General features: G+C 56.6%; 52 protein-coding genes (1 of these 52 running past the window's edge). 28 read left to right on the forward strand and 24 right to left on the reverse strand.

Annotated elements, in window-relative coordinates:
• The 4 genes from ACOTZF_RS02210 to ACOTZF_RS02225 all read left to right on the forward strand — a co-directional run.
• Positions 1–79, forward strand: a 79-nt coding sequence (locus ACOTZF_RS02210) for an IS1 family transposase (RefSeq protein WP_001401901.1), incomplete at its 5' end; no start/stop codon positions are given.
• A gap of 147 nt (positions 80–226) precedes the next feature.
• On the forward strand, positions 227–712 hold the full coding sequence (locus tag ACOTZF_RS02215) for an Hcp family type VI secretion system effector (RefSeq protein WP_058651181.1): 486 nt from the start codon (positions 227–229) through the stop codon (positions 710–712).
• A 1-nt stretch (position 713) separates the two neighbouring features.
• Positions 714–1,130, forward strand: a complete 417-nt coding sequence (locus tag ACOTZF_RS02220; protein ID WP_071885244.1) for a polymorphic toxin type 44 domain-containing protein — start codon at positions 714–716, stop codon at positions 1,128–1,130.
• On the forward strand, positions 1,108–1,515 hold the full coding sequence (locus tag ACOTZF_RS02225; RefSeq protein WP_038984254.1) for a hypothetical protein: 408 nt from the start codon (positions 1,108–1,110) through the stop codon (positions 1,513–1,515). Before ACOTZF_RS02220 ends, ACOTZF_RS02225 begins: the two co-directional genes overlap by 23 nt.
• 76 nt (positions 1,516–1,591) lie before the next feature.
• Here the strand turns inward: ACOTZF_RS02225 and ACOTZF_RS02230 are convergent, their stop codons facing one another.
• The 6 genes from ACOTZF_RS02230 to ACOTZF_RS02255 form a co-directional block, all read right to left on the reverse strand.
• Positions 1,592–2,929: a hemolysin family protein gene (locus tag ACOTZF_RS02230; protein WP_013095324.1), complete on the reverse strand. Its 1,338-nt coding sequence runs from the start codon at positions 2,927–2,929 to the stop codon at positions 1,592–1,594.
• Positions 2,930–3,126: 197 nt separating this feature from the next.
• The gene (locus tag ACOTZF_RS02235; RefSeq protein ID WP_058680816.1) at positions 3,127–4,674 is read right to left on the reverse strand and encodes an MFS transporter; all 1,548 of its coding nucleotides are present in this window, start codon (positions 4,672–4,674) and stop codon (positions 3,127–3,129) included.
• Between the two features lie 82 nt (positions 4,675–4,756).
• Positions 4,757–5,776: a Gfo/Idh/MocA family protein gene (locus ACOTZF_RS02240; RefSeq protein WP_421636043.1), complete on the reverse strand. Its 1,020-nt coding sequence runs from the start codon at positions 5,774–5,776 to the stop codon at positions 4,757–4,759.
• 12 nt (positions 5,777–5,788) lie between these two features.
• Entirely contained in the window at positions 5,789–6,856 is a 1,068-nt protein-coding gene (locus tag ACOTZF_RS02245; RefSeq protein WP_045292417.1) for a Gfo/Idh/MocA family protein, read from the reverse strand.
• Positions 6,853–8,037 (reverse strand): Gfo/Idh/MocA family protein, encoded by a 1,185-nt coding sequence (locus ACOTZF_RS02250; RefSeq protein WP_058660607.1) that lies wholly within the window; start codon positions 8,035–8,037, stop codon positions 6,853–6,855. The genes ACOTZF_RS02245 and ACOTZF_RS02250 overlap by 4 nt, the downstream gene beginning before the upstream one ends.
• A gap of 16 nt (positions 8,038–8,053) precedes the next feature.
• Complete coding sequence (locus tag ACOTZF_RS02255; RefSeq protein ID WP_013095330.1) at positions 8,054–9,205, reverse strand: Gfo/Idh/MocA family protein; 1,152 nt, start codon at positions 9,203–9,205, stop codon at positions 8,054–8,056.
• Positions 9,206–9,397: 192 nt separating this feature from the next.
• Here ACOTZF_RS02255 and ACOTZF_RS02260 point away from each other — a divergent pair, with 192 nt between their 5' ends.
• Entirely contained in the window at positions 9,398–10,456 is a 1,059-nt protein-coding gene (locus ACOTZF_RS02260; RefSeq protein ID WP_029882373.1) for a LacI family DNA-binding transcriptional regulator, read from the forward strand.
• Here ACOTZF_RS02260 and msrA read toward each other — a convergent pair whose 3' ends face one another.
• Positions 10,457–11,098: a peptide-methionine (S)-S-oxide reductase MsrA gene (gene msrA / locus ACOTZF_RS02265; RefSeq protein ID WP_014830428.1), complete on the reverse strand. Its 642-nt coding sequence runs from the start codon at positions 11,096–11,098 to the stop codon at positions 10,457–10,459.
• Between the two features lie 225 nt (positions 11,099–11,323).
• On the opposite strand from msrA, the gene tamA reads away from it, so the two are divergent.
• The 3 genes from tamA to ACOTZF_RS02280 are packed head-to-tail and all read left to right on the forward strand — an operon-like array spanning position 11,324 to position 17,177.
• Positions 11,324–13,057 (forward strand): autotransporter assembly complex protein TamA, encoded by a 1,734-nt coding sequence (tamA, locus tag ACOTZF_RS02270; RefSeq protein WP_013095333.1) that lies wholly within the window; start codon positions 11,324–11,326, stop codon positions 13,055–13,057.
• On the forward strand, positions 13,054–16,830 hold the full coding sequence (gene tamB, locus ACOTZF_RS02275; RefSeq protein WP_058660605.1) for an autotransporter assembly complex protein TamB: 3,777 nt from the start codon (positions 13,054–13,056) through the stop codon (positions 16,828–16,830). Before tamA ends, tamB begins: the two co-directional genes overlap by 4 nt.
• A gap of 2 nt (positions 16,831–16,832) precedes the next feature.
• Positions 16,833–17,177 carry a gamma-glutamylcyclotransferase family protein gene (locus ACOTZF_RS02280; protein ID WP_028027890.1) on the forward strand — a complete coding sequence of 115 codons (345 nt, stop codon included), beginning with the start codon at positions 16,833–16,835 and terminating at the stop codon, positions 17,175–17,177.
• Between the two features lie 128 nt (positions 17,178–17,305).
• Here the strand turns inward: ACOTZF_RS02280 and ppa are convergent, their stop codons facing one another.
• The gene (ppa, locus tag ACOTZF_RS02285) at positions 17,306–17,836 is read right to left on the reverse strand and encodes an inorganic diphosphatase (RefSeq protein ID WP_008501423.1); all 531 of its coding nucleotides are present in this window, start codon (positions 17,834–17,836) and stop codon (positions 17,306–17,308) included.
• 309 nt (positions 17,837–18,145) lie between these two features.
• Here ppa and ytfQ point away from each other — a divergent pair, with 309 nt between their 5' ends.
• The 5 genes from ytfQ to ACOTZF_RS02310 all read left to right on the forward strand — a co-directional run bounded on the left by ytfQ (position 18,146) and on the right by ACOTZF_RS02310 (position 24,425).
• Positions 18,146–19,102, forward strand: a complete 957-nt coding sequence (ytfQ, locus tag ACOTZF_RS02290; protein WP_014882271.1) for a galactofuranose ABC transporter substrate-binding protein YtfQ — start codon at positions 18,146–18,148, stop codon at positions 19,100–19,102.
• Between the two features lie 131 nt (positions 19,103–19,233).
• Positions 19,234–20,736, forward strand: a complete 1,503-nt coding sequence (gene ytfR / locus ACOTZF_RS02295) for a galactofuranose ABC transporter, ATP-binding protein YtfR (protein WP_058683225.1) — start codon at positions 19,234–19,236, stop codon at positions 20,734–20,736.
• Between the two features lie 10 nt (positions 20,737–20,746).
• Positions 20,747–21,772, forward strand: coding sequence for a galactofuranose ABC transporter, ATP-binding protein YtfT (gene ytfT, locus ACOTZF_RS02300; protein WP_161799150.1), 1,026 nt, complete (start codon positions 20,747–20,749; stop codon positions 21,770–21,772).
• Positions 21,759–22,760 carry a galactofuranose ABC transporter, permease protein YjfF gene (gene yjfF / locus ACOTZF_RS02305; protein ID WP_014830436.1) on the forward strand — a complete coding sequence of 334 codons (1,002 nt, stop codon included), beginning with the start codon at positions 21,759–21,761 and terminating at the stop codon, positions 22,758–22,760. Before ytfT ends, yjfF begins: the two co-directional genes overlap by 14 nt.
• A 93-nt stretch (positions 22,761–22,853) precedes the next feature.
• Complete coding sequence (locus tag ACOTZF_RS02310) at positions 22,854–24,425, forward strand: methyl-accepting chemotaxis protein (protein WP_013095343.1); 1,572 nt, start codon at positions 22,854–22,856, stop codon at positions 24,423–24,425.
• On the opposite strand, the gene ACOTZF_RS02315 is transcribed toward ACOTZF_RS02310, so the two are convergent.
• Together ACOTZF_RS02315 and fbp are read right to left on the reverse strand one after the other, a co-directional pair.
• Positions 24,397–24,756 (reverse strand): LysR family transcriptional regulator, encoded by a 360-nt coding sequence (locus ACOTZF_RS02315; RefSeq protein WP_038986126.1) that lies wholly within the window; start codon positions 24,754–24,756, stop codon positions 24,397–24,399. The genes ACOTZF_RS02310 and ACOTZF_RS02315 overlap by 29 nt on opposite strands.
• Positions 24,757–24,901: 145 nt before the next feature.
• Complete coding sequence (gene fbp / locus ACOTZF_RS02320; RefSeq protein WP_013095345.1) at positions 24,902–25,900, reverse strand: class 1 fructose-bisphosphatase; 999 nt, start codon at positions 25,898–25,900, stop codon at positions 24,902–24,904.
• A gap of 197 nt (positions 25,901–26,097) precedes the next feature.
• On the opposite strand from fbp, the gene mpl reads away from it, so the two are divergent.
• The gene (mpl, locus tag ACOTZF_RS02325; RefSeq protein WP_013095346.1) at positions 26,098–27,471 is read left to right on the forward strand and encodes a UDP-N-acetylmuramate:L-alanyl-gamma-D-glutamyl-meso-diaminopimelate ligase; all 1,374 of its coding nucleotides are present in this window, start codon (positions 26,098–26,100) and stop codon (positions 27,469–27,471) included.
• Positions 27,472–27,572: 101 nt separating this feature from the next.
• Here mpl and yjgA read toward each other — a convergent pair whose 3' ends face one another.
• A complete protein-coding gene (gene yjgA, locus ACOTZF_RS02330; RefSeq protein ID WP_008501414.1) occupies positions 27,573–28,124 on the reverse strand; it encodes a ribosome biogenesis factor YjgA in 552 nt (183 codons plus the stop codon).
• A gap of 95 nt (positions 28,125–28,219) precedes the next feature.
• Here yjgA and pmbA point away from each other — a divergent pair, with 95 nt between their 5' ends.
• Together pmbA and cybC are read left to right on the forward strand one after the other, a co-directional pair.
• Positions 28,220–29,572, forward strand: coding sequence for a metalloprotease PmbA (pmbA, locus tag ACOTZF_RS02335; RefSeq protein WP_129317802.1), 1,353 nt, complete (start codon positions 28,220–28,222; stop codon positions 29,570–29,572).
• A gap of 40 nt (positions 29,573–29,612) precedes the next feature.
• On the forward strand, positions 29,613–29,999 hold the full coding sequence (cybC, locus tag ACOTZF_RS02340) for a cytochrome b562 (RefSeq protein WP_013095348.1): 387 nt from the start codon (positions 29,613–29,615) through the stop codon (positions 29,997–29,999).
• A 69-nt stretch (positions 30,000–30,068) separates the two neighbouring features.
• Here the strand turns inward: cybC and ACOTZF_RS02345 are convergent, their stop codons facing one another.
• Complete coding sequence (locus ACOTZF_RS02345) at positions 30,069–30,224, reverse strand: Hok/Gef family protein (protein WP_020688727.1); 156 nt, start codon at positions 30,222–30,224, stop codon at positions 30,069–30,071.
• Between the two features lie 416 nt (positions 30,225–30,640).
• Here ACOTZF_RS02345 and ACOTZF_RS02350 point away from each other — a divergent pair, with 416 nt between their 5' ends.
• The 10 genes from ACOTZF_RS02350 to ACOTZF_RS02395 all read left to right on the forward strand — a co-directional run bounded on the left by ACOTZF_RS02350 (position 30,641) and on the right by ACOTZF_RS02395 (position 39,310).
• Positions 30,641–30,979 carry a glycine dehydrogenase gene (locus ACOTZF_RS02350; RefSeq protein ID WP_028027887.1) on the forward strand — a complete coding sequence of 113 codons (339 nt, stop codon included), beginning with the start codon at positions 30,641–30,643 and terminating at the stop codon, positions 30,977–30,979.
• Between the two features lie 10 nt (positions 30,980–30,989).
• Positions 30,990–31,352, forward strand: coding sequence for a glycine-rich SFCGS family protein (locus tag ACOTZF_RS02355; protein ID WP_129318141.1), 363 nt, complete (start codon positions 30,990–30,992; stop codon positions 31,350–31,352).
• 2 nt (positions 31,353–31,354) lie between these two features.
• The gene (locus tag ACOTZF_RS02360; RefSeq protein WP_006810338.1) at positions 31,355–31,654 is read left to right on the forward strand and encodes a DUF4312 family protein; all 300 of its coding nucleotides are present in this window, start codon (positions 31,355–31,357) and stop codon (positions 31,652–31,654) included.
• 22 nt (positions 31,655–31,676) lie between these two features.
• On the forward strand, positions 31,677–32,453 hold the full coding sequence (locus ACOTZF_RS02365; protein WP_006810337.1) for a DUF4311 domain-containing protein: 777 nt from the start codon (positions 31,677–31,679) through the stop codon (positions 32,451–32,453).
• A gap of 13 nt (positions 32,454–32,466) precedes the next feature.
• Complete coding sequence (locus tag ACOTZF_RS02370) at positions 32,467–33,108, forward strand: DUF4310 family protein (RefSeq protein ID WP_013095350.1); 642 nt, start codon at positions 32,467–32,469, stop codon at positions 33,106–33,108.
• Positions 33,109–33,150: 42 nt separating this feature from the next.
• Entirely contained in the window at positions 33,151–34,284 is a 1,134-nt protein-coding gene (locus tag ACOTZF_RS02375) for an amidohydrolase/deacetylase family metallohydrolase (protein ID WP_038418558.1), read from the forward strand.
• On the forward strand, positions 34,268–35,386 hold the full coding sequence (locus ACOTZF_RS02380) for a DgaE family pyridoxal phosphate-dependent ammonia lyase (protein ID WP_061771435.1): 1,119 nt from the start codon (positions 34,268–34,270) through the stop codon (positions 35,384–35,386). The genes ACOTZF_RS02375 and ACOTZF_RS02380 overlap by 17 nt, the downstream gene beginning before the upstream one ends.
• Positions 35,383–36,123 (forward strand): 2-dehydro-3-deoxy-phosphogluconate aldolase, encoded by a 741-nt coding sequence (gene dagF, locus ACOTZF_RS02385; protein ID WP_094916329.1) that lies wholly within the window; start codon positions 35,383–35,385, stop codon positions 36,121–36,123. The genes ACOTZF_RS02380 and dagF overlap by 4 nt, the downstream gene beginning before the upstream one ends.
• A gap of 120 nt (positions 36,124–36,243) precedes the next feature.
• Entirely contained in the window at positions 36,244–37,380 is a 1,137-nt protein-coding gene (locus ACOTZF_RS02390; protein ID WP_040020455.1) for a lactonase family protein, read from the forward strand.
• Positions 37,381–37,399: 19 nt separating this feature from the next.
• On the forward strand, positions 37,400–39,310 hold the full coding sequence (locus tag ACOTZF_RS02395) for a BglG family transcription antiterminator (RefSeq protein ID WP_129318139.1): 1,911 nt from the start codon (positions 37,400–37,402) through the stop codon (positions 39,308–39,310).
• 32 nt (positions 39,311–39,342) lie between these two features.
• On the opposite strand, the gene nrdG is transcribed toward ACOTZF_RS02395, so the two are convergent.
• The 5 genes from nrdG to treR form a co-directional block, all read right to left on the reverse strand.
• Positions 39,343–39,807, reverse strand: a complete 465-nt coding sequence (nrdG, locus tag ACOTZF_RS02400) for an anaerobic ribonucleoside-triphosphate reductase-activating protein (protein WP_029883488.1) — start codon at positions 39,805–39,807, stop codon at positions 39,343–39,345.
• A 122-nt stretch (positions 39,808–39,929) separates the two neighbouring features.
• On the reverse strand, positions 39,930–42,068 hold the full coding sequence (gene nrdD, locus ACOTZF_RS02405; protein ID WP_129252858.1) for an anaerobic ribonucleoside-triphosphate reductase: 2,139 nt from the start codon (positions 42,066–42,068) through the stop codon (positions 39,930–39,932).
• Between the two features lie 373 nt (positions 42,069–42,441).
• Positions 42,442–44,085: an alpha,alpha-phosphotrehalase gene (gene treC / locus ACOTZF_RS02410; protein WP_129252860.1), complete on the reverse strand. Its 1,644-nt coding sequence runs from the start codon at positions 44,083–44,085 to the stop codon at positions 42,442–42,444.
• Between the two features lie 51 nt (positions 44,086–44,136).
• Complete coding sequence (treB, locus tag ACOTZF_RS02415) at positions 44,137–45,555, reverse strand: PTS trehalose transporter subunit IIBC (RefSeq protein ID WP_206738711.1); 1,419 nt, start codon at positions 45,553–45,555, stop codon at positions 44,137–44,139.
• Between the two features lie 127 nt (positions 45,556–45,682).
• Positions 45,683–46,630 carry a trehalose operon repressor TreR gene (gene treR / locus ACOTZF_RS02420; protein WP_129252862.1) on the reverse strand — a complete coding sequence of 316 codons (948 nt, stop codon included), beginning with the start codon at positions 46,628–46,630 and terminating at the stop codon, positions 45,683–45,685.
• A gap of 391 nt (positions 46,631–47,021) precedes the next feature.
• Between treR and mgtA the strand changes: the two genes are divergently transcribed.
• A complete protein-coding gene (mgtA, locus tag ACOTZF_RS02425) occupies positions 47,022–49,730 on the forward strand; it encodes a magnesium-translocating P-type ATPase (RefSeq protein WP_129318137.1) in 2,709 nt (902 codons plus the stop codon).
• 203 nt (positions 49,731–49,933) lie between these two features.
• Entirely contained in the window at positions 49,934–52,318 is a 2,385-nt protein-coding gene (locus ACOTZF_RS02430; protein ID WP_058651166.1) for a beta-N-acetylhexosaminidase, read from the forward strand.
• Positions 52,319–52,443: 125 nt separating this feature from the next.
• On the opposite strand, the gene gbpA is transcribed toward ACOTZF_RS02430, so the two are convergent.
• The 7 genes from gbpA to ACOTZF_RS02465 form a co-directional block, all read right to left on the reverse strand.
• The gene (gene gbpA, locus ACOTZF_RS02435) at positions 52,444–53,898 is read right to left on the reverse strand and encodes an N-acetylglucosamine-binding protein GbpA (RefSeq protein ID WP_129253146.1); all 1,455 of its coding nucleotides are present in this window, start codon (positions 53,896–53,898) and stop codon (positions 52,444–52,446) included.
• Positions 53,899–54,029: 131 nt separating this feature from the next.
• Positions 54,030–54,416: a 2-iminobutanoate/2-iminopropanoate deaminase gene (gene ridA, locus ACOTZF_RS02440; RefSeq protein WP_006810315.1), complete on the reverse strand. Its 387-nt coding sequence runs from the start codon at positions 54,414–54,416 to the stop codon at positions 54,030–54,032.
• Positions 54,417–54,490: 74 nt separating this feature from the next.
• Positions 54,491–54,952, reverse strand: coding sequence for an aspartate carbamoyltransferase regulatory subunit (gene pyrI / locus ACOTZF_RS02445; RefSeq protein ID WP_013095364.1), 462 nt, complete (start codon positions 54,950–54,952; stop codon positions 54,491–54,493).
• A gap of 12 nt (positions 54,953–54,964) precedes the next feature.
• Complete coding sequence (gene pyrB / locus ACOTZF_RS02450) at positions 54,965–55,897, reverse strand: aspartate carbamoyltransferase (protein WP_014830458.1); 933 nt, start codon at positions 55,895–55,897, stop codon at positions 54,965–54,967.
• Between the two features lie 34 nt (positions 55,898–55,931).
• The gene (locus tag ACOTZF_RS02455) at positions 55,932–56,036 is read right to left on the reverse strand and encodes a pyrBI operon leader peptide (RefSeq protein WP_022646880.1); all 105 of its coding nucleotides are present in this window, start codon (positions 56,034–56,036) and stop codon (positions 55,932–55,934) included.
• A 100-nt stretch (positions 56,037–56,136) separates the two neighbouring features.
• Positions 56,137–56,616 carry an arginine repressor gene (locus ACOTZF_RS02460; protein WP_013095367.1) on the reverse strand — a complete coding sequence of 160 codons (480 nt, stop codon included), beginning with the start codon at positions 56,614–56,616 and terminating at the stop codon, positions 56,137–56,139.
• A gap of 75 nt (positions 56,617–56,691) precedes the next feature.
• Positions 56,692–57,671: the 3' portion of a YfcC family protein gene (locus ACOTZF_RS02465; protein WP_029883481.1), read on the reverse strand. 424 nt of this gene lie beyond the right edge of the window; 980 of the gene's 1,404 nt are visible here — the last part of the coding sequence; its start codon lies beyond the right edge, outside the window; the stop codon is at positions 56,692–56,694.

Here is a 57,671-nt window from a genome sequence, read left to right on the forward strand (position 1 = left end):
GTCGCTGTCGTTCTCAAAATCGGTGGAGCTGCATGACAAAGTCATCGGGCATTATCTGAACATAAAACACTATCAATAAGTTGGAGTCATTACCTGTGTAGTTATTCTTAAACTCTCTTTCAGTGCTCTCGTTTTGATATAAAACAATAAAAAATTGATTCTCTATTGGCCTTATTGAATAACGCATAAAGAATGCTCATCTCATTAACGAAAAGGAGTTTTAAGGATGGCTATTCCTGCTTATTTATGGCTGAAGGATGATGGTGGTGCGTTAATAAAAGGTGCTGTTGACGTGCAAGATAGAGAGTCAAGTATAGAGATCAATGGGTTTTCACATAATGTATCTATTCCAACAGATCCATTGACAGGAAAAATTACCGGAACAAGGAAGCACTCAAGTATCCTCTTTATGAAAGAATTTGATTGTTTATCTCCCTATCTGTTCAAGGCGGTTTGTACCGGTCAAACGTTAATAAGCGCAGAGTTTAAATGGTATCGTATTAACGATGCGGGTCAGGAAGTTGAGTATAACAACATGTTTCTTGAAAACGTAAAAATTGTCGGAGTTTCTCCTGTCATGCATGATACGAAAGATGCTTCGAAAGAGAAACATAATCACCTTGAATGTGTTGAGATGCGATATGAAAAAATAACATGGAAACACTGTGATGGGAATTTGCTCTTTTCCGATAGCTGGAACGAAAGGGCATAACATGAGACGTCCAGCAATCGCTGTTAAGCCTCAACCTCCTTATGATATTTCTTCATTTTCTCCACCCGGCGTTTCATTATCAAACAACATGATGATTGCGCGGTTCCATCATGGCCCGTCAGCGCTGACCTACTTATGGTTTTATAAGCAAGTAAAAGGGCATGGCCCTTGGGATTATAAAAACATATTAGGTAGGCAATACGAAAATTTTGGAAATTTTCATTTCGGAGCGGTAGGCATTGCCGCCGGAATTGAACCCGAGATATTATTGCGGGCAGCCGGACTTGCTCAAATTCTTGCAGGGACCAGCGACCCTAGTTTTAAAAATTATCAAGGGCCGGATTCACATGGGGATGATCCAACCGATCAGACATGGATTAGAGCAGGAATAGACTATGCTCAACGCTCTGGTTTTTAAAAAGAAGTGGCTATATATAATCGTCGTGATTATTTTGTTAGGGTGTGGCATATGGCGTGTAGTTGATGAATTTCTTTACCTTGAACAAGATATTATACGCCGAGAGAAAGTTGGTGAGTTGTCAACTTTAATTATTACTGAAAGTAATGCTGGAGCAACCACTCCATATGTATACCAATATTACCTATACTCTGCGAAAAAATCGGATGCGGATTTTTTAAATGATCTAAGAAGTGGCTATGAACCTTTCCTGGTGACTACCGCCTCAGATGTGTATGTAAAAATTGAAGATAATTCTATCCATCTTAAGGTTAGTGGTGATATCTTTAAATTTAAGAACGTTGCAGGCTATAGTTTTATATATATGGATTCATCACCGTTCTAAATTTTTTTATCAATGTCAGATACGTACTGCATATGAGTGAAAAAAGAAAGGGCAGTTAATCACTGCCCTTTTGTTATCACGCCGACACCTTCTCTTCCGCATCCGGCAGCTTCGGCACCAGCACGGTCGGTTTGTTATCAATACGCGTCACCAGCAGCTGGTCGATGCGGTAGTTATCAATATCCACCACTTCAAACTTGTAGCCGGAGAACTTCACCGAGTCGGTGCGCTTCGGGATTTTACGCAGCATAAACATCATAAAGCCGCCGATGGTCTCGTAGTTGCCTGACTGCGGGAACTCGTCGATATCCAGCACGCGCATCACGTCGTCGATTGGCGTTGCGCCGTCAATCAGCCATGAGTTCTCATCACGCGCCACAATCTGCTCTTCCAGACCCTGGCCGACCAGGTCACCCATCAGCGTGGTCATGACGTCGTTGAGGGTAATGATACCCACCACCAGCGCGTATTCGTTCATGATAACGGCAAAGTCTTCACCGGCGGTTTTGAAACTTTCCAGCGCTTCAGAGAGCGTCAACGTGTCCGGTACAATCAGGGTATTGCGGATCTGCACGCCGCTGTTGAGCGCCAGGCTTTGGTTCGCCAGCACGCGGTTCAGCAGATCTTTGGAATCCACATAGCCGATGATGTGGTCGATATCTTCATTACAGACCAGGAATTTAGAGTGCGGGTGCTCCGCGACTTTATTCTTCAGGCTCTGCTCGTCTTCATGCAGATCGAACCAAATCACGCTTTCACGGCCCGTCATGGAAGAGGGCACGGTACGGGATTCCAGCTCGAACACATTTTCGATCAGCTCATGCTCTTGCTTGCGCAGCACTCCGGCCAGCGCACCGGCTTCTACCACGGCGTAGATGTCGTCGGAGGTGATGTCATCTTTACGCACCATCGGCAGTTTAAAGATGCGGAAGATGACGTTCGCCAGGCCGTTGAAGAACCACACCAGCGGACGGAACACGAACAGGCAGAAGCGCATCGGGTTGATGATACGCAAAGCCACAGCTTCTGGCGCAATCATACCGATGCGTTTCGGGGTCAGGTCAGCGAACAGGATGAACATCCCGGTGACCAGCGAGAAGGAGAGAATAAAGCTCATCTGCTCGGCAAGTTCGGCGGACATGTACTGCACGAACAGGCTGTAAAAGGCCGGAGAAAACGCTGCATCCCCCACGATACCGCCGAGAATAGCGACCGCGTTCAGGCCAATTTGTACCACGGTGAAGAACGTTCCAGGATTTTCCTGCATCTTCAGGATACGGGAAGCATTGATGTTGCCTTCGTCGGCAAGCAGCTTAAGTTTGATTTTACGGGACGCGGCCAGCGAGATCTCGGATATCGAGAAAAATGCGCTGACGGCTATCAGACAAAGTATTACTAAAATACTGTTTAACATAGTTTATCCGGCTTCTCGCCAGATCCTCGGAAGGGAAGTTGATACCATTTGTGTGGAAACACATTGAACGTCAGCTCGTAGCGTTGAGCTGATTATTTCAGCGGGTAGTATAGCGTAAAGAGATGTAAACCTGCCAGAGGTCACATTTTGAGGCGAAAAGAGGCCGGGCAGGCGGCGAACCGGCCCGGCGAGACGCGCTATTTTGCGGCCGATAACCCGACGTTGTTCACTGCACGACGGGCAGCATCGCCTCCCCACACCTGATCGTACTCATAGCCTGTGAGCTGTTTTATCACCACGCGGGTATTGGCATCGCAGTCGCGGTAATCACCGCCCAGCTTACGGCGGGCAATCTCCTTGAGAAGCAGCTTATGCGTGTCGCGGGTGAGCTTGAATTTATAGGTAGTGAAGAAGCTCACCGCCAGCAGGGCTGCCGTCGCGAAGATCATCAGGCCTATAATCGCCCCCAGCGCGCTTTCAGGCTGTGCGCCGCCGCCCTTCACAAAGCCGGACTCCTGCAGGACCAGGCCAATAATCATGATGGCGATCGCCACGGTGCTTTTGCGGGTCAGGACCATTACCCCGGCAAAAATCCCTTCGCGGCGCTGCTGCGTCACCATCTCGTCAATATCAGGAATGAAGCTGTAGATATTCCACGGTATGTAATAGAGGCCCGCGCGGGTGGCGCCCAGCAGGATAAAGACCGCCGTGAACAGCAGCGTGGGCACCTGGGTTTTGGTCAGGTAGACCGTAAACAGGAACACCAGCACGAAGAATATCCCGCCATAAGAGAGGCGCAAGGCGGCAGAAGGGGAGACATTCAGCCTGTTCAGCAACAGCATAAATCCATATGTGCCAGGTACCGAGGCGAAAGCCGCAATGCTCAGCCAGCCGGAGACGGCTGCCGCGTCCTGGCTCAGACAATACACGACATAATAGGTAAAGACCGAACCGAATACGTCCATCGCCGTAAATGAAAAGATATAAATAATAATATGCAGGCGGAACGCGCGAATACGGAAAGAGGAAAAGAGATCCAGCACCAGATATTTCAGGTGATTAATTAATCCGCTGCTGCGCTGTTTATCCACTTTAAACGTGGATGGCTGTTGCACATCTTTCGCTTCCCAGGTGGTGTACCAGGTAATAAATACCGCAATACAGAATACGCAGGAGAATATCAGCCCGGTAAGAGTATAGGTAAACGGATTATCTTTCCCCGTGAACTGCATAATGACGCCGGGAACGGAAACCGCAAGAAAGCCGCCGAGCTGAGAGCAGATCATACGCACGCCGGAGAGACGGCTACGCTCTTCATACCGGTTAGTCATCTCAGCGGCCAGGGTTTCCCAGGGCACCAGCACCATCGCCGACAATAGCTCAATAGAGAGGTAAGTGCCAAGGTAATACCAGTAACCCATGTCCGTAAGCCACAGCAGGGCATACAGAAACATTAAGGGCGAACTGAGTAATAAAAAGAAGCGGCGACGGCCAAATTTACGCCCGAGCCAGGTATCACCGAAATTATCAGTAATATAACCCATAATCGGGCTTAATAACGCATCAATGACGCGGGCAATAGCAAATATCGAACCCGCTTCGACGACAGAGAGCCCGCAATAGGTGGTGTAAAAAAATAAAAGCCAGGTGCCGATAATGGCGAAAGCGCCTCCGCCAAACAGATCGGTTATACCGTAGCCGAGCGCCACGCCATAACCCACTCTACGTTCAGTTGGTTTGACCATAATAATATCCAGTGTAGGGTAATGATTAACCCGATCTGTCGGGTCGTTTTTTATTTACTGCTGGAATACAAATTACGTTCTATTAATTGATTTCTATCCATTGCCTTAATTGAGATGATCGATAAATAGCCTCCACAAGGGTGAGTGATTTCCCGGCTTCACGGATATCGGTGTAATCCGTGTAACCGGGGTGAGTGATAGCCTGATAAAAACGGCGGATCGCCTGCTGGTGGCCCAGCCCCCAGTAGCTTTTGACCGAACCGTCCGGGGAGTCGTCGCAGGTGAGCCTGACGCGCTCGCCCGGCGTCACGCGCCAGAGCGTGTTGTTGTTCAGCAGCAGCGAGCCCTGCTCGCAGTGGATCTCCATCAGAAGCGGGGAATCGGTGGTATTGCAGTTGCTGGCGTAAAACAGGCCGCGCGCGCCGTTAGCAAAGTGCAGCGTGGCCATCGCGCTGTCTTCGCCTTCCGTCACGTCCGCCAGCTCACCGCTATCCACCACGCCTTTCACACGCGTCACGCCGCCGGCGAACCACTGCATCAGGTCGAGGGTATGAATGGCCTGGTTGATCAGCAGGCTGCCTCCTTCCGTAGCCAGTCGCCCACGCCACGGACTTTGGGTGTAGTACGCGCCCGAGCGTGACCACGTCAGCACCGCTTTGATGCTGAGCATTTTTCCCAGCTCGCCTTCGTCCAGCGCCTGGCGAATGCGCAGGCTGGTGGGGTTGAGCCGGTTCTGATAACACACGCCGAGCAGACCCGTAGCCTGGTCAGCGGCGCGGGTGATATCCACCAGTTCGCTGCTGTTCATGCCCACCGGTTTTTCGCAGAAAACATGCTTTCCGGCGGCGAGGGCCGCCAGAATCATGCTTTTATGCTCAAAGTGCGGCGTGCAGATATGGACCACATCGCTGGCATCATCCAGCAGCATCTCCCGGTAATCCTGATAGAAGCGGCACTGATAGCCCAATGCCAGCTTCAGTCCTTTGACGCTGTCGATATCTGCCAGCGCGCGCAGCGCAACGTTGGGGAGCTGGCGCAGCGCATTCACGTGGCAACCGTGAATCGCTCCGGCGCCGATCACCGCCGTGTTCAGGAGCTTCATTGTCGCCTCCCGTTATGCCGTTGCGTTGGCCAGCATCTGTGCCTTCACGCAGAGCTCCGCCGCCTTAAAGGCGTGAGCCTGGGTCATGGCATGTTCAGTACGATGCAAACAATCGAGGATCAGCTCGCCAAAGAACGGGAATCCGACCTGGCCGGCGACCGGATAACGGAACTCCCCCTCGTTATTGACGAGATACACCACGTCCTGTTCACCACGGGTGAGATCGACATATTTGCGGATCTCGATATAGCCTTCGGTGCCCAGCAGCGTCAGGCGGCCATCGCCCCAGGTCGAGAGCCCGTCAGGGGTAAACCAGTCGCAGCGGAAATAGCCGCTGGCGCCGTTTTCCCCTTTCAGCATGGCATCGCCAAAATCTTCGAAGGCGGGGTACTGGGGGTGTTTAACGTTCCGTACCTGGCTTGCCACCACGGAGGCGTCGCTGTTGCCGGTGTAAAACAGGAACTGCTCAATCTGATGGCTGCCGATATCGCACAGAATGCCGCCGAAATAGCGCCGATCGTAGAACCAGTCCGGGCGGCCGGTCCCTTCCCGGTGCGGGCCCGTCCCCAGCGTTTGTACGACGCGGCCAATGGCCCCTTGCTGCACCAGCTGTCCGGCAAAGACCGCGCTCTCAACGTGCAGACGTTCGCTGTAATACACGGCGTATTTTCGGCCCGTCTTTTCCACCATGGCTTTTGCATCTGCCAGTTGTTCAAGGGTGGTAAGGGGGGCTTTATCGGTGAAGTAGTCTTTGCCTGCGGCCATCGCTTTTAGCCCCAGCGCACAGCGCTCGGCGGGAATGGCGGCGCCAGCTACCAGACGCACCTCATCGTCGGCGAGTATGACATCCAGGGAGTCAGCAACCCTGGCCTGCGGATACTGCTGAATGAATTTATCCACTTTTGCCGGATCGGGGTCGTAGACCCATTTCAGCGTGGCGCCCGCTTCAATCAGGCCGTTACTCATGCCGTAGATATGGCCGTGGTCGAGCGCGGCAGCGGCAAAGACAAACTCTCCTTCCCTGACAACGGGCTGAGGTTTACCCACTGGCGCGTAGTTCATGCCGTCATTTTTGTTCATGGTGTTACTCCTTCATCCAGATCTTTGCCCAGGGGAATCGCACCGACTTCGCTGAAGTTGGCGACGCTTGCGGATTTTTCATAAAAACGGGGGGCGAGGGCGTTGGTCCCGCCGGTACGGTAAAACGGATCGTCGCGTTGAATCGGCAGCGAAACCACGCAGCGGGTGATGGCGGATTTATAGATCGCGGTTATCAGCTCCAGCGAACGTTTGCCCTGCAGGCCATCTACTAACGGCGCCGTGCCGTGCTCGATGGCATACAGCAGGTCGTTAATCTGCCCGGTGTGCAGCGTCCATTCGAGCTTCGGCGTCTCGTGAAAAACGGCGTTAAGCTGCGCTTCCCGCTCCAGGTCCCGATCATTCTGGGGGAAGCCGTTATCAGCGCTGACGCTGGCAAAGGCCTGCCACGGTGCAGAGATGCGCGCCTTTTCACCCTGGATAATGATTTTCTGATCTTCTCCGTGGTGCACGACCGAGGCGGTTAGCTGAGTGAGTGCGCCGCTGGGGTATTTAAATATTGCCGCGCTGAGATCTTCGACTTCAGCGTTGTCGTGCGCCACGTTGGTCATCATAGCCACCACTTCAGACGGGAAGCCCAGCATCCACTGAATGGCGTCGATGTGGTGAACAGCGTGGTTAAGGGTGCAGCCGCCGCCCTCTTTTTCCCAGGTGCCGCGCCACCACAGGTCGTAGTAGCAGTGTCCGCGCCACCAGAACGAGTCCACCTGGGCATGGCACACCTTGCCAGCAAGGCCCGAATCCAGCGCCGCTTTTAAACGCCAGAAGGCATCGGTAAAGCGGTTTTGAGCGATGATGGCGAGCAATTTACCGCTGGCCTGTTGCGCGGCGATCATGGCGTCGCACTCCTCCAGCGAGGCGGCCATCGGTTTTTCGCACAGCACATGGCAACCCGCATTGAGGGCATTAATGCTTATCTCTGCATGAACGTAGGGCGGCGTGCAGACGTCGACGATATCGATATCTGGCTCTGACGCCAGCATCTGCTCGTGGCTTTCATACACGCGTGCGTCCGTCAGGTTGTAGCGTGCTTTTTTCTCGTGGGCTTTTTCCGGGTAGATATCGACCAGCGCGACGATCCGGCAGCGTTGGCCAAACTGCAAATAACCCTGAATATGGTTATGCGAGATATTTCCTGTTCCCACGATGGCGACATTTAACATCGTTTCTTCTCCTGAGTTACCAGGTGCCGGAGGCATCCAGCGTGACGCTGGCGGTCTCTTTAGCCACTGAGGTGCTGATACGCTGTTGAAGCAAGCGCAGATACTGTTTCTCGTTGAGCGGGAGGTCGACCCAGTCGTCGGTCCAGGTGGAGAGGTGCATGGCGTTGGAGAGCGTTAACCCGTGGATCCCTTCCAGCCCCGGGGCAATGAGCGGCTCGCCGCGCAGGATGGCGCCGCAGAAATTGGCGGTAATAACGTGGTGTTCGCTGCATTCCGGGCCGACGGGAAGCGTGACCTCCCAGCATTCCGGTTCACCAAAGCCGTTTTGCCAGCGGGCGTTGAAGGCGGTTTCAGATTCCCGCAGCCGCCAGTAGCGCAGTTTCCCTTCTTCGACGACCACCTTGCCGCGATCGCCGACGATCTCCAGCCGGTTGGTCCCCGGCGTTTCAGCCACGGTCGTGATAAATACGCCCGTCGCACCGTTGGCGTACTCGGCGTAGGCGGTGACCTCATCTTCCACTTCAATGTCGCGATGCTTACCAAACTGGCAAAACGCGCGCAGACGGATCGGCATACCAACCAGCCACTGCCAGAGATCGAGCTGATGTGGGTCCTGATTGAGCAGTACGCCACCGCCTTCTCCTTTCCAGGTGGCGCGCCAGCCGCCGGAGTTGTAGTAGCTCTGCGAGCGATACCAGTTGGTAATGATCCAGTTGGAGCGGCGGATCTCACCCAGCTCGCCGCTGTCGATCAGATCTTTCACCTTCTGGTAGAGCGGATTCGGGCGCTGGTTGTACATGATGCCGAACACCACATCGCAGGTCCGGGCACAGGCGTTCATTTCCTGCACCTGCGCCGTATATACGCCGGCCGGTTTTTCGCAGAGCGTGTGGATGCCGTGGCGCATTGCCAGCATCGACAGACGCGGATGCTCGTAGTGCGGCGTTGCGACAATCACCGCGTCGATAAGCCCGCTCTGAAGCATCTCCTGCGCATCGCTGAAAAGGGGGAGGGAGCCGACCAGCTGGCGAATGGCCGGATGCTTTTCCGGTGCATTATCACAAACCGCCGCCAGGCATGCGTCACTGACCGTACCCGCCAGTAAATAACGCGCGTGGACCGTACCGATATTACCTATTCCGATAATGCCAAAACGTACCTTCTCCATGTCACACCTTAATTTCAGTTGAAATGAGGGATGACCGGAAAATAGGAAAGGGGAGCCGCAGCGACAATGTGTTTTTGTGAGAATACTCGCAAGCTGTTTAAGTAATCTCCAGGGTCTCTGAAATTTGGTTTTAAAATCAAAGCGCTGTTTCTGCAAATATTTGCAAAAACTGATTGAGAGCGAGGTCACACTATGCCGGGCAGATTAAAAATGGAGGAGATTGCGACCCTGACGGGGTATTCCGTCAGCACGGTTTCGCGGGTATTAAGCGGCAAGTCTTATGCCAGCGATAAAGCCCGTGACGCGATCGTTCGCACCGCGCGCGAATTAGGTGTTCTGGAGGCAATGGCAAGCGGAAGGCTGTTAATTAACGGTATCGCTGTCTTTGCCCCGGAAAGAACTTTTCAGGGGCGTGGAGACATTTTTTATCTGGAAGTGACCAAAGGCATTGCTGAAGCGTGCGCCCCGCATAACGTGTGGGTCAGTTGCTGCGGATTAGAAGAGCAGCACGCCGACGTGAAATTGTTTATGGAAAAGGCCAGCCATAAGAATATAAACGCAATAATAATTATTGGAACTGATGATTCCACCATCTTTAAACTGGCGAGCACGCTGAATAAGCCCTGCGTATTGATTAACTCCGTTGATCGTGATCGGGTGCTGGACGCCGTATCACCCGATCACCGGGCGATTGGTTTCACCGCCATGCAGTACCTTTTTGAGCAGGGGCACCGCCGTGTGCTCACGCTCACCTGCCTGCGGCGTGAGACGCTGTATGCGCGTCTGGACGGCATTAAAGAGGCGTACCGCCATTTTCACGTGGCCTTTGATCCCCAGCGTGATTTGCTGGTGACGGAGTGGTTTACGGCAGAGGAGGCCGAGCGGGCGCTGGATGCATGGCTGTTAAGTCATGACAGATCGCAGTGGCCAGAGGTGATTTTCCCGAACAGTACCAGCATGACGGAGGGGGTGATCAGGGCGTTAACGCGCCACGGGCTGCGCATTCCGGAAGACATTTCGCTCATTACGACCGATTTTGCATGGAATTTAGCGCACCGTCTGGAAAAACCGATCACAGGCGTCACGGTGCCCTGCCGTGAGCTGGGGATTGAGGCCGTACACCTGCTGCAAACGCGGCTCAACCGACCTCAGGCGCCGGTCTATAACCTGCTGTTGCAGGGCAAAGTCATGGATTACGGCTCAGTCAGTAATGCCACGCGCCACGCGGCTCGCGTGGCGCTGGATCAGTAATCAGGCAAGCTGCGGCGGCAGGCACACGCCGATGCCACCAATTCCGCAGTAGCCGTACGGATTTTTGTGCAGATACTGCTGGTGGTCGTCCTCGGCATAGTAGAACGGTTTCGCGGTGGTGATTTCCGTTGTCACCTCGCGCGTATCACCTGCGTCGCGCATGGCCTGCTGGAAACGCTCCTTACTGGCGAGTGCGGCGGCTTCCTGCTCAGGCGTGAGCGGATAAATCGCCGAACGATACTGGGTGCCATGGTCATTACCCTGACGCATACCCTGCGCCGGGTCGTGGTTTTCCCAGAATACCTGCAGCAGCTGTTCATAGCTGATGACGGACGGGTCGTATACCACGCGTACGGCTTCAGCATGGCCGGTCTCGCCGGAGCAGACTTCGCGGTAGGTGGGGTTTGGCGTATATCCGCCCGTGTAGCCCGCCGCGGTGCTGTAGACGCCAGGCAACTGCCAGTAGAGGCGTTCCACGCCCCAGAAGCAGCCCATGGCAAACAGGGCGATTTCCATGCCTTCAGGTACGTTGGTCATGGAATGGCCATTCACGGCGTGTAAGGTTGCGACTGGCATAGGGGTGTTGCGTCCCGGTAATGCATCTGCTTGTGAAACCAGATGCTTTTTGTCGAATAAACTCACGATGGGGCCTCCCGGGGTGCGATGTTTCGGTTAAGGTTGTCACGAAGCGTTTAATTGAACACAATAAATGCGCTGAATGAGTCTAGATTTAATCATAAGAAATATTTGGGTGTTACACCCTTTTTCAACCCGAGAATTGGGTTTTTTGGCTAACAGGCCGTATTTTGCCGCGGAGCGGCACTTCATTTGCTTCCAGGGTGGAAACAGGGATATTCAGGAGAGAACGTGACAAAAATCCGCCAGTTATGTTTGGTCAGTGTCTTGCTGACAAGCGGGGTTGCCAGCGCGGCGAATGTCCGTTTGCAGGTTGAGGGGTTATCCGGGGCGCTGGAAAAAAACGTGCGTGCACAGCTGTCGACGATTGAAAGTGACGAAGTGACGCCGGACCGGCGTTTTCGTGCACGCGTGGATGACGCGATACGCGAAGGGCTAAAAGCCCTGGGATATTACGAACCCACCATCGATTTCGATCTCCGCCCACCGCCAAAAAAGGGGCGGCAGGTGCTTATTGCCCGCGTCTCGCCGGGTGAGCCGGTGCTGATAGGCGGCACCAATGTGGTGTTACGCGGCGGCGCGCGTACCGATCGCGATTATCTGGATCTGCTCAGTACGCGGCCTAAAATCGGTACCGTACTGAATCACGGTGATTACGACAGTTTCAAAAAATCGCTGACGAGCGTCTCCTTACGAAAGGGCTACTTCGACAGCCAGTTCAATAAAAGCCAGCTGGGCATTGCGCTGGGCAGACGCCAGGCTTTCTGGGATATCGACTATGACAGCGGCGAACGCTACCGCTTTGGCGACGTGACGTTCGAAGGCTCGCAAATTCGTGAAGAGTACCTGCAAAACCTCGTGCCGTTCAAAAAGGGTGACTACTACCATTCACGCGATCTGGCCGAGCTGAACCGCCGCCTGTCGGCAACCGGGTGGTTTAATTCGGTGGTCGTTGCGCCGGAGTTTGAAAAGGCCCGCAAAACCAAGGTATTACCGCTGCACGGTGTGGTGTCGCCACGCACCGAAAACACCATTGAGACCGGGGCTGGCTATTCAACGGACGTGGGGCCGCGCGTGAGGGCGACCTGGAAAAAGCCGTGGATGAACTCGTACGGCCATAGCCTGACCACCAGTGCCAGTATCTCAGCCCCGGAGCAACAGCTCGACTTCAGCTACAAAATTCCGCTGCTGAAGAACCCGCTTGAGCAGTATTACCTGGTCCAGGGGGGCTTTAAGCGTACCGATCTGAACGATACCGAGTCGGATTCCACCACGCTTGCCGTATCCCGATTCTGGGATCTCTCCAGCGGCTGGCAGCGCGCCATTAACCTGCGCTGGAGTCTTGACCACTTTACCCAGGCCAACGTCACCAACACCACCATGCTGCTCTATCCGGGGGTGATGATCAGCCGTACCCGCTCACGCGGCGGCCTGATGCCGACCTGGGGCGATTCCCAGCGTTACTCTATCGATTACTCCAACACCATGTGGGGTTCCGATGTGGATTTCTCGGTGATTCAGGCGCAAAACGTCTGGATCCGCACGCTGTATGACAAACACCGCTTTGTGATGCGCGGGAACCTCGGCTGGATTGAAACCGGCGACTTCGACAAAGTCCCGCCCGACCTGCGCTTCTTCGCCGGGGGCGACCGCAGTATCCGCGGCTACAAATACAAATCCATCGCGCCTAAAGATGATGACGGCAAGCTGATCGGGGCCTCCAAGCTGGCGACCGGCTCGCTGGAGTACCAGTACAACGTCAGCGGAAAATGGTGGGGCGCCATGTTTGTGGACGGCGGCGAAGCGGTGAGCGATATCCGCCGCAGTGATTTCAAAACCGGCGCGGGCGTGGGCGTGCGCTGGCAGTCGCCCGTCGGGCCCATCAAGCTCGACTTCGCTGTGCCGGTGGGTGACAAAGAAGAACACGGTTTACAGTTTTACATCGGTCTGGGGCCTGAATTATGAGTTTATGGAAGAAGATAAGCCTCGGAGTACTGATTTTTATCGTGCTGCTGCTCGGTACGGTGGCGTTTCTGGTGGGCACGACAACCGGCCTGCATCTGCTGTTTAACGCGGCGAACCGCTGGGTACCCGGGCTGGAAATCGGCCAGGTGACGGGCGGCTGGCGCGATCTACGTCTGAAGAATATTCGCTACGAGCAGCCTGGCGTTGCGGTCAACGCGGGCGAGTTTCACCTTGCCGTCAGGCTGGGTTGCCTGCGGGACAGTAAGCTCTGCGTCAACGACCTGTCGCTAAAAGATGTGAACGTGGCGATTGATTCGGAGAAAATGCCGAAATCAGCGCCGGTTGAAGAAGAGGACAGCGGCCCGCTGAATCTCTCGACGCCGTACCCGATTGCGCTTTATCGGGTGGCGCTGGACAACGTCAATGTCAAAATCGATGACACCACCGTATCGGTGATGGATTTCACCTCCGGCCTGCGCTGGCAGGAGAAAAACCTCACCCTGACGCCAACCACCCTGCAGGGATTGCTGATCGCGCTGCCGAAGGTGGCGGACGTGGCGCAAGAGGAGATCGTCGAGCCGAAGATCCAGAACCCACAGCCGGAAGAGAAACCGCTGGGTGAAACGCTGAAAGATCTGTTCTCGAAGCCCGTCCTGCCGGAGATGACGGACGTGCACCTGCCGCTGAACCTGAATATCGAAGCGTTCAAGGGCGAGCAGTTGCGTCTGACTGGCGACACCGATCTCACGGTCTATAACATGTTGCTGAAGGTCAGCAGCATCGACGGCAACATGAAGCTCGACGCGCTGGATATCGACACCAACCAGGGCTCTGTCAATGCCTCGGGTCATGCCCTGCTGCGTGACAACTGGCCGGTGGATATTACCCTGAACAGCGCGCTCAACATCGACCCGCTGAAAGGCGAAAAAGTGAAGGTTAAGGTGGGCGGCGCGCTACGCGACAAGCTGGATGTCGGGGTGAATCTCTCCGGCCCGGTGGACATGGTTCTGCGCGCGCAAACCCAGCTGGCGGAAGTCGGACTGCCACTTAACCTTGAGGTGGTCAGCAAGCAGCTGTACTGGCCGTTCACTGGCGAAAAACAGTTCCAGGCCGATGACCTGAAGCTGAAGCTGAGCGGCAAGATGACCGATTACACGCTGTCGTTCCGTACCGCCGTGAAGGGCCAGGACGTGCCACCCGCCACGATCACGCTGGATGCAAAAGGGAATGAACAGCAGGTTAATCTCGACAAACTGACCGTTGCGGCGCTGGAAGGCAAAACCGAGCTGACCGCGCTGCTCGACTGGCAGCAGGCGATCAGCTGGCGCGGTGAGCTGAAGCTCTCGGGGATTAACACGGCGAAAGAGGTGCCGGACTGGCCGTCAAAACTGGACGGTCTTATCAAAACCCGCGGCAGCCTGTACGGCGGCACGTGGCAGATGGATGTCCCGGAAATCAAGCTCACCGGTAACGTGAAGCAGAACAAGGTTAACGTAGAAGGTTCGCTCAAAGGCAACAGCTACCTGCAGTGGGTGATCCCGGGTCTGCACGTGGCGCTGGGGCGCAACACGGCGGATATCAAAGGTGAACTGGGGGTGAAAGATCTGAACCTCGACGCCACTATCGATGCGCCGAATCTGGATAACGCCCTTCCGGGGCTTGGCGGCACGGCGAAGGGGCTGCTTAAGGTGCGCGGCACGGTGGATGCACCGCAGTTGCTGGCGGATATCACGGCCAGTAACCTGCGCTGGCAGGAGCTGTCCATCGCCCGCGTTCGCGTTGACGGGGATGTGAAATCCACCGATCAGATCGGCGGTAACCTGAACCTGCGCGTGGAACGCATTTCTCAGCCGGACGTGAACATTAATCTGGTGACCCTGGACGCCAAAGGCAACGAGAAGCAGCACGACCTCCAGCTGCGCGTGCAGGGCGAGCCGGTTTCCGGGCAGCTTCACCTGACGGGGAGCTTCGACCGCAAGGCGGAGCGCTGGAAAGGGACGCTCGACAATACCCGTTTCAACACCCCGGTAGGGCCATTGGTGCTGTCACGCGCTATTGCCCTGGACTACCGCAATGCCGAACAAAAGATCAGCATTGGCCCACACTGCTGGACCAACCCGAATGCGGAGCTGTGCGTGCCGCAGACCATCGACGCGGGAGCGGAAGGGCGCGCGCAGATCACCCTCAATCGTTTTGATCTGGCGATGTTAAAACCGTTCATGCCGGATACCACTCAGGCGAGCGGCGTCTTTAGCGGGAAGGCCGATGTGGCCTGGGACACCACCAAAGAGGGGCTGCCACAGGGCAGCGTGACGCTTTCTGGCCGCAACGTGAAGGTGACACAGGATGTCAACAACGCGCCGCTGCCGGTGGCGTTTGATACCCTGAACCTGAGCGCCGATCTGCACAACAACCGGGCCGAGCTGGGGTGGCTTATCCGCCTGACCAATAATGGCCAGTTCGACGGTAAGGTGCAGATTACCGACCCACAAGGGCGACGTAATCTGGGCGGTAACGTCTCTATTCGCAACTTCAACCTGGCGATGGTTAACCCGATTTTCTCGCGCGGTGAAAAAGCGGCGGGGATGCTCAACGCGAACCTGCGGCTGGCGGGCAACGCGCAAAGCCCGCAGCTGTTCGGTCAGATGCAGCTAAACGGTGTGGATATCGACGGCAACTTTATGCCGTTCGATATGCAGCCAAGCCAGATTACGATGAACTTCAACGGGATGAGCTCAACGCTGAACGGCTCGGTGCTGACCCAGCAGGGGCAAATCAACCTCAGCGGTGACGCCGACTGGAGCCAGCTTGATAACTGGCGCGCCCGTATCGCCGCGAAAGGCAGCAAGGTGAGGATCACCGTACCGCCGATGGTACGCCTGGATGTCTCGCCGGATATCGTCTTTGAAGCAACGCCGAGCCTCTTTACCCTCGACGGGAACGTGGACGTGCCGTGGGCGCGCATCGTGGTTCACGAGGTGCCGGAAAGCGCGGTGGGCGTCTCCAGTGATGAAGTGATGCTCGACGATAACCTCAAGCCGATTAATCAGCAAAGCGCGGGCATTCCGATCAACAGCAATCTTACCGTGCATGTGGGGAATAACGTTCGTCTGAACGCGTTTGGGCTGAAGGCACGCCTGACGGGTGACCTGAAAGTGGCGCAAGACAGACAGGGGCTTGGCCTGAATGGGCAGATCAACATTCCTGAAGGGCGCTTCCATGCTTATGGTCAGGATTTGATTGTGCGTAAAGGTGAACTGCTGTTCTCCGGTCCGCCGGATCAGCCGCTGCTCAACATTGAAGCGATTCGTAACCCGGAAGCGACAGAAAACGACGTGATTGCGGGCGTGCGCGTCACCGGTTCGGCCGACGAACCGAAGGCGGAGATCTTCTCTGACCCGGCGATGTCCCAGCAGGAAGCACTCTCTTACCTGCTGCGTGGTCAGGGCCTGGATAGCGGCCAAAGCGACAGTGCAGCGATGACCTCAATGTTAGTGGGTCTGGGGGTTGCACAAAGTGGTCAGGTTGTGGGTAAAATCGGTGAGACATTCGGCGTAAGCAATCTGGCGCTGGACACCCAGGGCGTGGGTGACTCCTCGCAGGTGGTGGTCAGCGGCTATGTACTGCCGGGTCTGCAGGTAAAATATGGCGTGGGGATCTTTGACTCGCTGGCAACTCTCACGTTACGCTATCGCCTGATGCCTAAGCTATATCTGGAAGCAGTGTCCGGCGTAGACCAGGCACTTGATCTGCTCTATCAGTTTGAGTTTTAGCAATGCGAATATTTGTCTACGGCAGTTTACGAACCAAGCAAGGCAACAGTCACTGGATGACCAATGCCCTGTTGCTTGGGAATTACAATATCGAAAACTACCAGTTGTACAGCCTGGGCCACTATCCAGGCGCGGTTCCCGGCGAAGGAACAGTACACGGTGAAGTTTATCGTATTGATAACGCGACACTTGCCGAACTTGATGCCTTGCGCACCAGGGGCGGTGAATACGCGCGCCAGTTGATCCAGACGCCGTACGGAAGTGCGTGGATGTACGTCTACCAGCGTCCGGTCGAAGGGTTAACGCGGATTGTAAGCGGTAACTGGTTAGACAGAGACCAGTACTGAAAAAACAACGCCACCGTGAGGTGGCGTTGTTTTTTGTGCCTCTTGTCGGGGGCGTAGCGCACCCGGGAGAAACTCTCCAGCCACAAAAAAGCCCCGACCAGCGGGGCTTTATCGATGTGCGGTAAGAATTACTTCTTAGCAGCGCGTTCGAAAGAGGCGATGATTTCTGCTTTCGCCGCTTCTGCGTTGTCCCAGCCGTCAACTTTAACCCACTTGCCTTTTTCGAGGTCTTTGTAGTGCTCGAAGAAGTGAGTGATCTGCGCTTTCAGCAGTTCTGGCAGGTCGTTCACATCTTTGATGTGATCGTACTCTTTGCTCAGCTTGGTGTGCGGTACCGCAACCAGTTTCGCATCTTCGCCGGATTCGTCGGTCATTTTCAGCACGCCAACTGGGCGGCAGCGAATGACTGCGCCTGGCTGCAGTGGGTATGGCGTTGGAACCAGCACGTCAACCGGGTCACCGTCCAGAGACAGGGTGTGGTTGATGTAACCGTAGTTGCATGGATAGAACATCGCGGTAGACATGAAACGGTCTACAAACAGCGCACCGCTCTCTTTGTCCACTTCGTATTTGATAGGATCTGCGTTAGCCGGGATTTCGATAACAACGTAGATGTCTTCTGGCAGTTCTTTACCCGCAGGGACGTTGAGTAAGCTCATGTCTGTGTCCTTTAAAATGGATGGTAAACAAGTGGCAGGTATTATAGCCAACTGGCGCTGAATGTCTCCGCCTGTTTTCGTCTTCTCACCGCGTTCGTCTCACTTTTCAGACCGATTCCATGGCAGAAAAATCCATAAACTCAGCCGCATTTTTCATGGAGAAATGAAAGCGATTACAAACTTGTGATTAACGTTTTATTCACTTTTCTGAAGTGTGATGTAACGCAATTCGTTACATATTTCATTGGCTATAGTCATTTCGCAGAACATCTTTTAACCAACAATAACTCACCCTACGAGGACGTTCATATGTGGAAGCGCTTACTTCTTGTCACAGCAGTTTCGGCAGCCATGTCGTCTATGGCGATGGCCGCACCTTTAACCGTAGGATTTTCGCAGGTCGGCTCTGAATCAGGCTGGCGTGCGGCAGAAACCAACGTTGCGAAAAGCGAGGCCCAGAAACGCGGCATCACGCTGAAGATCGCCGATGGTCAGCAAAAACAGGAAAACCAGATTAAAGCCGTGCGTTCGTTTATTGCGCAGGGTGTGGATGCCATCTTTATTGCGCCCGTTGTGGCCACCGGCTGGGAGCCTGTCCTGAAGGAAGCGAAAGATGCTGAGATCCCGGTCTTCCTGCTCGATCGTTCCATCGATGTAAAAGACAAATCTCTCTATATGACCACCGTGACCGCCAACAACGTTCTTGAAGGGCAATTAATTGGTGACTGGCTGGTGAAACAGGTGGATGGCAAGCCGTGTAACGTCGTCGAGCTGCAGGGTACGGTCGGCGCGAGCGTGGCCATCGACCGTAAGAAGGGGTTTGCTGAGGCCATCGCCAAAGCGCCAAACATTAAAATTATCCGTTCTCAGTCCGGCGACTTTACCCGCAGTAAAGGTAAAGAGGTCATGGAGAGCTTTATCAAGGCTGAAAACAACGGCAAGAACATCTGCATGGTTTACGCCCACAACGATGACATGGTGATCGGGGCGATTCAGGCCATTAAAGAAGCGGGCCTGAAACCGGGCAAAGATATTCTCACCGGCTCTATCGACGGCGTGCCGGACATCTACAAAGCGATGATCGACGGCGAAGCCAACGCCAGCGTGGAGCTCACGCCAAACATGGCCGGTCCGGCATTCGATGCGCTGGAGAAATTCAAGAAAGACGGCACGATGCCTGAGAAGGTGACGGTCACCAAATCCACTCTCTACCTGCCGGATACCGCGAAAGAAGAGTTAGAGAAGAAGAAAAATATGGGCTACTAAGCTCAGCCCCCTCACCCTAGCCCTCTCCCCGGAGGGGAGAGGGAAAAGGGCAGTTTGGGCAGAAAATTAAAGACTGGCACGAATAGTCCCCTCTCCCCTCCGGGGAGAGGGTCAGGGTGAGGGGGAAAACCATGACCACTGAACAACACCAGGAAATCCTCCGCACAGAGGGCTTGAGTAAATTCTTCCCCGGCGTAAAAGCGTTGGATAACGTTGATTTTAGCCTGCGACGCGGCGAGATCATGGCGTTGCTGGGCGAGAACGGTGCGGGGAAATCGACGCTGATTAAAGCCCTGACAGGGGTTTATCACGCCGATCGCGGCACCATCTGGCTGGAAGGTAACGCCATATCACCCAAAAATACCGCCCATGCGCAGCAGCTGGGGATCGGGACGGTCTACCAGGAGGTAAACCTGCTGCCGAATATGTCGGTCGCGGATAACCTGTTTATTGGCCGGGAGCCACGACGCTTTGGCCTGCTTCGCCGCAAGGAGATGGAAGCGCGGGCGACAAAACTGATGGCGTCTTACGGCTTCTCTCTCGACGTACGCGAGCCGCTGAACCGTTTTTCCGTCGCCATGCAGCAGATTGTCGCCATTTGTCGCGCTATCGACCTCTCGGCAAAAGTGCTGATCCTTGATGAGCCCACCGCCAGCCTCGATACCCAGGAAGTGGAGATGCTCTTTACCCTGATGCGCCAGCTGCGCAATCAGGGCGTGAGCCTGATCTTCGTCACCCATTTCCTCGATCAGGTGTATGAGGTGAGCGATCGCATTACGGTGCTGCGCAACGGCAGTTTTGTCGGCTGCCGCGACACCCGCGAGCTGCCGCAGATTGAACTGGTCAAAATGATGCTCGGCCGCGAGCTGGAATCCAATGCGCTCCAGCGTGCCGGCCGTACGCTGCTGAGTGAGAAACCGGTCGCCGCGTTCAGTGATTTCGGCAAGAAAGGGGTCATCTCGCCGTTTAACCTGGAGGTGCGCCCCGGTGAAATTGTCGGTCTGGCGGGCCTGTTAGGCTCGGGCCGTACCGAAACCGCCGAGGTGATCTTCGGGATCAAGCCTGCAGACAGCGGCACCGCGCAGATCAAAGGTAAACCGCAAACCTTGCGCTCGCCGCATCAGGCCTCCTGTCTGGGTGTGGGCTTCTGCCCGGAAGACAGAAAAACGGATGGCATTATTGCCGCCGCCTCGGTGCGGGAAAATATCATTCTGGCCTTACAGGCGCAGCGCGGCTGGCTGCGGCCGATCCCACGGAAAGAGCAAAACGCCATTGCCGAGCGCTTTATTCGCCAGCTCGGTATCCGTACCCCGAGCGCAGAACAGCCGATAGAGTTCCTCTCCGGGGGCAACCAGCAGAAGGTACTGCTTTCCCGCTGGCTGCTGACCAAACCTCAGTTCCTGATCCTCGATGAACCGACCCGCGGCATTGACGTGGGGGCGCACGCCGAAATTATCCGCCTTATTGAAACCCTGTGCGCGGACGGGCTGGCGCTGCTGGTCATCTCGTCTGAACTGGAGGAGCTGGTGGGCTATGCCGATCGCGTCATCATCATGCGCGATCGCAAGCAGGTGGCAGAGATCCCGCTGGATAAACTGTCCGTTCCGGCAATCATGAATGCCATCGCGGCGTAAGGAGTGAATCGTGATGTCTCGTTCGCTTTCGCAAACTGGCGAAACAAAACGCCGCTTCAACTGGCCGACCGGCACGCCGCAAATCGCCGCGCTGCTGGTGGTGTTGCTGGTCGATAGCCTGGTCGCACCGCATTTCTTCCAGATAATCGTGCAGGATGGCCGTCTGTTCGGCAGTCCGATCGATATTTTAAACCGCGCCGCGCCGGTGGCGCTGCTCGCCATTGGTATGACGCTGGTGATCGCCACCGGCGGGATCGACCTTTCTGTTGGCGCGGTGATGGCCATTGCCGGGGCGACGGCAGCATCAATGACCGTGGCCGGGCACAGCCTGCCGGTGGTGCTGCTGGCGGCGTTGGGCACCGGCGTGCTGGCCGGACTGTGGAACGGCATTCTGGTGGCGGTGCTCAAAATCCAGCCGTTTGTTGCCACGCTGATATTGATGGTGGCCGGGCGCGGTGTCGCACAGCTCATCACCTCGGGGCAGATTGTTACCTTCAACTCGCCGAACCTGGCGTGGCTCGGGAGCGGCAAGCTGCTCTTCTTCCCCACGCCGGTGATCATTGCGCTGGTGACGCTGGTGGTGTTCTGGATCTTTACCCGCAAAACGGCGCTGGGCATGTTCATTGAAGCGGTCGGGATCAACATTCGTGCGGCACGCAACGCCGGGGTCAATACGCGGCTGATGGTGATGCTCACGTACGTATTGAGCGGCGTGTGTGCCGCCATCGCCGGGGTGATCGTCGCGGCAGATATTCGTGGGGCTGATGCCAACAACGCCGGGTTATGGCTGGAGCTGGATGCGATCCTGGCGGTGGTCATTGGCGGCGGATCGCTGATGGGCGGGCGCTTTAACCTGCTGCTCTCGGTAATTGGTGCGCTGATTATTCAGGGCATGAACACCGGGATCCTGCTTTCCGGGTTTCAGCCGGAACTCAACCAGGTGGTGAAAGCGGTGGTCGTGCTCTGCGTGCTGATCGTTCAGTCACCGCGCTTTGTCAGCATCATTAAGGGGATCCGTGGCCATGATAAAACGTAATTTACCGTTAATGATCACGCTGGGCGTGTTTGTGCTGGGCTATCTCTACTGCCTGACCCAGTTCCCGGGGTTCGCCTCGACGCGTGTGATTTGTAACATACTGACGGATAACGCCTTTTTAGGCATCATCGCGGTTGGGATGACCTTTGTGATCCTCTCCGGGGGGATTGATCTCTCCGTCGGTTCGGTGATCGCCTTTACTGGTGTGTTTCTTGCCAAAGCGATCGGTTTCTGGGGCATCTCGCCGCTGGTGGCGTTTCCGCTGGTGCTGGTGATGGGCTGTGCGTTTGGTGCCTTTATGGGGCTTCTGATTGACGCGCTCAAGATCCCGGCCTTTATCATTACGCTTGCCGGGATGTTCTTCCTGCGCGGCGTGAGTTATCTGGTGTCTGAGGAGTCGATCCCGATCAACCATCCGGTGTACGACACGCTCTCCAGCCTGGCGTGGAAAATCCCCGGCGGGGGGCGCCTGAGCGCGATGGGGCTGCTGATGCTGGGCGTGGTGGTCATTGGTATCTTCCTTGCCCATCGCACCCGGTTTGGTAATCAGGTCTACGCTATTGGCGGCAACGCTACCTCGGCCAATCTGATGGGGATCTCCACCCGCAGCACCACCATCCGCATCTATATGCTCTCCACCGGGCTGGCGACGCTGGCGGGGATTGTCTTCTCCATTTACACCCAGGCGGGTTACGCGCTGGCCGGGGTTGGCGTTGAACTGGATGCGATTGCCTCTGTGGTGATTGGCGGCACGCTGCTCAGCGGTGGGGTGGGAACGGTACTGGGAACACTGTTTGGCGTGGCAATCCAGGGGCTGATCCAGACCTATATCAACTTTGACGGCACGCTCAGCTCCTGGTGGACGAAAATCGCCATTGGCATTTTATTGTTTATTTTTATTGCCCTGCAGCGCGGTCTGACGGTGCTCTGGGAGAACCGCCAGAGCTCGCCTGTTACCCGCGTGAACACATCAGTAACAGAGCGATAACATGCTGAATTTGCTTAAAGTCTAAACATTTTCCGGTAGCGGCCGATACTTTTTTTTTATGCCCAGAAATATCTCGCTACCGGAAATAACATCATGCTTAAAACGCTATCGATTCGTACCGGCTTGCTCTCTTTACTGGCCGTTATGACCCTTCTGCTGCTGATTGTCAGCGGCATTGGCATTTATGCCCTCACACAGAGTTCTTCGTCACTTCAGCGCATCAACCACCTTCAGGGTGAGCAGATGGTGCAGCTCAATTCTGGCTATACGCTGATCCTTCGTGCGCGCAACGAGGCGGGCCAGGCCGTCAGAATGATGGAAATTGGTCTGCTGGACGATGCCGCGAAATCGGTGAAAAGCATTAATCAGGAGATCGCCCTGGCGCAAAAAACGCTGAAAGGCGTGATCGACGCAGGCGTGGCCGATCCCCAGGGACAGCAGTTGCTGGATAAGGTGGCGGCCAGTCTGGCGGCCTATAACCAACAGGGGATCAACCCAATGCTGAAAGCGCTGAACGAACAGAGCGCAGACAGCTATTACGATCTGCTGGAGAGTAAGCTCATTCCGGTAGCAAAGCAGTTTGATAACGATATGCAGGCGTTCCAGATGTGGAGCGACGCGCGCGGGAAAGCGGAAGTCAGCGCCGTGCAGTCGAGCAAAACGCGGGTTCTGGTCCTGATCGTTGTCGCGGCGCTGCTGACGGCAGGCATCATTGTGCTGGCCTGGCTGGTGCTGCGCCACATGCTGCTCAAGCCGCTCTCGGCGTCGATTGCGCAGCTGGAAAACGTCGCCGCGGGGGATTTAACCCACACGCTGAATGCCCCGGCGAGCCAGGAGTTCAACCGTCTGAACGCTGCCATCGAAGGCATGCGCCAGTCGCTGATGCACTCGGTGCTGCGGGTCCGCGATGCCAGCTCGCAAATTGATACCGGCAGCCGCGAGCTGACGGCGGGAAACAGGGATCTTGCCGAGCGCACGGAGTCCACCGCGACCTCGCTGGAGCAGACCGCCGCCAGCATGGAAGAGATCACCGCCACGGTGAAACTCAACGCGGATAACGCCGAGCAGGCGCACCAGCTGGCGAAATCTGTCTCGGATACTGCCGATCACGGCAGCGAAATGGTCTGCTATGTGATTGAGAAAATGCGCGATATCTCCGGCAGTTCGGCGCGGATTGCCGACATTCTGAGCGTTATTGACGGTATTGCCTTCCAGACCAACATTCTGGCGCTGAACGCCTCCGTGGAAGCGGCGCGTGCGGGCGAGCAGGGGCGCGGTTTTGCCGTCGTTGCGGGCGAGGTACGCAATCTTGCCAGCCGCAGCGCCGATGCAGCAAAAGAGATCCGTTCACTTATCAGCGACTCGCAGACCCACGTTAATGAGGGCAGCGAGCTGGCGCAGCAGGCGGGCGAAACGATGGATGAGATCGCAACCGAAGTGCTGCGCATGACCAAACTGATGCGCGAAATTGCCACCGCGTCTCAGGAACAGAGCCGTGGTATTGAACAGGTGAATATTGCGGTAAATCAGATGGATGAAACCGCGCAGCAGAATGCGGCGCTGGTACAGCAATCCTCTGCCGCGACGCGCTCGCTGGAAGAGCAGTCACGCCAGCTGATGGAAGCCATGTCATCATTTAAACTGACGACGCAGAGTGTCGCATAATATTCCCCGACCCTGGTACATTCTGTACCAGGGTATTATTCTCGGACAAATTAATCGCGCTAATATTATCGTGAATATTACCGAGTAATATTTCCAGATGGTGAGTTAAGGTTAACGCTTTTTCCGTCGGTTCAAGATATAACCCTTTACGGATAAATAGCGGTTCAGCAAAAAGCTGGCTAAAGCGCTTCAACGCCAGGCTCACGGCCGGGCGTGACATCTCCAGCCGGACAGAGGCCTTCGCCATGCTGCCGCAGCGGACCACTTCAATAAAGACAGGAATAAGATTTAAATCGATGCCGGTATTGGCACGGGAATAGTTTTTCGTCACGGGTACGCTCCAGGAAATATCTGTCAAACTGTTATGGAAATAATGCAGGAGCGAATCTGAATATTAAAGCGCGTTTTTTATAAACACTTATACGGTAAATTATATAAATGTATTGGGGAGCCAGAGCGGCTCCCCGGGAGAGGGATTACGCGTCCGGATACTCACGGATAAAACGTTCAACGTCTTCAACCATATGGTTGTTGCCGACGAAGAAGGAACGACGCTGGTGCAGACTTTCTGGCACGATATCCAGAATACGCTCTTTACCATCGCTCGCCTTGCCGCCCGCCTGTTCCGCCAGGAACGCCATCGGGTTGCATTCATACAGCAGACGCAGTTTCCCGTCCGGGTGGCTGGCGGTGCTTGGGTAGAGGTAAATGCCGCCTTTCAGCAGGTTACGGTGGAAATCCGCAACCAGGGAACCGATATAGCGGGAGGTGTAAGGGCGCTGCGTCGCTTTATCTTCTTCCTGGCAGAATTTGATGTACTTCTTCACGCCAGTCGGGAACTTGATGTAGTTACCTTCGTTGATGGAGTAGGTGTTGCCCTTCTCCGGGAAGCGCATACGTTCCTGACACAGGCAGAACACGCCCAGCGACGGATCGTAAGTAAAGGCATGAACGCCACAGCCGGTGGTGTAGACCAGCATGGTGGAGGAGCCATACACGACATAACCGGCAGCAACCTGCTGACTGCCAGGCTGCAGGAAATCTTCTTCTGTCACCGGCGTGCCAACAGGCGTGACGCGGCGGTAGATGGAGAAAATGGTACCGACAGAAACGTTAACGTCGATGTTGGAGGAGCCGTCCAGCGGATCCATCAGAACAACGTATTTCGCGTGTTCACACCCTTCGAATACGACAATTTCATCTTCTTCTTCAGAGGCGATACCCGCAACGATGTCGCGCGCGCGCAGTGCAGCTTTCAGTTTTTCATTTGCGAACAGATCGAGTTTCTGCTGAACCTCGCCCTGAACGTTCTCGGCACCGCTGGCACCCAGGATATCGACCAGACCGGCCTTGTTGATATCACGGTGGATGATCTTAGCGCCCAGCTTTATTGCCGACAGCAAAGCAGTGAGTTCACCGGTAGCATGAGAGAACTCGTGCTGCTTTTCGACAATAAATTCACCTAACGTTTTCATAACACTTTCCCTGCATCTTTGTGAGTAGAGCGATTGTATGTTCACTAAAACGACTAATGCCCAACAATCTTAACAAATATTCAAATAGTAGCGCAGAGGTGAATCGCGCCAGCAATATACGGATTTACCTGAAATGCGTTTCACACCCGCTAACATGTGAGTAAAATGTGCGCCACATTGAAGAAGGATAGTGACGTATGCGCATTCATATATTGGGGATTTGTGGCACTTTCATGGGCGGACTGGCAATGCTGGCGCGCTCGCTGGGCCATGAAGTGACTGGTTCGGACGCCAATGTGTATCCGCCGATGAGCACGCTCCTGGAGAAGCAGGGCATCTCTCTGATTCAGGGTTATGATGCCAGCCAGCTGGATCCCGCGCCGGATCTGGTGATCATTGGCAACGCCATGACGCGAGGTAATCCGTGCGTTGAGGCGGTACTGGAACGCAATATTCCGTTCATGTCTGGCCCACAGTGGCTGCATGATTTCGTCCTGCGCGACCGTTGGGTTGTTGCCGTGGCCGGTACGCACGGTAAAACCACCACCGCCGGTATGGCGACCTGGATCCTTGAAGCTTGTGGTTACAAGCCTGGCTTTGTCATTGGCGGCGTTCCGGGCAATTTCGACGTGTCTGCGCGTCTGGGGGAGAGCCCGTTCTTTGTGATCGAAGCCGATGAGTACGACTGTGCGTTCTTCGACAAGCGCTCCAAGTTTGTACACTACTGCCCGCGCACGCTGATCCTCAACAACCTTGAGTTCGATCATGCGGATATCTTTGACGATCTGAAAGCCATTCAGAAACAGTTCCACCATTTGGTGCGCATCGTTCCGGGTCAGGGCCGTATCATCCTGCCGGAGAACGACATCAATCTTAAGCAGACCATGGCGATGGGCTGCTGGAGCGAGCAGGAGCTGGTGGGTGAGCAGGGCCACTGGCAGGCGAAAAAACTCAACGTGGATGCCTCGGAGTGGGAAGTGTGGCTCGACGGCGAGAAAGTGGGTGAGGTGAAGTGGGGCCTGGTTGGCGAACACAACATGCACAACGGCCTGATGGCAATCGCTGCCGCACGCCATGTGGGTGTTCAGCCTGCGGACGCGGCGAATGCACTGGGTTCATTTATCAATGCCCGTCGCCGTCTGGAGCTGCGCGGTGAAGCCCACGGTGTGACCGTGTATGACGATTTCGCGCACCACCCAACTGCTATTCTGGCGACGCTTGCAGCGTTACGCGGCAAGGTCGGCGGTACCGCGCGCATTCTGGCGGTGCTGGAGCCACGCTCTAACACCATGAAAATGGGCATCTGCAAAGACGATCTCGCGCCATCCTTAGGGCGTGCCGACGAAGTCTTCCTGCTGCAGCCACAGCATATTCCGTGGCAGGTAGCTGAAGTGGCCGATGCCTGCATTCAGCCTGCGCACTGGAGTGCGGATGTTGATGCTCTGGCGGATATGGTGGTGAAAGCCGCTCAGCCGGGTGACCATATTCTGGTGATGAGTAACGGCGGTTTTGGTGGGATCCATCAGAAGCTGCTGGACGGTCTGGCGAAAAAGGCTGAGGCCGCAGAGTAAAAAAAGCCCGGTGGCGCTAGCGCTTACCGGGCCTACTCATTGCACGACCTTGTAGGCCGGATAAGGCGTTTACGCCGCCATCCGGCGCAAAACCGCACGGATTACTCTTCGTTCTCAGACAGCTCGCGCAGATACTGGAAAATCAGACGCGCGGACTTCGGCGGCTTATTCCCTTCTTTCTCTTTCTTCGCGTTGCGGATCAGTGAACGCAGCTGCTGGCGGTCGGCATCCGGCCACAGGTTCAATACTTCCGGTACCGCATCATCACCCTGTTCAATCAGACGGTCGCGGATCTGCTCCAGCTTGTGGAACAGCGCAACCTGCTGGTTGTGGCGGTTTTTCAGTTTATCCAGCGCCTGGCGGATCGGATCGACGTCGCGCTGACGCAGCATTTTACCGATAAGCTGAAGCTGGCGACGACGGCCTTCTTTTTTGATTTTCTGTGCCAGTTCAATGGCATCACGCAGATCCTGGTCGAGCGGGATCTTATCCAGCGCGTTTTTACCCAGTTCCACCATTTCTGCGCCAAGCTGTTTTAACTCTTCGGCGTCGCGTTTAATTTCACTTTTACTGACCCAGATGATCTCATCATCTTCGTCTTCGATGTCATCACCGGGAACGTCGTCGAGCCAGTCTTCGGGCTGCTTTGTCATGTCAGGCTCCTTAAAAAAAGAGGCTAATGTTACCAGTTAAGACGCGCACTGAAAAACGGTTCTCTGTTAGACTTCAGTTAACTCTCTCTTACAGTATGGCATTTGCGATGAAAGTAACCTCACAAGTTGAAGCGCAGCGTAAGATTCTGGAAGAAGCTGTCTCCACCGCGCTGACGCTCGCTTCAGGTAAATCAGATGGCGCCGAAGTGGCGGTCAGCAAAACCACCGGCATTAGCGTGAGCACCCGCTATGGCGAAGTGGAGAATGTAGAATTCAACAGCGATGGCGCACTGGGGATCACGGTCTATCACCAGAACCGCAAAGGCAGCGCGTCGTCTACCGATCTCAGCCCCGATGCCATTGCCCGTACCGTGCAGGCGGCGCTGGATATTGCGCGTTACACCTCACCGGATCCTTATGCCGGCGTTGCGGATAAAGATCTGCTGGCCTTTGATGCCCCGGATCTCGATCTTTTCCACCCGGCGGAAGTCACCCCGGACGAAGCCATTGAGCTGGCTGCACGTGCCGAACAGGCGTCTTTGCAGGCGGATAAACGCATCACCAATACCGAAGGCGGCAGCTTCAACAGCCACTACGGCATCAAAGTCTTCGGCAACAGCCACGGAATGCTGCAGGGCTATTGCTCAACCCGTCACTCGCTTTCCAGCTGCGTGATCGCCGAAGAAAACGGCGATATGGAGCGGGATTATGCTTACACCATCGGCCGCGCGCTGGAGGATTTACAGTCCCCTGAGTGGGTGGGCAAAGCGTGTGCCGAACGCACGCTGTCTCGCCTGTCACCGCGTAAGCTCTCTACCATGAAAGCCCCGGTTATTTTTGCCAATGAAGTGGCGACCGGCCTGTTTGGCCATCTGGTGGGCGCTATCGCGGGCGGCTCAGTTTACCGTAAATCGACCTTCCTGCTCGACTCACTGGGCAAACAGATCCTGCCGGAATGGCTGACCATTGAAGAGCACCCGCACCTGCTTAAAGGGCTGGCCTCCACGCCGTTCGACAGCGAAGGCGTGCGCACGGAACGCCGCGATATCGTTAAAGACGGCATTCTGACCCAGTGGCTGCTGACCAACTACTCCGCGCGCAAGCTGGGGCTGAAAAGCACCGGACATGCGGGGGGCATCCATAACTGGCGCATTGCCGGACAGGGCCTGAACTTCGAGCAGATGCTGAAAGAGATGGGCACCGGCCTGGTGGTGACAGAACTGATGGGCCAGGGCGTGAGCGGCATTACCGGAGACTACTCTCGCGGTGCGGCAGGCTTCTGGGTCGAAAACGGCGAGATTCAGTATCCGGTGAGCGAAATTACCATCGCCGGCAACCTGAAGGACATGTGGCGCAATATCGTTACGGTCGGTAACGATATTGAAACACGTAGCAATATACAGTGTGGTTCTGTATTACTGCCGGAAATGAAAATCGCCGGCCAGTAATACCCGAAAAGCGTTTTAATAATAAAAAAGGAAGTGAGCAATGCGTAAACACCTGTTAGCGATCGTCGCGGCTTCAACGCTGGTTCTTGGCTCTTCTGCGTTTGCTGCCGATCTCGAAGACAACATGGACATCCTCAGTCAAAACCTGAAGGTCGTTCAGAAAACGGACAATGCGGCAGAAATGAAAAGCGCATTGACCAAAATGCGTGAAGCGGCGCTGGACGCGCAAAAAGCGACGCCGCCAAAGCTGGAAAGCAAAGCGGCAGACAGCGCAGAGATGAAGGACTATCGCCACGGCTTTGACGTGCTGGTCGGTCAGATTGACGGCGCGCTGAAGCTCGCTAACGAAGGCAAAGTGAAGGAAGCCCAGGCGGCAGCCGACCAGTTTGTCGCGACGCGTAACACGTATCACAAAAAGTATCGTTAATTGGGTGCCTGAGCTGTACGTCCTTTCCCGTATGCGGGGGCGCAGTTAGCGCCCCCGCATCTTTGCTCCCTACTGGCCGGAGCGACACTCCATCCGCGCTGTCACTTCAAGCGAACCGTTTCGAAAACGGATCTCGCACAGTGTTTTCCTCGTCACCAGCGTTAAGATGATTATTGTCAAAGCAATAATCATCAAAACCCGGATAATTGGGGATTGGCGTTTCATGGATGCCTCCTTGCTTTAAAGCGGGCGAGGTAGCGAACTCCACGGTCCGACGTGTCGTTTCGAGCCCCCGCCCTGATTTTTTATCAGGCGGGGCTTTCCACTTTCCGTCCCATGCCTGAGACGGTCAGTCTCAAGCACCCGCCGCCACTCTAGCGAATCCCCATAAGAAAACCTTATCCACGTCACATTTCTACGAGTCGGCTCGTAATCTTTTCCGCTTCGCTCTCCCTGTATTTGCCGTCAGATAACGTGATATTCATCACGTAAATACAGCGATTTATCCAGATTCAGCCTATTTATGTGGCACAGATCACTGCTGCGGCTCGCCTTTCCACTTCGAAGTGGAAAACAACTCGCTACAAACCCGCCATCGCCAACGTTAGTTTTATTCCAGAGCCATTAACGGGGTAAGACCAGTGAGTAACGGAGCGGTAATGAACGACGTTGGGGATCAGGCGGAGCAAACAGAAAAGCTCGCGAACACCATGCTGCAGCAGGTTTATGCCCTGCTGGCCCGGCACAACATCATCCCCAATGCAGTACAGGAACAGATGCTCACCTCCCATGTCCGCGCGATGGCGCACCGGTCCGTGACCGGCGAGCCGCTGCCGGAAGTGGAGGCAGAGCTGTTCGACGAAATTTCACCGGATTCAATGCGGCTCGCCCGTGAAGTGGTAGCGCAGTTTGGCAACCTTCCTGATGAAGAAGCCTGGCTGCTCTCCGTTCACTTTGAAGTCGCGAAAGACAACCTTTAAGGAGCAACACATGGAACAGATTACAGTCGTGATTGGCGATCGCCTGGGTAAAGGCCAGAAAGTGGCTGCCGGTGTGGAAAAAGCGGGTGGACGTGCGGTTGTCGTGCCGGGTATGGCGGCAGATATGAAACTCGGCGACGTCATGAAAGCGGAAAACGCCACCTTCGGCATCTCCTTCTGCGGCAGCGGCGGCGCGGGTGCCATCACGGCGCAAACCAAATATGGCTACAAAGCGAAATACGGCATGCGCTCCGTAGATGAGGGGGTGACCGCCATCAACGAAGGCTGCAACGTGCTGGGCTTTGGCTTTATGGATAAAGAAGAGCTGGGCAAGCGTCTGGTGCAGGCGTGGCAGAAGAAGCACGGCGCATAAGCATGAAAGAACAGTTCACAACCACGGTGAGAGTGAAGGGGAAGGGCGACGCCAAAGCGCGCGCCTTTGCCGACGCACTCAACCACGTTCAGGCCGCGGTGATGAAAGCCTCACCGCATATCTTACTGCGTATTGAGCCACAGGATGTGCAGGTCGTTCAGGCGCAAGAAGCGGTGCGTAAAGAAGCGTTTCTGTTCTTCTTTTTGCGCCGGGAAAGACGCACCTACAGCGTGGAGCTGGATGTGACCGTCAACGTGACCGCCATCAATCTCGACCAGGTGGATTTCGTCACGCAACGCTGATTATTCATAAAAGGGCAGACTGATGTTCTTAATTATATTAATAAAATCGCTCATCATTGGCGGCCTGGTAGGCGTCGGTGTTGGAGCCGGGGCTGCACGCATGTTTCATGCGCCTACCACTCAGGGTATGGGCGCGTTTCGTACGTTGGGGGAACTGAACTCCTGCGAAGGGGATCCGGCTTCTCACTTCTCCTTTGGGTTAGGCTTCTTCTTTAACGCCTGGGCCTCTTCCGTGGCCGCAGGTGCCTTCACACAGGACGTAGACCACCGCATCATCCCAAACTGGGGTGCTGCAGCCTTGATGATCAAAAACCGTAACGTCGGCGAAACGCTGCACGATCCCCGCAAGATGGCGATTGCCTGCGGCATCATCGGCATGATTGTTGTCACCTTCCTTAACCTGACTGCCTCGTCTGTTCCGGCCGCACTGCAGGTCACCGCCGTGAAGGTGCTGGTACCGGCGGCAAACCTGCTGGTGAACACCGTGATGCCGGTGATCTTCTGGCTGGCGGCCATCGACGCGGGTAAAAAATCCGGCTTCTGGGCGACCATCTTCGGCGGCGCAGCGCAGCTGATTATGGGTAACGCCGTACCGGGCCTGGTACTGGGGATCCTGATCGGTAAAGGCGTGGAAGAGAGCGGCTGGAACCACGTCACCAAAGTGATGATGGCGGCCATCGTTCTGCTCTTCGTGCTGAGCGGCTTCTTCCGCGGCTTCGACATGAAGATGATTGAATCCTTCCATCTGACCGTGCCGAACTGGCTCGACATGATCCACAACTCGCTCAGCGGTAAATAACAGGAGCCTCTACATGGAACAGAATAAAGGTTTTTGGTATGCCGACTGGTCGTTCCCGATCTTCGTTGGCCTGCTCTCCTCCGGCGTGTTTGCCGGGACGCACATGTACTACCTTTACGGCATCGGCGCGTTTAACGAAGTGGCCTTCGTGGCGATGCTGAAGGCGGGAATTGATACCGGCGTATACGGCGCAGTGGCGGCGTTCGGCGCAAGCTTCCTGTTCGCCCGTATTATCGAAGGATCGCTGGTAGGGATCCTCGACATCGGCGGGGCTATCCAGACCGGCGTGGGTCTGGGTGTGCCAGCACTGCTGCTGGGCGCGGGGATCATGTTCCCGGTGACCAACTTCATTGCCTCGCTGATTACCGGCCTGGTGATTGGTCTGGCGATCGGCTACGTCATCATCCTGGCGCGTAAGTTCACCATCAACCAGAGCAACTCCACCTACGGGGCGGACGTGATGATGGGCGCGGGCAATGCCTCCGGTCGTTTTCTGGGGCCGTTGATTATCCTCAGCGCCATGACCGCTTCTATTCCGATTGGCGTCGGTTCCCTGCTGGGCGCGCTGCTGTTCTACATCTGGCAGAAGCCGATCACCGGCGGTGCCATCCTTGGCGCCATGATTTTAGGCTGGTTGTTCCCGGTCGCCCTTTAATACCTGCGGGCGCGCTGGCGCCCGCCTTATCAGGAGAACCCCATGTTTGATTTACTCCTGCGCCGTGCGCGCCTTAGCGACGATACCCTGACCGATATCGCCATTCTGGACGGGAAAATTGCCGCAACAGGCGACATAGACGCTCCCGCCCGCAAAACGGTGGAGCTGAACGGTGACGTGTTCGTCAGCGCAGGCTGGATCGACTCCCACGTCCACTGCTACCCGAACTCCCCTATTTACCACGACGAACCGGACAGCGTGGGTATCGCTACCGGCGTCACCACCGTGGTGGATGCGGGCAGTACCGGTGCCGACGACGTGGACGATTTCTACGAAATCACCCGCAAAGCCTCAACCGAGGTCTTTGCCCTGCTGAATATCTCCCGCGTGGGGCTGATTGCCCAGAACGAGCTGGCCAATATGGCGAATATTGATGCCGATGCCGTGAAGCAGGCGGTGAAACGCCACCCTGACTTTATCGTCGGGCTGAAAGCGCGCATGAGCAGCAGCGTGGTGGGTGAAAACGGTATTACGCCGCTGGAGCGTGCGAAAGCCATTCAGAAAGAGAACGGCGACCTGCCGCTGATGGTGCACATCGGCAATAACCCGCCTAACCTCGACGAAATTGCCGAGCTGCTGAGCTCGGGCGACATCATTACCCACTGCTACAACGGCAAACCAAACCGCATTCTGACGCCCTCTGGCGAGCTGCGCGCCTCCATCACCTCCGCCCTGAAACGCGGTGTGCGGCTGGACGTAGGCCACGGTACGGCGAGCTTCAGCTTTGAAGTGGCGAAACGCGCTATCGCGATGGGCATTCTGCCGCACACCATCAGCTCGGATATCTACTGCCGCAACCGCATCAACGGCCCGGTGGGCTCGCTTTCGAGCGTGATGTCGAAATTCCTCGCCATCGGCATGTCATTGCCGCAGGTGATTGACTGCGTCACCGCCAACGCCGCCGACGGCCTGCGCCTGACGCGCAAAGGGCGTATCGAACCCGGCCTCGACGCCGACCTGACGCTGTTCACCCTTAAGCGCCAGCCGACGGTGCTGACGGATGCTGAAAACGACAGCCTGCAGGCTGAACACATTCTGGTGCCGCTTGCCGCGATCCGCGCGGGCAAGGGCTACATGACCGAACAAGGGAGCACGGAACATGCCTTCGATTTATGAGAAGTACAACTTAAAGCAGGTCATCAACACCTCCGGCCGCATGACGGCGCTGGGTGTCTCCACGCCACGCCCGGAAGTGGTGCAGGCGGCGATGGACGGCATGAATCACTATTTCGAGATGAAAGATCTGGTCAATAAAACCGGGGAATACATCGCGAAGCTGCTGGATGTGGAGGGCGCGACGGTGGTCTCCTGCGCATCCGCGGGCATCGCCCAGTCCGTGGCGGCAGTGCTGGTGAAAGACAGCGACTGGCTGCTGGAAAACCTGCACGTCACTCCAGTTGAGAACAACGAAATCGTGCTGCCGAAAGGGCACAACGTTAACTTTGGCGCGCCGGTGGGCACCATGGTGGCGCTGGGCGGCGGCAAGCTGGTGGAAGCGGGCTACGCTAACGAATGCTCAGCCGAGCAGCTGGCGGCGGCCATCACCCCGCGCACCGCGGCGATCCTTTACATCAAATCGCACCACTGCGTGCAGAAAAGCATGCTCAGCGTTGAGCAGGCGGCGGTCGTGGCGCGCAAACACGATCTGCCCCTGATCGTCGATGCTGCAGCGGAAGAAGATCTGCATACCTATTACCGCTCAGGCGCCGACCTGGTGATCTACAGCGGCGCGAAAGCGATCGAAGGGCCCACCAGCGGCCTGGTGATCGGCAAGACCCAGTACGTTGAGTGGGTGAAGCGCCAGACGGCGGGCATTGGCCGCGCCATGAAGGTGGGTAAAGAGGGCATCCTCGGCCTGACCTGCGCCATCGAACACTACCTGACGGCAACCAAAGAGAGTGGGGCGGAGATGGTGGCAAAAATGACGCCGTTTATCGACGCGCTCAACACCCTGAATGGCGTTACCGCGCGCGTGGTCTGGGACAGCGCCGGTCGCGATATCGCGCGTACCGAGATTAAGTTTGACGAAGCCGTAACCGGCATCGGCACCGGCGAGCTGGTGAATGCCCTGAAGCAGGGCGAATACGCCATTTATTTCCGCGGCTACAAGGCCAACGAAGGGATTATCGAAGCGGACGTGCGCAGCGTGAACGCTGACCAGCTGAACATTGTGTACCGCCGCATAAGCGAAGTGTTAGGACAGGAGAAAAAGGCATGAAACTGACCCCCAATTTTTACCGTGACCGCGTCTGCCTGAACGTGCTGGCAGGCTCAAAAGCGAACGCCAGCGCCATTTACGAGGCGGCAGAAGGTCACGTGCTGGTGGGCGTGCTCTCCAAAAATTACCCGGACGTGGCCAGTGCGGTTGCCGATATGCGCGAGTACGCGGCGCTGATTGATAACGCGCTCTCGGTAGGCCTGGGGGCGGGTGACCCGAACCAGTCGGCGATGGTGAGCGAAATCTCCCGTCAGGTGCAGCCGCAGCACGTTAACCAGGTTTTCACCGGTGTAGCCACCAGCCGTGCGCTGCTGGGGCAGAATGATTCGGTGGTCAACGGTCTGGTCTCCCCGACCGGCACCGTCGGGATGGTAAAAATCTCCACCGGCCCGCTGAGCAGCGCGGCACCGGACGGCATTGTGCCGGTTGAAACGGCGATCGCCCTGCTGAAAGACTTTGGCGGCAGTTCGATTAAGTACTTCCCGATGGGGGGCCTGAAGTGCCGTGACGAATACCAGGCCGTGGCGGAAGCCTGCGCCCGTCACGACTTCTGGCTGGAGCCGACCGGGGGTATCGATCTGGAAAACTACGAGGCGATTCTGCAGATCGCCCTGGACGCGGGCGTGAGCAAAATCATTCCGCATATTTATAGTTCGATTATCGATAAAGCCAGCGGCGATACGCGTCCGGAAGATGTGCGTACGCTGCTTGCGATGACGAAGAAGCTGGTGAAGTAAAACAAAACCTTACCCCTCACCCCAGCCCTCTCCCCAAAGGGGAGAGGGTGTAATCGTCCCCTCTCCCCTTTGGGGAGAGGGTTAGGGGGGAACACACCGCACAAACCTGAAGGAGCCACCATGCACACCCGTACCCTGCTTGTCGCTTCACTCTCTTTACTGGCTAACGCCGCTATCGCCCAGCCGCAGTACGCCTGGGTCGGCACCTATAACCCCAACGGGGAAGGGCTGTACCGCTTTACCGTCGACCCGAGCACCGGTGCGCTCGGCGATAAAACGCTGGTGAGTCAGCTGCCGAACGCCGCGCAGCTGGCCGTCTCGCACGATGGCAAAACGCTGTATCTGGCAAGCGAAGTGGAGCAGGGCGTGGTGCAGGCGCTGCGGATAGATGATAACGGCGAGCTGAGCGAGCTGAATCAGGTCTCCTCCGGCGGTGCGGGGCCGGTGTATCTTTCGCTCACGCCGAACGGTCAGCATCTGCTGGTGGCGAACTACGTAAGCGGATCGATCGCAGTGCTGCCGATCAAAGCCGATGGCAGCCTGGGTGACGCCACGGATCGGCATCAGGATCAGGGTGAGCCAGGCGCTGCGAAACCGGAGGCGGCAGCAGAAGGCAGTTTTGCCATCAGCGATCATAATGGTCCTCATGCGCACATGATCGCCGCCGATCCGAGCGGGAAATATGTGTTTTCCACCGATCTGGGGCTGGATCGCATCTATCAGTACCGCTTTGACGATCGAACCGGCAAGCTGACGCCGAACGATCCACCGTTTATCAGCGCCTCCTCAAAAGGAGCCGGGCCGCGGCACTTTGTCTTTACGCCGAAGGGGGATGCGCTGTGGCTGATTAACGAAGAGGCATCTACGCTCACCCATTATACGCTGGACAGCAACGGCAGGCTGAAAGAGGGCAAAACGCTCTCCGCGCTGCCAGAAGGTTACAAAGGCACCAGTTTTGCGGCCGGACTGGCGCTGAGTGCAGATGGTAAACAGCTGTACGTGGCTAACCGTTTGCATAACAGCATCGGGCACTTTACCGTAACAGCGGAGGGCACGCTGACGCATCAGGACGATGTCTGGACGCGTGGCGACTACCCGCGCACCCTGACGCTCGATAAACAGGGGCGCTGGCTGTACGTCATGAACCAGCGCAGCGACAACATTACCCGTTTCCGCGTCGGTCAGGACGGCAAGCTAAGCTTTGAGTCAGACTACACCCCGGTCGGCAGCCCATCCCAGATGGTCATTTCACCCTGAGCAGTAAGAGGACAACGACGTGCGATTTCCGAACCAACGTTTAGCGCAACTTTTTGATCTGTTGCAAAACGAGACGCTGCCGCAGGACGAGCTGGCGCAGCGGCTGTCGGTCTCCACGCGAACCGTCCGGGCGGATATTTCCGCCCTGAACGCGCTGCTGGCAAGCCACGGCGCGCAGTTTATTCTCAGCCGCGGCAATGGCTACCAGCTCAAAATTGACGATGCGGTACGTTATCAGCAGCTACAGGCTTCCCATCCGCGCGCGCTGCGCATTCCCCGTACCGGGCCGGAGCGCGTGCATTATCTGGTGGTGCGTTTTCTCACCTCGGCGTTTTCACTCAAGCTGGAAGACCTGGCCGATGAGTGGTTCGTCAGCCGCGCCACGCTGCAGAGCGATATGGTGGAGGTGCGTGAGTGGTTCCACCGCTACAACCTGACGCTGGAAACGCGTCCACGTCACGGCATGAAGCTGTTTGGCAGTGAGATGGCGACCCGCGCCTGTCTGACCGATCTGCTCTGGGAGCTGGCCCAGCAGGACAGCCTGAACCCGCTGGTGACCGACGTGGCGCTCAATGCCGGAGTAGCAGAGCAGATGGTGCCCGTACTGCACGAGGCGCTGACGCGGCATCACATCCGCCTGACCGACGAAGGCGAGCTGTTCCTGCGACTCTACTGCGCGGTGTCGGTGCGCCGCATCAGCGAGGGGTATCCACTGCCGGAATTCCACGCCGAAGATGTGGAAGAGAACGTGCGTGACGCAGCGAAAGATATCGCGGTGACCATTCAGCAGCTGGCGGGCAAAGCGCTTTCCCCTTCGGAAGAGAGCTGGCTGTGCGTGCATATCGCCGCGCGGCAGATCCAGGATATCGCGCCGAGCGCCATCAATGCAGATGACGACGAAGCGCTGGTCAACTACATCCTGCGCTATATCAACACCCACTATAACTACAACCTGCTCAGCGACGAGCAGCTGCATGCGGATCTGCTTACCCATATCAAAACCATGATCACCCGCGTGCGGTATCAAATCATGATCCCGAATCCGCTGCTGGATAACATCAAGCAGCACTATCCGATGGCGTGGGATATGACGCTGGCGGCAGTCTCAAGCTGGGGCAAATACACGCCGTATGTGATCAGCGAAAACGAGATTGGCTTCCTGGTGCTGCATATTGGCGTCGGGCTGGAGCGCCACTACAACATTGGCTACCAGCGCCAGCCGCGCGTGCTGCTGGTGTGCGATGCCGGTAATGCCATGGTACGCATGATTGAGGCGGTGCTGCAGCGCAAATACCCGCAGATTGAGGTCTCACGCACGCTTACGCTTCGCGAGTACGAGCAGACGGAATCCATTAGCGAAGACTTTGTGATCTCGACTGCCCGCGTCAGTGAAAAGTCTAAGCCGGTGGTGATGATCGCCCCGTTCCCGACGGACTACCAGCTGGAGCAGATTGGCAAGCTGGTGCTGGTTGACAGAACCCGTCCGTGGATGCTGGATAAATACTTCGACGCTGCGCATTTCCGTATTCTCAACGCCCCTGTGGACCAGCAAACGCTGTTCCGCGAACTCTGCGTCCAGCTTGAAGAGGAGGGCTTTGTGGGGGCTGAGTTCCTCGACTCGGTCGTTGAGCGTGAAGCCATCGTCAGCACCATGCTCGGCGACGGCATCGCGCTGCCGCACTCCCTTGGCCTGCTGGCACAGAAAACGGTGGTCTATACCGTGCTCGCCCCGCACGGCGTCCAGTGGGGCGACGAAACTGCCCACGTTATCTTCCTGCTCGCCATCAGCAAAAGCGAATACGAAGAGGCGATGGCGATCTACGATATTTTCGTTACCTTCCTGCGCGAACGTGCGATGTCACGGCTGTGTAACTGCGGAGATTTTGCCGAGTTTAAGGCGGTGGCGATGGAGAGTTTGAGCCGGTTTTGAAAAGAGGGCGGATAGAGGATATCCGCCATCGATCATCGTAGATGATGCACAACCTGGTTACTGCTGCCGCGCCAGATAAGCGCCGGGTCTTTTAAATCCTGTACAAATTTGCCGTCGACCAGCACGTTAATCAGATCCACCACTTCCCTTTGCTGCGCGTTCAGCTCGTCCAGCTTATAGCCCGTCCAGACCCAGATATCTTTTCCTGCGCACTCGCGGCGAATGCGTTTCACCAGCTTCAGGATCTCCGGCACGTTTTGCGGATGCAGCGGATCGCCGCCGGAGAGCGAAATCCCCTGGCGTTTGATGCGGGTGTCGTTGAGGTCGTTAATGATCCGGTCTTCCATCTCGGCGGTAAACGGCATGCCGGAATTGAGCCGCCAGGTGCTTTTGTTGTAGCAGCCAGGGCATTCGTGCACGCAGCCTGAGACAAAAAGAGTGCAGCGGGTGCCGGGGCCGTTAACGATGTCGACGGGGTAGTACTGGTGATATCGCATAGAAATGTCCAGAGAATGTATGCGCGCTGATGCCCTCACCCCGGCCCTCTCCCACGGGGAGAGGGGGAAGAGTTCCCTCTCCCTTGAGGGAGAGGGCTAGGGTGAGGGGGAGAACACGGAACTTACCCGATCTGCCCATTCCCTAAATGCTTCACGCGGCGTTTCACCTCTTCCTGCTTACCGGCGTTGAACGGACGCGCATCCGGGCTGCCAAGATAGCCGCACACGCGGCGGGTTACCGATACGCGGGCCGCATCGTGGTTACCGCATTTCGGGCAGGTAAAGCCTTTACTGGTACACTCAAACTCGCCGGTAAAGCCGCACTCGTAGCACTCGTCGATAGGCGTGTTGGTGCCGTAATACGGCACGTGCTGATAGCTGTAATCCCACACGTCTTCCAGCGCTTTAAGGTTGTGCTGGATGTTCGGGTATTCGCCGTAGCAGATAAAGCCGCCGCTGGCGATAGGGGGATAGGCCGCTTCAAAGTCAATTTTGTCGTACGGGTTAACCTTTTTCTCCACGTCCAGGTGGAAGCTGTTGGTGTAGTAACCTTTATCAGTCACCCCTTCCACAATACCGAACTCAGCGGTGTCCAGACGGCAGAAACGGTCACACAGGTTTTCGCTCGGCGTACTGTACAGGCTAAAGCCGTAGCCGGTCTCTTCTTTCCACTGGTCAACGGCATCGCGCAGGTGCTGAACAATGGCGATGCCTTTCTCGCGCAGCGCGTCGCTGTCATACATATGCGTGTTGCCAAACAGGGCGTTGATGGTTTCGTGAATGCCGATATAGCCCAGCGAGATCGACGCACGACCGTTTTTGAAGATCTCAGACACATCGTCGTCCGCTTTCAGACGTACGCCGCAGGCCCCTTCCATATAGAGGATTGGCGCGACACGGGCTTTCACCCCTTCCAGACGGGCGATGCGGGTCATCAGCGCTTTACGCGCCAGCTGTAAACGCTCATCCAGCAGCGCCCAGAAGGCGTCTTCATTACCTTTGGCTTCCAGCGCGATGCGCGGCAGGTTCAGGCTGATCACGCCCAGGTTGTTGCGGCCGTCATGCACCTGCTCACCATTTTCGTCCTCATACACGCCGAGGAAGCTGCGACAGCCCATCGGGGTTTTAAACGAACCGGTGACTTTCACCACCTGGTCGTAGTTCAGAATGTCCGGATACATGCGCTTGCTCGCGCACTCCAGCGCCAGCTGTTTAATGTCGTAGTTCGGGTCACCAAACTTATGGTTCAGACCGTCGCGGATGGCGAATACCAGTTTCGGGAACACCGCCGTTTTGCGGTTTTTGCCAAGACCGGAGATACGGTTACGCAGAATGGACTGCTGAATCAGGCGCGATTCCCAGCTGGTTCCCAGACCAAAGCCGAACGTGACAAACGGCGTCTGACCATTCGCGGTATGCAGCGTGTTCACCTCGTACTCCAGCGACTGGAACGCGTCATAGCACTCTTTCTCGGTGCGGGAATGGGCGTAGCCGTCGGCATCGGGGATCTGCCACTCTTCCGCCGTTTTACGGTGCTTCTTAAAGCTGGCGGTGACAAACGGGGCCAGCACTTCATCAATGCGGTTAATGGTGGTGCCGCCGTAAATGTGGCTCGCGACCTGGGCGATAATCTGCGCCGTGACGGCCGTCGCTGTGGAGATGGACTTCGGCGGCTCAATCTCGGCGTTACCCATTTTAAAACCGTGGGTCAGCATGCCTTTGAGGTCGATCAGCATGCAGTTAAACATCGGGAAGAACGGCGAGTAGTCGAGATCGTGGTAGTGGATCTCACCGCGCTCGTGCGCCGATACCACGTCACGCGGCAGCAGATGCTGACGGGCGTAGTGTTTAGCCACGATACCGGCCAGCAGGTCGCGCTGGGTTGGGATCACCTTGCTGTCTTTATTGGCGTTTTCATTGAGCAGGGCGGAGTTGGTCTGCTCGACCAGACCCCGGATTTCCTGATTCAGACGACCGCGCTTCTCACGCTGGACGTCGCGGTCGTGGCGGTACTCAATGTATGCGCGCGCTAACTGCTTGTAAGGACCAGACATCAGCTGGTTCTCAACCGCAGTCTGGATCTCGCTGATATCCACCTGGCTGCGTTCGTTCATCTGGCGGCTAACGACGTCTGCGACGGTGGCGCAGTAATCTGCGTCATCGACTCCCGCTGCTTTAGCTGCACGCAGAATGGCTTCCTGAATGCGCTCTGATTTAAACGGCACTTTACAGCCATCACGTTTCATCACATGCGGTGTCATGATCACTCCATTTTAAAAACAGGTTATCCACAGAGGTGGGGAAGTATGCACCGGGTGGATTATCAGCCAGCCCAATGACTTCCCGCGTTCCCGACCCTTGTTATCCACAATCCCGGAGAGCGGAGTCGCCGTGTTGTTGTTGGAATAGTAGACGATAAATACAAGATGTTGGGTCGGCCAGCATTTTAAGTGCTACATATAGTGATTTGCATCAAACATGTTTGCGATTTTTTTGATTCAGAACAAAGTAAAAAGACGAGAGTACAAACGGCGGGCGCTGGAGCGAATGTAAATCCGCAAAGGAAAAATCTGATTAATTATTCAACAAAAACAGTAAAGTAAGCCGGGCGCTGCTGTTACGCCCGGCGGGAGATTACGCCTGTAGCCACCAGACGGCTTCAAACGGACGTAGCGTGGCGGTGTGTGGGGCCGGGTAATTACTCATGACGGCCTGCCACTCACCGCGGAGAACGCCTGATTCCCATTCATGAGACTGATGGCTGAGGTTAGCCACTACCACCAGGGTTTGTCCCTGCCACTGGCGGCGATAACACCACAGGGACGGATGTTCCGGCAGCAGATCCTGATAATCGCCCCACGTCAGCACCGGCAGGGTTTTGCGCAGGCGAATCAGCGACTGGTAGGTATAAAACACCGAATCAGGATCGTCCAGCGTCGCGCGGGCGTTGACCGTCTCGTAGTTGTCGCAGACGCCAATCCACGGCTCACCTTCGGTAAAGCCCGCATTGTGCGAGGCATCCCACTGCATCGGCGTGCGCCCGTTATCGCGCGACTTACTCGCCAGAATCGCCAGGAGTTCGTTCGGATCGCGGCCGTTAGCTCGCAGTTCGGCGAACATGTTCAGGCTTTCCACGTCGCGGTAATCGGTGATACGGCTGAAGTGCGGGTTGGTCATGCCAAGCTCTTCACCCTGATAGATATACGGCGTGCCCTGCATCCCGTGCAGCACCATGCCCAGCATCTTCGCCGCCGGTACGCGGTATTCGCCTTCATCGCCAAAGCGCGACACAATGCGCGGCTGATCGTGGTTACACCAGAACAGCGCGTTCCACGCTTTGTTATGCATCCCCTGCTGCCAGTGGTTGAAGAGGGTTTTCAGCGCCACGAAATCCGGTTTTGCCAGCGTCCATTTTTCGCCGCCGGGGTAATCTACCTTCAGATGATGGAAGTTAAAGGTCATCGACAGCTCGCGCCCGTCGAGAGACGCATACTGCTGGCAGTTCTCCAGAGAGGTGGAGGACATCTCGCCCACCGTCATCAGATTACGCGGCGTAAAGACGTCGCGGCTCATCTCCTGGAGATATTCATGAATGCGCGGCCCATCGGTGTAGAAGCGGCGACCGTCGCCAATATCGTCATTCGGGAAAGCCTGGTCTTTCGAAATCAGGTTAATCACATCCAGACGCAGGCCGTCCACGCCGCGATCGGCCCAGAACTCGCACACCTTTTTCAGTTCAGCGCGCACGGCCGGATTCTCCCAGTTGAGATCCGCCTGCTCCGGGGCGAAGAGGTGCAGATAATACTGCTCGCTCTCGGCGTGCCAGCGCCAGGCGCTGCCGCCGAATTTGGAGCGCCAGTTGTTGGGAAGCTGCTCCGGCGTGCCGTCGCGCCAGATATAAAACTGGCGGTACGGGCTGGCTTTATTCAGTGATTCACGGAACCAGGCGTGCTGGGTTGACGTGTGGTTAAACACCATATCCAGCACGATGCGAATGCCGCGTTCATGCGCCTGGGCGACCAGCTCGTCAAAGTCATCCAGCGTGCCGTACGCCGGGTCGATGGCGGTGTAATTCGCCACGTCGTAGCCGTTATCCACCTGCGGGGAGATGTAAAACGGCGTCAGCCAGATGGCGTCAATACCGAGGGTTTTCAGGTAGTCCAGCCGCTGCGTCACGCCGCGCAAATCGCCGGTGCCGCTGCCGGTCGTGTCCTGAAAACTTTTTGGGTAAATCTGATAGATGACTCCGTTCTGCCACCAGTGAGGAAGGGTATTCATAGTGCGTTCCTGCAAATGCGAAGGGGCGCAACTGCGCCCCGAAAGATGAAGTTAAACAATCTGCAGCGCGCCCTGACGGAACTTACGCTGGTAAACCACGGTGGTGAGCGCCATAGGGACGATGATCGCGATGGCCATCGCCAGGGCAAACACCTGCCAGAAGGCGGGCTGAATGGAGAGAATACCCGGCAGGCCACCAACGCCGATGCCGTTTGCCATCACGCCGTTGAGACCACACACCAGACCCGCCAGACCCGAGCCGATCATGGCGCAGAGCATCGGGAAGCGGTATTTCAGGTTGATACCGTACATCGCCGGTTCGGTGACCCCGAGATACGCGGAGATGGCGGCCGGAACGGAAATTTCACGCTCGTTATGCTTACGGCTGACCAGAATAATGCCCGTTACGGCAGATGCCTGAGCGATGTTAGACAGCGCGATAATCGGCCAGACCGGCGTGCCGCCAAGGCTCTGGATCATCTGCATATCAATCGCCAGCGTGGTCTGGTGTACGCCGGTGATCACCAGCGGGGCGTACAGGAAGCCGAACAGCGCGGCACCAATCGGCGCGAAGCTGCCGGTCATCAGGTGACGGACGGCAAAGGCCACACCGTCGCCGATCATGCGGCCAAACGGACCGATAAAGGCGTGCGCCAGGAACACCGCCAGGATCAGCGAGCAGACCGGCACCACCACCAGATAGAGGTAATCTGGCACGATGCGTTTCAGGCGCGTTTCAATAAAGCCCAGCGCCAGACCCGCCAGCAATGCCGGGATAACCTGCGCCTGATAACCCACTTTGGCGATGGTGAACAGGCCAAAGTTCCACACTTCCGGCGCCTGCTGACCAAGTAAGTAAGCGTTCATTAACTGCGGAGAGACCAGCGTTACGCCGAGCACGATACCCAGAATCGGGGTACCGCCCATTTTACGCACGGCGGACCAGCAAATCCCCACCGGCAGATAGAAGAAGATCGCTTCGCCAATCAGCCACAGGAAGTCGTAAATGGTTTTCAGCGCCGGGTACATCTGCGCCAGGGTTTTGCCGTCGCTCATCGGCACATCACCGATGACGTTACGGAAGCCTAAAATTAAGCCCCCGCTGATCAGCGCTGGCAGCAGCGGGAAGAAGATCTCTGCGAAGTGGGAGATAAGCTGCTCGTGCCATTTCATATTCTGGCGCGCGGCCTTTTTGGCCTGCTCTTTATCTGCCGCGTTGTGCCCGGTAGTGGCGAGCAGAGCCTGATAGTAATCGCCCACTTCGGTACCAATAACCACCTGGAACTGCCCGGCGTTGGTGAAGCAGCCTTTCACCATCGAAAGCTCTTCTATCGCTTTCGGATTGGCTTTGGCCGGATCGTTCAGCACGAAGCGCAGGCGGGTAATACAATGGCTGACCGTCGCGATGTTTTCGCGACCGCCCACCAGGACGATCAGCTGATCGATATCTACTTGTTTGACTTTACTCATCATGAAACCTCATGACAGATGGGAGGGGTGTAATGACCTGAGCGCAAGCCTACTCCTTCAGCGGGACGGCGAAAATGGGAACGTTCCCGAAATCGGGCGAAGATCACAATAAACCGATTTATGGTGGTTATGAAAGATGGACGGGAATGACGATTTGGCGGGGTTCTGCGCGCCCGTTGATCTGCTCAATCAGCTGTACGGCCGCCTGACGGCCGGACTCGGCGTAGCCCGGATCGACGGTGATGATCTCCGGGTGCAGGAACTTCATCAGCGGGGTACTGCCTACGCTGGCAACCTGCAGCTCGTCGATGCGCTGTTCCTGTAAATATTTGCTCGCACCCAGCGCCAGGGTGTCGGTCGCGCACACCAGCGCGGTGGTCTGCGGGGTCAGCACGCTGGCGACCTGCTCATAGCCCTGCTTCATGCCAAGCCCGGGCAGGGAGGCCACGGCAGAGAGGTTGTGCTTTTTGCAAAACGCCAGATAGGCTTCGTGACGGCGTTTGCCGGTGGTGACGTCCGAGTGCGGTACGCCAAGATAGCTGATATGACGATGGCCTTTTTCGTACAGGCGCTGCATCAGGGTAATAATCGCCCCTTCATCGTCATAGCAGACGGACGCAAATCCGTGGGCATCGCGTGCCAGCAAGACCAGCGAGGGTTGCCAGGGTTTGAGCATCTCCTCTTTAATGCCGGTAAAGCCAAACAGGACCACCCCGTCGATGTTGCGTCGCGCCAGCATCCCCAGATGCTCTTCCACCAGCTGTGGTGAGAACTGGCTCTCCATCATGATTGGATCGTAACCCTGCTCATAGAAGGCGGGCAGCATGGTTTGTACGGCGAGGTTTTCAGAGAGGGAATCCAGACGCGAGACAATAATGGCGACCACTTTATCGCTCTGTCCGCGCATGGCGCGTGCGGAACGGGAAGGGGAAAACCCGTGCTGATTCATCACCGCCTCGACGCGCTCGCGCGTGCGTTCGCTGACACCGCTCTCGTTATTCAGCACGCGCGACACGGTGGATTTCCCCACGCCGCTTAAACGCGCAATGTCTTTAATCGTAAGGCGGTTTTGCATGCTGTATTCCCTGTAACAACGATAACGGTGTCAAATGAGCCTAATGCTATAGCGCTAATTCGCTATGGGCAAAGTCTGGTTTACGTTCGGTTTATTTGAGGGTGGGTATAATACCGCCCGACGCGCCGCTTAGGGTACGGTTAAATCCTTATACTGCGCGGCGTACCCCTTATTTTTACTTACCGGAGGCGACATGGATCCCGATCCCACACCTCTCCTGACCAGGAGAACCCCTTCTTTCCGGTAAGCCAGCCTTGTGCTGTCTCACCGGTGATGTGAGGCAGCAACGTTCTGAACGTTCCTGCTTGAAAATTTAAGTGCCTGTCAGGTACGGCTTTGCCACGCCTGCAGGAATGACTGCGTCCGCCCTGGCGGATGCGGGGGAATGACTATGTTTAAAAATATCAACCGGCAGCTGCAGGCGCTGCTGAGCCGCCACCTGCCACACCGTCTGGTTCAGCGCGATCCGCTGCCAAACGGCAAAAATTTCTCCGGCGCCACTATTCCCGCCAGCCTGACCGAGCGTTGCCTTAACGTGGCGGCGATGGATGAGAACGAAGTCTGGCGCGCCTTTAACGGACACCCGGAAGGGCTGAATGCGGCTGAAGTGCAAAAAATCCGGGCCGTGCATGGCGATAATCTTATCCCGGCGCAAAAGCCAGCGCCGTGGTGGGTGCATCTGTGGATCTGCTACCGCAACCCCTTCAACCTGCTACTGACGGTGCTGGGCATTATCTCTTATGCCACTGAAGATCTGTTTGCCGCAGGCGTTATCGCCCTGATGGTGGGGATCTCCACGCTGCTGAACTTTATCCAGGAAGCACGCTCCACCAAAGCGGCGGATGCCTTGAAGGCGATGGTCAGCAACACCGCGACCGTGTCGCGAGTCATTAACGATCTGGGTGAAAACGCCTGGGTCGAACTGCCCATCGACCAGCTGGTGCCGGGAGATCTGGTGAAGCTCGCCGCCGGGGATATGATCCCGGCGGATTTACGCATCATCCAGGCACGCGATCTGTTCGTGGCCCAGGCCTCGCTCACCGGAGAGTCCCTGCCGGTGGAAAAGGTGGCGCGAACTCGCGATCCGCAGCAGATGAACCCGCTTGAGTGCGACACCCTGTGCTTTATGGGCACCACGGTGGTTAGCGGCACGGCGCAGGCGATTGTCACCGCCACCGGCGGCAATACCTGGTTTGGTCAGCTTGCCGGACGTGTGACAGAGCAGGAGAGCGAGCCGAATGCGTTCCAGAAAGGGATTGGCCGTGTCAGCATGCTGCTGATCCGCTTTATGATGGTGATGACGCCGATTGTGCTGCTGATCAACGGCTACACCAAAGGCGACTGGTGGGAAGCCGCGCTGTTTGCGCTCTCCGTGGCGGTTGGCTTAACGCCGGAAATGCTGCCGATGATTGTCACCTCCACCCTGGCGCGCGGGGCGGTGAAGTTGTCAAAACAGAAGGTGATCGTTAAACACCTCGACGCTATTCAGAACTTTGGCGCGATGGACATTCTCTGCACCGACAAAACCGGCACGCTGACGCAGGATAAAATCGTGCTGGAGAACCACACCGACATCGCCGGTAAAACCAGCGAACGCGTGCTGCACAGCGCCTGGCTGAACAGCCACTACCAGACCGGGCTGAAAAATCTGCTCGATGTTGCGGTGCTGGAAGGGGTGGATGAAGAGTCTGCCCGCTCACTCTCTGGCCGCTGGCAGAAGGTGGATGAGATCCCGTTCGATTTTGAGCGCCGCCGGATGTCGGTGGTGGTCAGCGAGCAGCCGGATGTGCACCAGCTGATCTGCAAAGGCGCGTTGCAGGAGATCCTCAATGTTTCCACCCAGGTGCATTACAACGGCGACATCGTGCCGCTGGACGACACCATGCTGCGCCGCATCAAACGCGTCACGGATAACCTGAACCGTCAGGGGCTGCGGGTGGTAGCGGTGGCGAGCAAATTCCTGCCTGCGCGCGAGGGAGACTATCAGCGTATCGACGAATCCGATCTGATCCTCGAGGGTTATATCGCATTCCTCGATCCGCCGAAAGAGACCACCGCTCCGGCGCTGAAAGCGCTGAAGGCCAGCGGGATCACCGTGAAAATCCTTACCGGCGACAGCGAGCTGGTGGCCGCCAAAGTATGCCACGAAGTGGGGCTGGACGCGGGTGACGTGGTGGTAGGCAGCGATATCGAACACCTCAGTGACGACGAGCTGGCTCAGCTTGCCCGGCACACCACGCTGTTTGCCCGCCTGACGCCGATGCACAAAGAGCGCATCGTCACCCTGCTGCGTCGCGAAGGGCACGTGGTGGGCTTTATGGGCGATGGTATCAACGACGCGCCCGCGCTGCGTGCGGCGGATATTGGCATCTCCGTGGACGGGGCGGTGGACATCGCCCGCGAAGCGGCAGACATCATCCTGCTGGAAAAGAGCCTGATGGTGCTGGAAGAGGGCGTGATCGAAGGGCGTAGGACTTTTGCCAACATGCTGAAATACATCAAAATGACCGCCAGCTCCAACTTCGGTAACGTCTTCAGCGTGCTGGTGGCGAGCGCGTTTCTGCCGTTCCTGCCGATGCTGCCGCTGCATCTGCTGATCCAGAACCTGATGTACGATGTCTCTCAGGTGGCGATCCCGTTTGATAACGTCGACGACGAGCAGATCCAGAAGCCGCAGCGCTGGAACCCGGCGGATCTGGGGCGTTTTATGCTCTTCTTTGGCCCGATCAGCTCCATCTTTGACATCCTGACCTTCTGCCTGATGTGGTTTGTGTTCCACGCCAATACACCGGAACATCAGACCCTGTTCCAGTCCGGCTGGTTCGTGGTGGGGCTGCTGTCGCAAACGCTGATTGTGCATATGATCCGCACACGTCGTATTCCGTTCATCCAGAGCCGTGCCGCCTGGCCGCTGATTGTGATGACGGGGATTGTGATGGCGCTCGGCATCGCGCTGCCGTTCTCACCGTTGGCCAGCTACCTGCAGCTGCAGGCGCTGCCGCTGAGCTACTTCCCGTGGCTGGTGGCGATCCTCGCGGGCTATATGGTGCTGACGCAGATGGTGAAAGGGTTTTACGCGCGTCGGTATGGGTGGCAGTAGGTTATGTTAGCCGGGTGGCGGCTTCGCCTTACCCGGCCTACTACCCGAAACGTAGGCCCGGTAAGCGCAGCGCCACCGGGCAATAGCTTTTCTCCCAAATTCAACAACCTGTGATCTCCGTCGGCGCATTCGCTTGACGACAAATTGAGCGCATGTTACCAGAATGTTTTGCCTGTATTTGGCCCGTCAGATAAGGAACATTCATGTTACGGTACAGCCTCTTAACCGCCGGGCTGCTGCTCGGCGCGTCAGCGTTTGCCGCCCCGGCAGGCGATCTTCCCCTGATGCCCTGGCCTGCGAAGGTTGAACGCCCGACCACTCAGGGCGCGCTGGTGCTTAATAATCAACTCTCCGTAAGCGTCAGCGGAGACGATCTCGGTGACGCCGTTAACCGCCTGCGCCAGCGCATTGCCCTGCAAACCGGCTGGACGCTGCAGGCGCAGGCCGACAAACCCGAAAAACCGACCATCCGCATTGCCATCGCCAAAAAAGTGAAGCCGCAGCCGCTGCCGGACAGCGACGAAAGCTACAGGCTGACGGTGGATGCCAACGGGGTGGATATCTCCGCCAACACCCGCTTCGGCGCGCTGCGTGCCATGGAAACGCTGCTCCAGCTGGTACAAAACGGCGCGGAAAACACCTCTGTACCGTGGGTGACCATTGAAGATTCCCCGCGCTTCCCGTGGCGCGGGCTGCTGCTGGACTCGGCGCGCCACTTTATCCCGCTGGCGGATATCAAACGCCAGATCGACGGTATGGCCGCGGCAAAACTCAACGTGCTGCACTGGCATTTAACCGACGATCAGGGCTGGCGTTTCAGCTCAAAGCGCTATCCTAAGCTGACCCAGCTTGCCAGCGACGGGCTGTTCTACACGCCAGAGCAGATGCGCGAGATTGTCCGCTATGCTGCCGAGCGCGGTGTCCGCGTCGTACCGGAGATCGATATGCCAGGCCACGCCTCGGCCATTGCCGTGGCCTACCCGGCGCTGATGAGCGCGCCGGGGCCGTACGAAATGGAGCGCCACTGGGGAGTCTTAAAGCCGGTGCTGGATCCGACCAAAGAGGCTACTTACGCCTTTGCTGACGCGATGGTCAGCGAACTGGCGGCGATCTTCCCCGATCCTTATCTGCACATCGGTGGCGATGAGGTGGACGACAGCCAGTGGAAAGCGAATCCAGCCATTCAGCAGTTTATGCGCGACCACAAGCTGGCGGACAGCCACGCGCTGCAGGCGTATTTCAACCGCAAGCTGGAAACGATCCTTGAAAAACACCACCGGCAGATGGTGGGCTGGGATGAGATCTACCATCCCGATCTGCCCAAAAGCATTCTGATCCAGTCCTGGCAGGGGCAGGATGCGCTGGGACAGGTGGCGCAGAACGGCTACAAAGGGATCCTCTCGACGGGCTTCTATCTCGATCAGCCGCAGTCCACCGCTTACCACTACCGCAATGAGATCGTTCCGCAGGCTTTAAACGGCGTGGACGTGATTGCCGACACCGACAGCGCCCAGAGCTGGGCCTTCTCCATGCCGCGTCTGAAAGGCAAGCCGGTCGAAGGCAGCTTTACGCTGGTGAAAGGGGAGTCCGGCTGGCGCGGATTTATTGATTTTGCCGGCAAGTCCCGCCGCGCGGTGGACAACATTGCGTGGCGCGATGACAATCAGGTGACGTTTACCGTTGATACCTGGATGGGCGAAACGCGCCCGGTGGTGTCGGTTGATAACGATAAGCTCACGGGTTATTTCCTGGTGGGGAATGTCCGCTACCCGATCAGCGGCACGCGTCTGGATGAGGTCCCTAAAGGCACTCCGCCAGTGGTGCCGGATATCGCGCATCAGGTTAATCTGCTTGGCGGAGAAGCCGCGCTGTGGGCGGAAAACGTGGTGGCGCCGGTGCTGGATATCCGTCTGTGGCCGCGTACCTTTGCGGTGGCGGAGCGGTTATGGTCCGCGCAGGATGTTACCGATGTCGACAACATGTACACCCGCCTGCAGGCGATGGACAGCTGGTCGACGGTCTCGGTCGGGCTGCAGCAGCACACCCAGCAGCAGGTGCAATTCACGCGCCTTGCCGGGAATGCCGATACGCTGCCGCTGCAAATCCTCGCCCAGGCTGTGGAGCCTGCGCAGTATTACACTCGTCAGCATCTCAAATTCCAGGCCGGAAACTACCATCAGTTTGAGCCGCTCAACCGCTTCGCGGATGCGCTGAACGCTGAAAGCGCCACTGTGCGCCAGATGAACAAATGGGCCGACCGTCTGGTGAGCGACGCCGAGGATACCGAAAGTGCCGACGCGCTGCGCCATGTGTTTAACCGCTGGCAGAGCAATATCAGCGACGCGCTGGCACTGAGTGAAAACAGCTATCAGCTGAAGGCGATCAAGCCGGTGATTCAGGAGGTGGATAAGCTGGCCTCGATTGGCCTGAGGCTCACCGATCTGGTAGCGCGTCAGGGCACGCTGGACGATAAAGAGATCGCCTCAATTCAGAGCGAGCTGGATAACGCGGCGAAGGTTCAGGACGAAGTGGTGATTGCGGCGGTGTACCCGCTGGAGACGCTGCTGCGCGCGACGCGTAATCAGTAGACAAAACCCCCTCACCCTAACCCTCTCCCAGGGGGAGAGGGAATTAATACACCCTCTCCCTTTGGGAGAGGGAATTAATACACCCTCTCCCTTTGGGAGAGGGCCGGGGTGAGGGATCAGACGACTCAGTGCTTAAGCACCCACGCCTCTTTCCAGTGTGAACCGGTGCCCGGCTCAAACTGGGTCGCATACTTGCTCCACTGCACGCAGTAGCCGCTGTACGGGAAAGGCTTACACTGGTAGGTCTTACCGTCTTTGGGCTGCAGCACCACGGTGCCTGCTTTGTACGACGCGATGTTATCCGGGAAGATGTAGTCATGCTGACTGGTGCTGTTGTCCGCCGCGGCTTCCTCTTCCAGCATCAGGTTCAGCACATCCTGCGCAAACAGCGTGCCGTCTTTATTGGTGGCGTAGTACTTCAGCATGTGGTGACCCGCCTCAACGCCGGTCAGCGTCAGGGTGACGTCCTGATTCGCGTTATTCATCTCCTGCTTCAGATACCCTTTTTCCGCCCCGTGATGGTTCATGACGTGGGCTTCGAAATTGACGTTACCGTGAGTATTCACATGGAAGGTGACGGTCGCATTGCCGTTCTCGATTTTGCTGTAGTGCAAATTGCTGACGGCGATGGTTTCATTGACCTCTGCCTTCTGCTCTTCGTACGAAATCGCAACGGACTGCAGGGCGCTGCCCTCTTTGACGAAGACGCTGTTCGCGCCATGGACCGGGCTAATCTCGCCGCCCTCATCCTTCACGCCGACGCGAATGTCCTGGTGCGCGGTGTTAATTTTCTGCGCCAGATCGTACGACCACTGGTTGGCATCCCCCTGCGCGGCCGTGGCGATCGTCATTTCCGTGCGCAGGGACGTCACTTCACCGTGCGCATCGAAGAAGCGGGCAATGACCTTATCGCCGACGTTCAGGTTATTTCCCGCAATCTGGCCGCTGAGGACCTTGCTCCACTCTGATTCGATGCTGGCACCGTCATCCGGGGTAACATTGCCGCCGTTACCAAAATCAACGTCAATGGCCTGGTAGAAACTGTTCGAGGTATCCGCTATTTCCCAGACGCCATAAATCACCTGGTAACCCGTTCGCGCAGGTACATTACAGGTCATGGCTTTGCGCATCGCGGGGGCCTGGCCATTTCCATTCACGGTACAGAACGGGGTTAATTCAAACTGATCGCGGGTCAGGGGTTTATTCGGATCCCAGTTTTGTTTGGTGATGTAGTAACGCCAGTTGGTGGTTTTGTGCGGCGCGGTGTGATACCAGACAAACTCATGCGGGCCGGCGGTCATGGGGCTTTTCGTCCACGCGTTCAGGCTCTGTTTATCCAGCTGGGAGTAATTCGCAATCCCCGCGCTGGCAAGCTGGCCGTCTGGCGGCATCGCACCGCCCGGGAAGCCGGAGGTTTTCTCCACGCTCTGCGGTTCATACTGAACGGAGCCACAGTCAATGTTTTGACCGAGCTTGCACATATAAGCGCGGCTGGCAGGAGACTCAATATATCCGTGCGCTAAAGCGGATGAGGCAACGGTCAGGGTCGCCATCGCAAGGGCAATCTTTGATAATTTCATTGTTAGTCCATTAATAATAAATACGCAGGGTGATGTTATTAATGGCGGGTGGGGAAGGTCATGCTGTGGTGAGAGGAAAAATAACCAAAAAAAATGGACAGCCGAAGCCGCCCATTCTCTGCTGCTATCAATCAGCGACGTACGGCAATCGCTTCGATTTCAATTTTCACGTCTTTTGGCAGACGAGCCACTTCCACGCAGGAGCGCGCCGGGAAAGAGGCGTTATGCTCGGTGAAGAACGCTTCATAAGTGGCGTTAACGGTGGCGAAATCGTTCAGATCTTTCACGAAAACGGTGGTTTTCACGATGTCGCCCACTTTCAGGCCTGCGGATTCCACGATCGCCTGCACGTTTTCCAGCGACTGACGTGCCTGCGCCGCTACGTCGGCTGGCACTTCACCGGTCTTCGGGTTCACCGGGATCTGGCCAGAGGTAATAATCATGCTACCCAGATCAACGCCCTGAACGTATGGGCCGATAGCCGCTGGTGCATTTTCCGTCGCGAGTACTTTGGTCATGATTTCTCCAGAATAACAGCTGATTTAAGAGTCCCGGCCATTATAGGGAGGCCGGGATCCTTTACCAACCTCAATTAGTTGGCCAGCACCACATAATGAGAAAACTCTTTTTCGCAGTATTTGCATTTGAGTGCGATGTCATCGGCGCGTTTTTTCACTGCGAAGCTGGAGGAGACCGGCTCCGCGTGGCTGATGCAGTTGCTGTTCGGGCAAACCAGCACGCTCTCAATCCGCTCCGGCAGGCTTGGGCGTGATTTGCCCACCACGTCGTAATTGTCGATGCGGTTAACGGTGGCGTCCGGCGCGTACAGCGACAGCTGGTTAACCTGCTCGTCGGTCAGGAAAGTATTCTCGATCTTGATCAGGTCCTTGCGGCCCATTTCGCCTGACGGCAGATTCAGGCCGATGGTGATGCGCTGGTCGGTTTCGGTCAGTTTAAACAGCGTCAGCAGCTTAAAGCCGACCTGCGCAGGGATGTGGTCAATCACGGTGCCACGTTTGATGGCTTCAACCTGGAGTTTGTTATCGTGTGTCATTGTCGTTTCCCCTTACAGAGCCAATTCGCGATTCAGAACCAGTGCCAGTAACGCCTGGCGGGCGAAGATGCCGTTTCCGGCCTGCTGGAAGTACCAGGCGTGCGGCGTTTTATCCACGTCTGTGGTGATCTCATCGATGCGCGGCAGCGGGTGCAGCACCTTCATGTTGTCGCGCGCGCCCTCGAGGTCGCTGGCGCGCAGCACAAACTGCGCCTTCACGTTGGCGTACTCGGACGGATCCAGACGCTCTTTCTGCACGCGGGTCATATACAGAATATCCACGTTGCCCATCACCTCTTCGATGCTGGCGTGCAGGCTCCACGGAATGCCTTTTTCATCCAGCATGTCGAGAATGTACTGTGGCATCGCCAGCGCGTCCGGGGCGATGAAGAAGAAGCGGTTGCCGTTGAATTTCGCCAGCGCCTGGGTCAGGGAGTGAACCGTGCGGCCATATTTCAGGTCACCTACCATGGCGATGTTCAGGTTTTCCAGACGGCCCTGGGTCTCCTGAATGGTGAACAGATCCAGCAGGGTCTGCGTCGGATGCTGGTTGGCACCGTCACCGGCGTTCAGCACCGGAATACCGCCGGAGAACTCGGTCGCCAGACGGGCCGCGCCCTCCTGCGGGTGACGCATTACAATCGCGTCAACGTAGGTGCTAATCACTGAAATGGTATCCGCCAGGGTTTCGCCTTTTTTACCCAGCGACGTGTTGCTGCTGTCTGAGAAGCCCACCACGCTCGCGCCCAGGCGGTGCATGGAGGTTTCAAAGGAGAGGCGCGTGCGGGTCGAGGCTTCAAAGAAGCAGCTCGCAATCACCTTGTGCTTCAGCAGCTCCGGTTGCGGATTGGCCTTCAGTTTTGCCGCGGTTTCCAGAACCAGTTCCAGCTCTTCGCGGCTGAGGTCGTTTATGGAAATGATGTGTTTTTGATAAAGCGGATTCATGTTTATCTCCTGACGCCGGGCAAAAAAAAGCCCCTCAAATGAGGGGCTCTGGGAATAGGTTTAGCAACGGGAAGAAAAACGGCAGGCCAGCGTCTGATTTCAGACGCGGTAAGACGTTATGTCGAACACGCTTGACCATGCTTCCTCCCGGCAAATTGTCGGGCATTATACGCACCCCGATGTCCGGATCAAGCAATTTAATGCACGCTTTACTCAATGCAAACGGTTCTTTGTGAATATTAATGCGTTCTGAGTAAATAATTAATTTGCTTATGCACCAGCGCGGTACGTTTCACCACCCGGGGGGCGACCCAGACAATACTGCTTCCGGCAACCACGCCTAAAATTTCCGGTAACTGGTGATAATCCAGAATGCGCGCCACCGCGCGGCCATATCCGGCCACGGTATGAATAAGGATAAATTCGCTATTATGCTCCACGCTGACCACCATTTCGGAAACTGTACGTGCGGCGTCGGGGGCAGGGCGCAGAAGAGGATTCAACGAATAAATCTTTAGCCCTTTGGCATTTCGAATTTTTATGACACCAAGCAACTTGAGCAGACGTGAAACGGTGGACTGGCTGATGGTCTCAAAACCACGCTCCTGCAAATCGCGGCGAATCTCTTCCTGGGAGAGATAGCTCTTTTCTGCGATCAGGCGCTGACAGACCGTCAGCTGTAGCTGTTCTTTTGGAGAGTAATCACCATATTCCGTCATAACTATTTCCCATGTAAGTGGCTGAAACAAAACGCCCGGTGGCGCTACGCTTACCGGGCCTACAACGTCAAAACATCACAATACTGCCCCCAGGCTTAACGCCACCATGATCACCACCGTGAGTATCCCCAGCAGCGGCGCCACCCATTTCAAGTAGCGCACATAGGGCACGCGGGCGATAGCCAGCCCGCCCATAACCACCGCGGAGGTGGGCGTCACCAGGTTAACGATACCGGAGGCTGACTGGTAAGCCGTGACTACCAGGTCGCGGTTGACGTTAGCGAAATCGGCAAGCGGTGCCATGATCGGCATCGTCAGAACGGCCAGGCCGGATGAAGAAGGCACAAGAAACGACAGCACCACTTCCAGCCAGTACATCACGTTGATAAACGCCACCGTGGATAACCCGCTGACCAGCCCTTCCGCGCTGTGCAAAATGGTGTGGGTAATCATGCCCTTATCCATGATGACTACGATACCGCGGGCGATGCCGATAATCAGCGCGACGCCCAGCAAATCTCGTGCGCCGTTGATAAACGTTGAGGTCAGCTCCTCTTCGCTCATGCGGGCGATAAGCCCCACGATAATGGCGCTGGCGAGAAACACCGCCGAGATCTCCGCCATCCACCAGCCCAGCACCGCCACGCCGTAAATCATCACCGCGAAGGCGAGGGCGAAAATGACCAGGATGATTTTGCGTACCGGGGTAAATTCCAGCGTCTGTGCGTCTTTGTTACCGAGGAAATGGGCGCGGTTCTCTTCCTGTTTGTCTGCAACGATGGAAAGAGACGGATCCTGGCGCACCTTACGGGCGTAACGCATTACCCATGCCACGCAGATGATCCAGCCGATGACCAGCAGCGCCACGCGCAGGGCGATCCCGTTGGTGAAGGGGATCCCGGCGGCGTTGGCGGCGATCACCGTGGCGAAGGGGTTGATGGTAGAGCCGAGCGTGCCGATCCCCGCGCCGAGCAACACGGTGGAGGCCGCAACAACCGGATCAAAACGGGCGGCCAGCATCACCGGCACCAGCAGGGTGTAGAACGGCAGTGACT

This window comes from Enterobacter cloacae complex sp. SHL021, from assembly GCF_049237765.1.
Lineage (GTDB): Bacteria > Pseudomonadota > Gammaproteobacteria > Enterobacterales > Enterobacteriaceae > Enterobacter > Enterobacter cloacae.

What these genes read in the sequence shown, in the direction of transcription:
- ACOTZF_RS02215 (WP_058651181.1), top strand. Translation starts at nt 227, where the DNA reads ATGGCTATTCCTGCTTATTTATGGCTGAAGGATGATGGTGGTGCGTTA.
- ACOTZF_RS02220 (WP_071885244.1), top strand. Translation starts at nt 714, where the DNA reads ATGAGACGTCCAGCAATCGCTGTTAAGCCTCAACCTCCTTATGATATT.
- ACOTZF_RS02225 (WP_038984254.1), top strand. Translation starts at nt 1,108, where the DNA reads ATGCTCAACGCTCTGGTTTTTAAAAAGAAGTGGCTATATATAATCGTC.
- ACOTZF_RS02230 (WP_013095324.1), bottom strand. Translation starts at nt 2,929, where the DNA reads ATGTTAAACAGTATTTTAGTAATACTTTGTCTGATAGCCGTCAGCGCA.
- ACOTZF_RS02235 (WP_058680816.1), bottom strand. Translation starts at nt 4,674, where the DNA reads ATGGTCAAACCAACTGAACGTAGAGTGGGTTATGGCGTGGCGCTCGGC.
- ACOTZF_RS02240 (WP_421636043.1), bottom strand. Translation starts at nt 5,776, where the DNA reads ATGAAGCTCCTGAACACGGCGGTGATCGGCGCCGGAGCGATTCACGGT.
- ACOTZF_RS02245 (WP_045292417.1), bottom strand. Translation starts at nt 6,856, where the DNA reads ATGAACAAAAATGACGGCATGAACTACGCGCCAGTGGGTAAACCTCAG.
- ACOTZF_RS02250 (WP_058660607.1), bottom strand. Translation starts at nt 8,037, where the DNA reads ATGTTAAATGTCGCCATCGTGGGAACAGGAAATATCTCGCATAACCAT.
- ACOTZF_RS02255 (WP_013095330.1), bottom strand. Translation starts at nt 9,205, where the DNA reads ATGGAGAAGGTACGTTTTGGCATTATCGGAATAGGTAATATCGGTACG.
- ACOTZF_RS02260 (WP_029882373.1), top strand. Translation starts at nt 9,398, where the DNA reads ATGCCGGGCAGATTAAAAATGGAGGAGATTGCGACCCTGACGGGGTAT.
- tamB (WP_058660605.1), top strand. Translation starts at nt 13,054, where the DNA reads ATGAGTTTATGGAAGAAGATAAGCCTCGGAGTACTGATTTTTATCGTG.
- ACOTZF_RS02280 (WP_028027890.1), top strand. Translation starts at nt 16,833, where the DNA reads ATGCGAATATTTGTCTACGGCAGTTTACGAACCAAGCAAGGCAACAGT.
- ppa (WP_008501423.1), bottom strand. Translation starts at nt 17,836, where the DNA reads ATGAGCTTACTCAACGTCCCTGCGGGTAAAGAACTGCCAGAAGACATC.
- ytfQ (WP_014882271.1), top strand. Translation starts at nt 18,146, where the DNA reads ATGTGGAAGCGCTTACTTCTTGTCACAGCAGTTTCGGCAGCCATGTCG.
- ytfR (WP_058683225.1), top strand. Translation starts at nt 19,234, where the DNA reads ATGACCACTGAACAACACCAGGAAATCCTCCGCACAGAGGGCTTGAGT.
- yjfF (WP_014830436.1), top strand. Translation starts at nt 21,759, where the DNA reads ATGATAAAACGTAATTTACCGTTAATGATCACGCTGGGCGTGTTTGTG.
- ACOTZF_RS02310 (WP_013095343.1), top strand. Translation starts at nt 22,854, where the DNA reads ATGCTTAAAACGCTATCGATTCGTACCGGCTTGCTCTCTTTACTGGCC.
- fbp (WP_013095345.1), bottom strand. Translation starts at nt 25,900, where the DNA reads ATGAAAACGTTAGGTGAATTTATTGTCGAAAAGCAGCACGAGTTCTCT.
- mpl (WP_013095346.1), top strand. Translation starts at nt 26,098, where the DNA reads ATGCGCATTCATATATTGGGGATTTGTGGCACTTTCATGGGCGGACTG.
- yjgA (WP_008501414.1), bottom strand. Translation starts at nt 28,124, where the DNA reads ATGACAAAGCAGCCCGAAGACTGGCTCGACGACGTTCCCGGTGATGAC.
- pmbA (WP_129317802.1), top strand. Translation starts at nt 28,220, where the DNA reads ATGGCATTTGCGATGAAAGTAACCTCACAAGTTGAAGCGCAGCGTAAG.
- cybC (WP_013095348.1), top strand. Translation starts at nt 29,613, where the DNA reads ATGCGTAAACACCTGTTAGCGATCGTCGCGGCTTCAACGCTGGTTCTT.
- ACOTZF_RS02345 (WP_020688727.1), bottom strand. Translation starts at nt 30,224, where the DNA reads ATGAAACGCCAATCCCCAATTATCCGGGTTTTGATGATTATTGCTTTG.
- ACOTZF_RS02355 (WP_129318141.1), top strand. Translation starts at nt 30,990, where the DNA reads ATGGAACAGATTACAGTCGTGATTGGCGATCGCCTGGGTAAAGGCCAG.
- ACOTZF_RS02360 (WP_006810338.1), top strand. Translation starts at nt 31,355, where the DNA reads ATGAAAGAACAGTTCACAACCACGGTGAGAGTGAAGGGGAAGGGCGAC.
- ACOTZF_RS02365 (WP_006810337.1), top strand. Translation starts at nt 31,677, where the DNA reads ATGTTCTTAATTATATTAATAAAATCGCTCATCATTGGCGGCCTGGTA.
- ACOTZF_RS02370 (WP_013095350.1), top strand. Translation starts at nt 32,467, where the DNA reads ATGGAACAGAATAAAGGTTTTTGGTATGCCGACTGGTCGTTCCCGATC.
- ACOTZF_RS02375 (WP_038418558.1), top strand. Translation starts at nt 33,151, where the DNA reads ATGTTTGATTTACTCCTGCGCCGTGCGCGCCTTAGCGACGATACCCTG.
- ACOTZF_RS02380 (WP_061771435.1), top strand. Translation starts at nt 34,268, where the DNA reads ATGCCTTCGATTTATGAGAAGTACAACTTAAAGCAGGTCATCAACACC.
- dagF (WP_094916329.1), top strand. Translation starts at nt 35,383, where the DNA reads ATGAAACTGACCCCCAATTTTTACCGTGACCGCGTCTGCCTGAACGTG.
- ACOTZF_RS02390 (WP_040020455.1), top strand. Translation starts at nt 36,244, where the DNA reads ATGCACACCCGTACCCTGCTTGTCGCTTCACTCTCTTTACTGGCTAAC.
- nrdG (WP_029883488.1), bottom strand. Translation starts at nt 39,807, where the DNA reads ATGCGATATCACCAGTACTACCCCGTCGACATCGTTAACGGCCCCGGC.
- nrdD (WP_129252858.1), bottom strand. Translation starts at nt 42,068, where the DNA reads ATGACACCGCATGTGATGAAACGTGATGGCTGTAAAGTGCCGTTTAAA.
- treC (WP_129252860.1), bottom strand. Translation starts at nt 44,085, where the DNA reads ATGAATACCCTTCCTCACTGGTGGCAGAACGGAGTCATCTATCAGATT.
- treB (WP_206738711.1), bottom strand. Translation starts at nt 45,555, where the DNA reads ATGAGTAAAGTCAAACAAGTAGATATCGATCAGCTGATCGTCCTGGTG.
- treR (WP_129252862.1), bottom strand. Translation starts at nt 46,630, where the DNA reads ATGCAAAACCGCCTTACGATTAAAGACATTGCGCGTTTAAGCGGCGTG.
- mgtA (WP_129318137.1), top strand. Translation starts at nt 47,022, where the DNA reads ATGTTTAAAAATATCAACCGGCAGCTGCAGGCGCTGCTGAGCCGCCAC.
- ACOTZF_RS02430 (WP_058651166.1), top strand. Translation starts at nt 49,934, where the DNA reads ATGTTACGGTACAGCCTCTTAACCGCCGGGCTGCTGCTCGGCGCGTCA.
- gbpA (WP_129253146.1), bottom strand. Translation starts at nt 53,898, where the DNA reads ATGAAATTATCAAAGATTGCCCTTGCGATGGCGACCCTGACCGTTGCC.
- ridA (WP_006810315.1), bottom strand. Translation starts at nt 54,416, where the DNA reads ATGACCAAAGTACTCGCGACGGAAAATGCACCAGCGGCTATCGGCCCA.
- pyrI (WP_013095364.1), bottom strand. Translation starts at nt 54,952, where the DNA reads ATGACACACGATAACAAACTCCAGGTTGAAGCCATCAAACGTGGCACC.
- pyrB (WP_014830458.1), bottom strand. Translation starts at nt 55,897, where the DNA reads ATGAATCCGCTTTATCAAAAACACATCATTTCCATAAACGACCTCAGC.
- ACOTZF_RS02455 (WP_022646880.1), bottom strand. Translation starts at nt 56,036, where the DNA reads ATGGTCAAGCGTGTTCGACATAACGTCTTACCGCGTCTGAAATCAGAC.
- ACOTZF_RS02460 (WP_013095367.1), bottom strand. Translation starts at nt 56,616, where the DNA reads ATGACGGAATATGGTGATTACTCTCCAAAAGAACAGCTACAGCTGACG.